We start from the raw sequence: 56,862 nt of genomic DNA, 5'->3' as shown, positions 1-56,862 counted from the left end.
TGGTCGATATGCATGGAGGTCTCCTTGGTAGGTCCGCCCCGTATTAACCGAGTGCAGCAGGCCCCGCGTCAAAAACGCTGTGTTGAGCCTCAACGTGACACCGCAGGACGCTTGCCTAGGCCATTTCCTACACTGCCGTGCCCGCAGGCCTTGCAGTAAACTCATTCCCTCGAACCTCCAGAGCCACCCTCCATGCCTCGCCTGCCGAAACTGCTGCTGCCCTTGCTGTTGCTCACCACCCTCGCTGCCTGCGATCAGAAACCCACCCGCGAGGAGCGGATCCTGGCCAACCTGCCGCTGCAGGAAGCCTACGACCACAACATCGAGCGCATGGCCCAACTGCTGGCGATGACTCACCCGCAGGTGCCGCAGGACAAGATCAAGGAGGTGCTGCACAAGCACCTGACCGTCGAGGACCAACGCAAGGACCTGTTCAAGCTCTACAGCGAGAAGAACTTCAGCGATGCCGAGTTCGACACCATCGTGGCGGCCACCCAGGACCCGCAGAAAGCCCGGCAACTGGGTGAGAGCGAGGAAGGCAAGCGCCTGAGCGAGAAACTTACCGGTTTGATGCGTGCCACAGCGCAGGACAAGCACGTGCAGGCATTGGCTGAAGAGCGCATGCAGCAGGTGGAGGACGAGCTGTCGGAGCTCGCTCCGCGGCAGCCTTGAGCTGATCGGGTATCTTCACGGATCGAATTGAAATACAACATAAGCCATCTTAAATGCATTACGACGAACGCGACCTGATATCCGAGCAACACTTCAAGACCTTGATGTCACTTGCCAACACTCATAAGACCATCAAGCCTGACGATTTGCCCTGGCTGATAATCTTGATGTTATGCGAGCGCCAAAAACATATATTGCGCATGCCAAACATGTGGGAAAAAACGACCCTCGCCCAGAGGCTGTCGTCTCTCAATGACAAGGCAACGCTCGATAACACTTTCTTGTCTAAATATTCAAATGATCTGCTTGAAGACCTTGAGCGCAGAATCATGGAACATCTGGATGCCCACGCGTCCAAGCAAGAAATCCGACACCTGCTGAACTATGCCATCGATATCTTCATTGCCAGACTGATCAATATCGATTACCGGCATCCCAAAGTCGTGGCCACGTTCCTCAATCTGGTCATCCCCAGACTCAGTTCCCCGATGTTGGTAGACATGACGCCGACGACTGCGGAAATCAGTTTGGCCGCGGTAGAAAACCCCTACAACTGTCACATGATAAAGCAACCGCCCTCCGAGCATAGAGGCTTGATAGACCTGAAGTTCGTAAGTACAGCGTCCACCCCGACCTATGTTGAAAACTCTTTACTTAAAAATAAAACTTACGAGGGAGCCGCCTATCTCGTCGATTTCGCGACCCAGAACGAGAGCAAAAGCGGGAACGGAGCCGCCAGCACAGTGTCGCCTGGCGGACTGAAATACCTGCTACTCAACCAAAAAGATGGGCGACTCTTCGTCGTCGCGCCGCACAAAGCACATAACAAGAACACGTCACCTACCAAGATTCTCGATTTTCTGAAACGCCAGGCACATATCGACGCACTCATCGACTTCACCAGCTACAGCCCGGATGGAAAACTCGCCCCTTACTTGCTGATCATCGCCGACACCCGCGCACTGGAGGCCGAACAGCAGGAGCGTCCTACCCTGCACATCAGCGTCGACATGGACAACGAGCAACTGTCATCGCTGGACCCCGTTGAGCGAACTACCCTCGCAGCCGTGATCTTCAACCTCTGGGAAAAACGTTCTGCACCCGATGACGAAATCTTGCCGACACAGGTGCGCAGGATCGTCAACGGTCAGTTCAAAGACGGCTACAGGGACATTGCAGGGCTATGTCGCCAGTCCACCAAGGATGAACCGTTGAAAGCGTCCAAGGGCCAGACTCGGCAGGCAGGGACCGCAAAGAAGCAACCCTCGTTGATGATCGACGCTCAACCTGTCATTGCATTGCTTTCGGCACATCAACCCCCTTCCTGTTGCTACGTCATCGGCAACAACGGCGAGGGCAAAAGCTTTCTTCTGCGCAGTGTCGTCGATACGCTGGGCAGTGAAGGACGCCGAGCCATCGGCATCACCAACGCAAGCTCCGACCGCTTCGATTTCGTCAAGGGTGAGTCATCCACGCACTTCCTCTACCGAGGCCCGCGCAGTTCCAAATCCGTCATTTCCAATGTCGCGCGTGCCCGACAGATAACCCAACGCGTCATCAACATCCATGACGCGAAGCATCGACGGGCTTGGCTCTCTACCTGCCTGGACAAACTCGATCTGTCATCACGTTACTATCTGGTCCGTCAAGGCAAGACCGCGACCACCGACAGTGGCTCGATCGTTCCCCTGAGCAGCAAGATGGCTCAAGGCATCAATGCTGACGATTACGAAATCGCCATGGTTCGCAAGGAGCCTGATGACCACACAGGCAGCCGCCCTGTCATCCCCTTCTCCCACCTCAGCTCCGGTGAGCAGGCCCTCACAACATTACTGATCAACATCATCGAAGCAGCTCAGGCTGATGACGTGATCGTCATCGACGAGCCGGAAATCAGCCTGCACACGGCGTGGCAACAACTGCTGCCGACATTGTTCAGCGACCTGTGCAGCAAGATACAGATCCACTTTCTCGTCGCGACCCACTCCCCGGTGCTCATCGCCAACGCTACCTGGCCAACCGATCACTGTTTCCTGGCCCAGGGAGGGGAACTGCACAGTATTTCCCCCGACAAGCGACGCTCCGTCGAAACCGTATTGCTGGACGGTTTCAAGACCTACACCCCGCATAACCGGGAGGTTCACGAGCGCTGTGCACGCCTGGTCGCCGACACCATTGCACAGGCCAACCAGCCTGCGTCCGAAGCTGATCAGCCGGAGAACACCGCGATCAACGAGTTGCAGGAGCTGCAGAAAATCATCACCACCAGCGAGCGCCACCTTCAAGGACGCCACGCAGACCCGCAAAGCAAGCGCAGCAAGGAAAGTGACCTCGACCTCATCGAGAAAGCCATCGCGGCCATCGACCTCATTGGCAAGGCAGCCAGGCCATGACACGGCAAGAGCATCTCGAGCGCATGCGCACCATCGAGGAGCGCTACAACAGTGTCTGTCACAGCGTAGAAAGACACCGCAAAGGCACCCTGGCCCTGATCAAGGGCTACGAGCTGCGGGTATTGCAGGAGTTCGACAGCCGACAACAGGGCAATGCGCCGTCCGGCGTCGATCACTGGACGCAGTTCTACCATCACGACCGACACAGAACTTCCGGAGTGACAGGCGTGCTCGCCAGGCAACACCTGAGGAAATTCCTGGAGGCCGAACAGGGGCACCTCTGCTGCTACTGTCAGCGTCCACTGTTCAATATCGCCAATGCCAAACCTATCGAGCACATCCTGCCCAGGTCAGCGTTCGTCCAGTACAGCTTCCACTTCTGGAATCTTGCCGTTGCCTGCGTCGACTGCAACCTGCTCAAAAGCGACGACGTCTGGCTCGACCCAACAGCCCCGGTGTTGCGCCATTACCCGCAGCCAGACAGTTTCACCGGCATGTACCACCCTCGGTTCCATTTGTTCGCCGACCACGTCAAGTTCTTCCGCATTCAGACCAACGACCTGATCATCAGCCTCTACGTCGGCATCACGGCTCAAGGCAGAGCACTGTGCAACCGTTTGCTCAGGCAGGTTGCGGCCAAGGAAATCGTTACTTACAGCAACCCGGTGCTCAAACAGAGCCTGAACACCATCAACAGCACCGGGGAGGATCTTGGCGAAGAGGTCTTGACTGCGGTTGAAGCATTCCAGAGCGCGCTGGCGAAAAAGACACTGGAACTCGTACAGATTGGCCAACCCTGAGCAGCAGATGGTTACCCGATAGCGTCAGACACACATTGCGCGTAAGGTTATCCGCAACGTCCCACCAGCGAGATCCAGATTGCCACACGCCAAGAAAGGCCTGCGCCTGGACCTGCGCACGCTCATCCTCCTGTTGTCGACACTCACCGCCGTGGTAATGCTGCTGACCAGCTATTTCGCCAGCTACCGGGTGCAGCGCCAACTGCTGATCGATCACTCGCTGGAATCGAACTGGGTGTATGCGGCCAAGCTGGCATCGATCACCGAACTGTTCCTGGAAGGCGCGCTCAAGCAGCTTGCCTTCAGTGCCGAGAACAGCGAAGGGATGCTTGACGACACGGCCCGCCTGCAACGCGAAAGTGAACGCCTGCTGGCCCAGAGCAATGCCTTCAACTCCACCTTCTTCGTCGACAGTGAAGGTATCCTGCGAGCGGTCTCGCCCGCGCCCCTGCGCACCATGCTCGGACAGCGCATGGAGACGCCGGGGGCATTGGAAGCGCTGCGCGAACGCCGGGCGCTGATCTCGACGCCGTTCATTTCCCAGGCCAACAACCTCGTGGTGGTCGCCTCGCAGCCGATCTTCGCCGAGGACGGCCGCTACCTCGGGTATGTCGGCGGCAGCCTCTACCTGCGCCAACACAACATCCTCAACAGCCTGCTGGGCGAACACTTCTACCAGGATGGCTCCTATCTCTACGTGGTCGATCACAACCGCCGCCTGCTCTATCACCCGGACGCCGAACGGGTAGGCACGGTGGTTAAGGACAACCCCATGATCGATCAACTGCACAACAAAGACAGCGGCACCCAGCAGTTCACCAACAGCCTGGGGGTCGAGATGGTCGCAGGTTTCGCCACGGTGCCAGTCAGCGGCTGGACCATCGTCGCCCAGCAGCCGCTGACCAAGACCGTGCAACCGTCGCAACGGCTGATCCTCAACGTGGTCGGCATTTCCGTCCCCCTCGCCTTGCTCGGCGGCCTTGCCCTGTGGTCGCTCGCGCTGACCATCACCCGGCCACTCTGGCAACTGGCTGCCGGCGCCCGCGGCCTGGACAAGGCCGACACCCACGAACGCATCCATGCCGTGCGAGCCTGGTATTTCGAGGCTGCCGAGCTCAAGCGCGCCCTGCTGTTCGGGTTGAACCTGTTGCAGGAGCGCATCGGACGCCTGAACCGCGATGCGCAGACCGACCCGCTCACCGGCCTTGGCAACCGTCGCCGCCTGGACCTGAGCCTGTCGCTGCTGCAGGCCGATAATCGCACCTTCTGTGTCATCGTCCTGGATATCGATCACTTCAAGCGCATCAACGATCAATACGGTCACGATGTTGGCGACCAGGTGCTGCGCTCGCTGGCCGAGCTGATGCGCACCTGTTGCCGCGAAGGCGATGTGCTGTGCCGCACCGGTGGCGAGGAGTTTCTCATGCTGCTGCCCGGTGCCAGCCTGGAGGTCGCGCAAAGCGTTGCCGAACGCCTGCGCCGGGTGGTGCAGGACACCCCCTTCGAACCGGTCGGTGCCGTGACCATCTCGCTCGGTGTCGCCTGCTGGCCTGGCGGCGAGGACGACCCAGCAGACGCCTTGAGCAAGGCCGACCGCGCCCTGTATGCGGCCAAGCACAGCGGCCGCAACCGCGTCAGCCTCAGCGCCAGCTGAATTCACCTCGGCATCGATCACTTGCCGTTGCCCTCGTGCCAGTAAAACCGGCGCTATGACTTGCCCTCATACCCCCTTGATTTCTTCTCCCTACTGCCCCGCGCTCCCCGCCTGATACAAATCCTCACGACTGGCCCCGCCAGCACGGCTCGCCCAACAACAACAAAGAGCGTCGCACCATGCCTGCATTGCAGATACCCCTTCGCCCTTGTTGCGTAACGAGCACCTGATTTCGCGCCTCGCGCGGCAGGTGCCGCCGAGGCTTCGTTCTCCTGTGAGTGATCGAGGTTTTTTCATGAAGCAACTTGCCCTGTACATCGGCGAAGGTTTCGAAGGCCCCGGCGTCAACGCCGCGCACATCAACATCATGATGGGGCCACGCAACGGCCCGGCCGGCCAGGCCTTCGCCAACAGCCTGGCCTCTCCCAGCCAGGGCCACTGCCCGTTCATGGTCATCGCCCAGCCGAACATCCCGGTCAAACCCATGACCCTGTACGTCAACAAGGCGGTGATCGGCGGCGACCTGCACGCCAACGCCACCTGGGGCGCGTCCCAGGCCGGTATCGCCAAGGCGGTCACCGAAGCCCTGCTCGACGGCACCCTGCCGGCCGAAGCCGAGGATGAATGGGCCATCGTCACCGCCAACTGGGTCAACCCGGCCTGCGACGACCTCGATGCCGTCTACCTGAACAACTACAGCGCCTGCCGCACCGCGATCCGCGCCGCCCTCCAGGGCCTGCCGACCCGCGCGCAGCTGGCCGATGTGGTCAACCAGATCGCCAACCCCTTCTACACCCCGAAAGCCTGAGGTCCGACCATGCAATACATCCGTCTGGGCCACTCCGGCCTGCAAGTCTCCAAGCTGTGCCTGGGCACCATGAACATGGGCACACCGCAGTGGAAGCCGTGGATCTTCGACGAAGCGGCCAGCGAGCCGATCGTGCGTCACGCGCTGGACAAGGGGGTGAACTTCATCGACCTGGCTGACTTCTATTCCGCTGGCGTCGGCGAGGAAGTGGTCGGGCGTATCCTCAAGCGCCTGGTGCGTCGTGACGACGTGGTGGTGACCACCAAGGTCGGCTACGGCACCCGCAATGGCATCAACGCCAGTGGCCATTCGCGCAAGCACATCCTCGACGGCATCGACGCCTCGCTGCAACGCGCCGGCATGGATTACTTCGACGTCTACATGCTGCATTTCTTCGATGTGAACACCCCCGTCGAAGAAACCATGGAGGCGCTCAACGACATCGTCCGCGCCGGCAAGGCCCGCTACATCGGGGTATCGACCATGCTCACCGGGCAACTGGCGAAAATCCTCCTGGCCTGCGAGCGCCATGGCTGGGCCAAACCGATCAACATGCAGTTGCAGCTCAACTGCGCCTACCGTGAAGAAGAACGCGAGATGATTCCGTTCTGCCGCGACCAGGGCCTGGGCGTCTCGGTGTTCAGCCCGCTGGCCCGCGGCCTGCTGACCGGCGACGTGCAGTCGACCCGCAACCAGACCGATTTCTTCACCCAGCAGATGTACAGCGACGAAGCCTCGTTCGCCATCGCCCGCTCGGTGCAGCGCGTGGCCCAGCGTCACGGCGTGTCCAACGCCCAGGTAGCCCAGGCCTGGGTCCTGCAGCACCCTGGCGTGGACAGCATGCTGGTCGGCGCGGACTCCACGGCGCAGTTCGACAGCGCCCTGGCAGCACTGGACATGCGCCTGGACGAAGAGGACCTGTACGAACTGGAGCGCAACTACACGCCCTGCGACCTGATCAACGACTACACCGCCGGCAAGCGCATCCTGCGTGTCGGCCGCCCGCCACGCGGCGACTTCGCGATCCAGGAGGCAGTGGCATGAGGACGCTGCTCAAGACAGGACACTACATCGATGGGCAATGGCTCAGTGGCGGCGCCACCTATCCCGTGATCAACCCGGCCACGGGCGAAACCCTGGCCCAGGTGCCGCGCGGCGGCGCCGAGGAAACCAAGGCGGCCATCGCCGCCGCCGAACGTGCCCTGCCCGCCTGGCGCGGCAAGCTGGCCAAGGAACGTGCGCAGATCCTGCGCCGCTGGTCCGAACTGATGCTCGAGCAACGCGACGCTCTCGCCGCCCTGCTCAGCCGTGAGCAAGGCAAGCCGCTGGCCGAAGCCAAGGGCGAAGTGGCCTATGCAGCGAGCTTTCTCGAATGGTTCGCCGAGGAAGGCCGGCGTGTGTACGGCGATATCATTCCCACGCCCAAGGCCGACGCGCGGGTGCTGGTGACCAAGGAGCCGATCGGCGTGGTCGCGGCGATCACGCCATGGAACTTCCCCCTGGCGATGGTCACCCGCAAGGTCGGCCCAGCCCTGGCGGCCGGCTGCACGCTGATCCTCAAGCCCTCCGAAGAGACGCCACTGTCAGCCTTCGCCCTGGCGCTGCTGGCCGAGCAGGCCGGCGTACCGGCAGGTGTGTTCAACATCGTTTCCGGCGACGCCCCGGCCATCGGCGGCGCGCTGCAGGCCTCGACCGTGGTGCGCAAGCTGTCGTTCACCGGCTCCACCCGCACTGGCAAGCTGCTGATGCGCCAAGCCGCCGACACCTTGAAAAAGGTCTCGCTGGAGCTGGGCGGCAATGCCCCGTTCATTGTCTTCGACGACGCCGACCTCGACGCCGCCGTACGCGGGGCCATGGCCTCGAAGTTCCGCAATACCGGGCAGACCTGCGTGTGTGTCAACCGCTTCTATATCCAGGACGGTGTGTACGAAGCCTTCACCCGCAAGCTTGCCGAAGCCGTGCAAGCCTTGCGCGTCGGTGATGCGCTGCAGGGCGAGACCGAGCAAGGCCCGCTGATCAACGCTGCGGCGCTGGCCAAGGTGGAGCAGCACGTGGGCGACGCGCTCGAGCACGGCGCGCGCCTGCTCTGTGGTGGCCGTCGGCATGCGTTGGGCGGCACTTTCTACGAGCCGACAGTGCTGGCCGAAGCCACGGCGGACATGCTGATCGCCAGCGAGGAGACCTTCGGCCCCGTGGCGGCATGCCTGCGCTTCCAGGACGAGGCCCAGGTCCTGCGCCTGGCCAACGACACGCCCTATGGCCTGTCGGCGTACTTCTACAGCCGCGACATCGGCCGCGTCTGGCGCATGGCCGAGGGCCTGGAGGCCGGGATCGTCGGGGTCAACGAAGGGATCATCTCCACCGAGGTGGCGCCCTTTGGTGGCATCAAGGAGTCGGGCATGGGCCGTGAAGGCTCCAAGTACGGCCTGGAGGACTACCTGGAGATCAAGTACGTGCTGATGGGTGGACTGAACAGCTGACCCTGCCTTTGTAGGAGCAACTGTCTTGCTCAAAATCAAGGCCAGCCCAAAAATCCCTGTGGGAGCGGGCTTGCCCGCGAATGCAATAGTGACGGCACCGACGCATTCGCGGGCCAGCCCGCTCCTACGAGGACCGCAACGCCCCTGACCCAAACAATAACAACGAGGTGTCAACATGACGGGACAGACAGTCAAGATCGACGACCTGCCGATCGGACGTTTTCATATCAAGATCGCCGGCCTGACCTTCGGCGCGCATTTCACCGACGGCTATATCCTCGGCCTGATCGGTATCGCCTTCACCCTGATCAATCCGCAGATGCAGTTGAGCCCGTTATGGCAGGGGCTGATCGGCGCCTCGGCGTTGCTCGGGCTTTTCCTGGGCAGCCTGTTCTTCGGCTGGATCTCCGACCGACTGGGGCGCCAGAAGATTTTCCTGATCAGTTTCGTGCTCATCACCCTCGCCTCGGTGATGCAGTTCTTCGTCGAGACGGCAACGCAACTGTTCCTTTGCCGGGTACTGATCGGCATTGGGCTTGGCGGCGACTTCAGCGTCGGCCACGCCATGCTTGCCGAGTTCTCGCCGCGCAAGCACCGTGGCGTGCTGCTGGGCTCGTTCAGCGTGATCTGGACCTTCGGTTATGTCGCCGCAACCTTCGTCGGCACGGCCCTGCTGCCGCTGGGCGACGATGCCTGGCGCTGGATGCTGGCGTCCTCGGCCATTCCGGCAGCAATGATCCTCATCGCCCGTATCGGCACGCCGGAATCGCCACGCTGGCTGATGCACCAGGGCCGCGCCGAGGAAGCCCGCGCCATCGTACGCAAGCACCTGGGCGCCAACGTGGTACTCGACGACGAAGTCGCCCGACCCAGCCACAGCGGTTTCGCCGCCCTGTTCAGCCGTGAGTACCGCAAGCGCACGGCGTTCAACTGCCTGTTCTTCATCTGCATCGTCATGCCTTACTTCGCCATCTACACCTTCCTGCCAGCGATCCTGCAGAAGATGGGGCTGGCCGAAGGCTTCGGCACCGAGATGATGCTCAATGCCCTGCTGATCGTCGGCGCACTGCTGGGGATCTGGTGCACCATCAAATTCAGCCGCCGCGGCTTTCTGATCAACAGCTTCCTGATCCTGGCGGCGGCGCTGTTCCTGCTGGTGCTAATGCCCAGCAGCATGGCCTGGGCGATGGTGGCGATGGTGGCGCTGTTCGGGCTGTTCACCCTGGTGCTGTCGGCGGTGAGCAACCTGGTCGGTGTGTACCCGGCCGAGAGCTTCCCCACCGAAGTGCGCGCCAGCGGCATCGGTTTGGCCACCGCAGCAAGCCGGCTGGGATCGGCGATCAGTACCTTCCTGCTGCCGGTGAGCGTGGCCGGGATCGGCCTGAATCCGACCATGGCGATCCTCGCCGGGATCCTGCTGTTCGGGGCACTGGTGTCGATGGCCTGGGCGCCGGAAACCAAGAGCCTGTCGTTGGCCGAGGCCTGTCGTGGGGAGGAGAACCCTGCGCCGGCGGGCAAAGTGGCGGCGGCCTGATCGGGCAGTGTCGCTGTTTCGCGGGCAAGTCACAGCCCTCCCGGGAGCAAGGCCGGTGTGAGGGAATCCGCAGCGAAGCGCAGGGCCGGATGATCGGCTGTTGCAGGAACAGCATGCTCGTTTATCACGGCTCGCGCCTGTCATCTTCAGAGCTGACATCGTCGGTCCACGGCTCGCCGTCCAACGGTGCCGAGCGAGCCAGCTCAGCCTCGTCCAGGCCAATGCCGCCACCGATCTCGTGAGCGTCTACCTGACGCAGAGTCTGGTCGGCAGGTCTGCTACCGCTGCCAGGCTCATGCGGATCACGAGCACCGGTTTCATCGAACAGCGTGTCCGGGCTCAGGTCGTCCAGGGTGACATTGTCCTCGTGCAGGCTGTCGCTCAAGGCCTCGCCACCGGTCATGCCGCTTTCGGCAACACGTCGGGGCGGATAGTCCTCGGCGATCTCACGCGCCGGACGCTCGTCGCCGACACGCCCCTGGCGTTCATCGCGGCGCTCACTGAAATCCAGCTCGTGGACGCTTCCCATGCGGTCCTCGGTGTCATCGATCTCGACCTGCGGTCTTGGGTCATCAGGTGTAGGCATGAGTGTTCTCCGATTGGGGGCTTCACTCGGTCGACTCCCACGCAGGGAAATGATTCAGAGTTTCTTGCTACGCCCTGCTCCGCGCTTTTATTGAACTCCGCGCAGTATCGCCGCCTCCCAACCTTGAGACCCGCGAACCCTCCCGGAGCCCGCCATGGCCAAGCCCCTGCAGGAGTACCATCGCAAGCGCGACTTCAACGCCACCTCCGAACCGCTAGGCAAACACGCCAAGCCACGCTCGGCGCACGCGCTGCAGTACTGCATCCAGAAACACGACGCCAGCCACCTGCACTACGACTTGCGCCTGGAACTCGACGGCACCTTGAAAAGCTGGGCAATCCCCAAGGGGCCCTCCCTGGACCCCAAGGTCCGGCGCCTGGCGGTGCATGTCGAGGATCACCCGCTGGACTACGCCAACTTCGAAGGGCACATCCCGGACGGTCACTACGGCGCTGGCGATGTGATCGTCTGGGACCGGGGCATCTGGGAACCCGAAGGCGACCCGCGTCAAGCCTATGCCAAGGGCAAGCTGCGCTTTCGCCTGCAGGGCGAGAAACTGTCGGGGGTCTGGAACCTGTTCCGCACCCAGCTGGCCGGCAAGAAGGAGCAATGGATGCTGGTCAAGTCAAATGACGGGCGAGCGCGCAGCGAGGTCGACTACAGCATCGTCGAAGCCCTGCCCGACAGCGTCCTCAGCGAGCGCAGTCTGCCGCCAAGGCGTCCGGCCAAGACAACCTCCGCCAGCCCGCGCAAGCACAAGGCCCGCGCCAAAGCCCTGCCCGACAAGCTCCAGCCGCAACTGGCCACCTTGGTCGATTCCCCCCCCAGCGGCGACTGGCGCTATGAAGTCAAGTTTGATGGCTACCGCATCCTCGCGCGCATCGACGGTGACGACGTACGCCTGTTCACCCGCAATGGCCACGACTGGAGTGCGAAGATGCCCCGTCAGGTCGAGGCGCTAAAGGCGCTCGGGCTCGACGCCGCGTGGCTGGATGGCGAAATGGTGGTGGTCGATGACAATGGCGTCGCCGATTTCCAGGCGTTGCAGAATGCCTTCGACACCGAGCACGACGAACGCATCACCTATTACCTGTTCGACCTGCCCTGGCTGGGGCGAGAGGACCTGCGCGAACTACCGCTAAAGGCGCGTCGCGACACCTTGGCCCGGCTGCTGGAAGACAACGCATCGCCGGTGCTCAGGTACTCCGCAGACTTCGAGGAGCCGGTCGACTCGCTGCTCGACAGCGCCTGCCGCCTGCAACTGGAGGGCCTGATCGGCAAACGCGCCGACAGCCCCTACGTGGGCCGACGCAGCAGCGACTGGGTCAAGCTCAAGTGCAAGCAGCGCCAGGAATTCGTGATCGTCGGCTACACCGACCCCAAGGGCAGCCGCCACGGCTTCGGCGCCCTGCTGCTGGCCCTGCATGACCACGATAGCGGCCAGTTGCGCTACGTCGGCAAGGTCGGCACCGGCTTCAGCGCCGCCACCCTGGACAGCATCCTCGCTCGCCTCAAGCCGCTGCGGACCGCCAAAGCGCCGTTGCCCAGCCCCCCCACCGGCGCCGAAGTCCGCGGCGTGCACTGGCTCAAGCCTCATCTGCTGGCCGAAGTGGCCTATGCCCAGATGACCCGCGAAGGCATCGTGCGCCACGCGGTGTTCCATGGCCTGCGCGACGACAAGCCCGCCACCGCCATCGACCTGGAGAAAGCGATGCCCGCCAAGCGCGCAGCACAGCCACAACCGAAGGCGCCGGGCAGCCTGCGCCTGACCCACCCCGACCGCGTGGTTGACGCAACCATCGGTGCAACCAAGCGCCAGGTCGCCGAGTACTACGCCCAGGTCGCCGACTGGCTGCTGCCTCAGCTCAAGGATCGGCCCGTCGCCCTGGTCCGGGCACCGGATGGCCTGGCTGGCGAGTTGTTCTTCCAGAAGAATGCCGGCCAGCTGCACATTCCCAAGGTGCTCAGCTACAGCAAGGCCCAGGCCGGCCAGGCGGCCATGGTGCTCAACCGCGCCGACAGCCTGCTCGGCGCGGTGCAGATGAATACCCTCGAACTGCACACCTGGAACGCCACCAACAAAGACTTCGACAAGCCCGACCGCTTCGTGCTCGACCTCGACCCAGACCCCGCGCTGCCCTGGAAAGCCATGCTCGAAGCCACCCAACTGACCCTGACCCTGCTCGATGAACTGGGCCTGAAGGTGTTTCTCAAGACCAGCGGCGGCAAGGGGATACACCTGGTCGTGCCGCTGACCCGGCGTGCGGGCTGGGATGAGGTAAAGGATTTCAGCCATGCCTTGGTCGAGCACATGGCCGCGCTGTTCCCTGATCGCCTCAGTGCCGTTTCCGGCCCGAAGAATCGGGTCGGGCGGATCTTCATCGACTACCTGCGCAACGGCAAGGGCGCCACCACCGTAGCGGCTTATTCGCTGCGCGCTCGCGAAGGCCTGCCGGTTTCGGTGCCGATCTGGCGCGAAGAGCTGAGCCAGCTCAAAGGCGCTGACCAATGGAATATCGGCAACCTGCACGAGCGTCTTGCACAGGTCGACGACCCTTGGTCCGAAATGGCCAGGACCCGCCAATCCATCACCGCGCGCATGCGCAAGCAACTGGGAATCGAGTGAAGGAGCGCCAAGCCGATGAGCACCGCCCATGACTTCGACCGGGTCCGCCTCGATCACCTGTTGCGCCCTTTCAGCGCGCGACGGCAGGCGATCGATCTCGACACCCAGCTACCAGAGCTGCTGCACATGCTGCAGGCCGATCACCTCGACCGCCTGCCGCTGCCGGGCCAGGGCCGTACCCTGGAACGCTGGAGGATCCTGGCGCGGGTCGCCGGCTGCGACCTGGCCCTGGCCAAGCTCTACGAGGGCCATACGGACGCCCTGGCGATCCTCAGTGAATGCGCCGCCGAGCACCACGCCGACGACGGGATCTGGGGCGTGTGGGCTGCCGAACCACCGGATGCTCGCACCCGCATCGTCGCCCGGGACGGCGACCAGGTTCGCCTGCAAGGCCGCAAAGCCTGGTGTTCGGGGGCATTGCAGATCGATCGCGCGCTGGTGACCGCCTGGGACGACGAGCAGCCACAGTTGGTGGCCATCGAGCTCTCCCATCCCAGCCAGCGCATTCAGGCCGAGCACTGGCAGGCCGTTGGCATGGCCACCACCACCAGCGTCACCCTCGAGTTCGATGATTCGCCGGGGCTGGCCATCGGCGCGCCCGGCCAATACCTGTCCCGCCCAGGATTCTGGCAAGGCGGCGCGGGCATTGCCGCCTGCTGGTATGGCGCAGCCGAAGCCTTGGCGGACTACCTGCGCGAACACTGCGTCAAACCCCGACCCGACCCACACGCCGATGCCCACTTGGGCGCGGTCGACGCCGTCTTGTTCGGTGCCCGCGCCGCCCTGCGCGAATGCGCTGCCTGGATCGATCGGCACCCCCATGACGATGCCAGTTTCCAGGTGCGCCGCACCCGCGCTCAGGTCGAGCATGCCGTCGAGCAGGTCATCTGGCATGTCGGCCGAGCGCTGGGCGCCACGCCGTTCTGTCGCAACAGCCATTTCGCCCGGCTCAGCGCCGACCTGCCGGTATACCTGCGTCAAAGTCACGCTGAGCGCGACCTCGCCGAGCTGGGCCAGCAGCTGACCGGCATGCCGGCAGGCGCATGGCAACTATGAGCCAGCACCTGATTCAGGCAGCCACCGGCTGCATCCCTTGCAACCGTTCCTGCCCGCAATGGAGTCACCATGAGCCTCGATGCGCAGTATTTCGCCAACCTGTATGCCGACAACGATGACCCATGGGCCTTTCGTACCCGCTGGTACGAACGGCGCAAGCGCGACCTGACCCTGGCCAGCCTGCCCCGCCAGTGCTACGAGCGTGTGTTCGAGCCGGCGTGCGCCAACGGCGAGCTCAGCGTGCTGCTGGCCGAGCGCTGCGCCGACCTGCTGTGCCAGGACATCGACGCCACCGCCGTGGCACTGGCCCGCCAGCGCTTGGCGGGAGTGAACCATGCCTGCGTCGAGCAAGGGCACCTGCCGGGCGACTGGCCCGGCGGACAATTCGACCTGATCGTGCTGAGCGAAATCGGCTACTACCTGGACCCCACCGACTGGCTGCAGGTGATCGAGCAATCGGTGGCCAGCCTGACCTATGACGGCGGCCTGCTGGTGTGCCACTGGCGCCATCCCATCGCCGGTTGCCCTCAGGATGGGCGTGAGGTCCACGCTCTGCTTGCCCGGCATTTGCCGCTGTATCCGCTGTTGCGCCACGAAGAGGCGGATTTCCTGCTCGAATACTGGTCGTGCCAACCCAGCGTCGTAGACCTGGACGAGACTTGCCCATGATCGCCGTCATCATTCCCGCCCACAACGAAGCCCGCCGCCTCGGGCACTGCCTGCGCGCCGTCACGCAGGCGGTGGCACGGGCCAAGGCGGCGGGCCTGGTGGCCGAGGTCCTGGTGGTGCTCGATCGCTGCACCGACGCCAGCGCACGCATCGCTCGCCGTCATGGCGTGCACACTCTGGAGCTGCAGGCCGGCAACGTCGGCATTGCCCGACGCCAGGGCGCTGCGTGGATGATCGAGCGCGGCGCGCGGTGGCTGGCCTTTACCGACGCCGACAGTCGCGTGCCCGAGCACTGGCTGGTATCGCAGTTGCAATGGCACGCTGACGCTGTCTGCGGCACGGTGCACATCGAGCGCTGGCAGCCCTGGCAGAACGCCGCCCTGCGCCAGCTATACCGCAGCCGTTACCAAGCCCGGGACGGGCACCGGCACATCCATGGTGCCAACCTGGGCGTGTGCGCCAAGGCCTATGAGCGCGTTGGCGGATTCCAACCATTGCCAGCCGATGAAGATGTGCAACTGGTGCTGGCCTTGGAAGCCAGTGGCGCGCAGATCGTCTGGACCGCAGCGCACAGCGTGGCCACCAGCAGTCGGCGGGACAGCCGGGCTCGCCAAGGCTTCGGCGATTACCTGAGCGCTCTGGAGGGCCTGATGCGGTAGGGTGCGCTCCCGCCCTAGGACGCCTTGCGCGGTCGCTTGCTCGCTGGTTTCTTCGCTTTGGTCTTGCCGCCAAGGCTGCGCTTGAGCAACTCGGTGAGGTCGATGATGTCGGCGCTCTTCTCTGCCGTCGCCCCCTCACCTTTGTCCACCGTCGCGATCTTGCCCTTGCTCGCCTTCTCTTCCACCAGGTCAAGGATGGTCTGGCGAAAGGCATCGTGGTACTCGTCTGGCTTCCATGGCCCACTCATGTCCTCCACCAGTCGCTTGGCCATGTCCAGTTCGCGCTTGTCGACCTTGGTGTCGGTCACGCTCCTGTCCAGCTCCAGCGACTCCAGGCCACGGACTTCCTCGGGCCAGCGCAGGGTAATCATCACCAGCGCATCCTCCAGCGGGCGCAGCAACGCCAGGTGCTGGCGGGTGTGCAGCACCACGGTGGCCAAGGCTACCTTGCCGGTGCTGTGCAAGGTCTCGCGCAACAAGGCATAGACCTTGCCGCCACGACGGTCGGGGCTCAGGTAGTACGGCGTGTCGAACTGTTGCAGCGGGATCTCTGCGGCGTCGACGAAGGAAAAAATATCGATGGTCTGGGTCGCCTCGGGCCGCGCCTTGCGAATCTCCTCCTCGCTGATCACCACATAGCGGCCCTTCTCGTACTCGACACCCTTGACGATGTGTTCCTTGTCGATCTCCTTGCCAGTCACCTTGTTCACCCGCTTGTAGCCCACCGGCTCCATGCTGCGCTTGTCGAGCCAGTCGAAGTCCACCCGCTCGGTGCGCACGGCGGTATTGAGAGAGACAGGGATATGCACGAGGCCGAAGCTGATCGCGCCTTTCCAGATTGCCCGGGCCATGGTCGGCTCCTACGCAGCGAATGGTTGGCCGGGCTGGCTGTAGCGCAGCGCGCCGCAGCGTTCGCAGCACTGACAGTCAAGCCCGGCGATTTCACGGATCAACAGGCTGCGCCACTGACAGCCACGCAGCAGACAGACGAGTTTCATCAGCCACCTCCCAGGCCCGTATGCAGGGGCCTCTTACAACGACTGACTGCGCGGCGCGGCCAAGGTTTATTCGACTTTGCCCTATGGCAGTGGATTGCCCCCGGTGACGCCGAACACCTCCCCGGTGATATAGCTCGACTCCTGGCTGGCCAGCAGCACGTACAACGGGGCGCACTCGGCGGGCTGGCCCGGGCGTTTCATCGGCGTATGCCCACCGAAGTCGGGGATCTTTTCCGGTGGTTGGCCGCCACTGGGCTGCAGCACGGTCCAGATCGGGCCTGGAGCCACCGCGTTGACGCGGATGCCGCGCTCGATCACCTGCTTGGCCAGCGCCTTGGTGAAGGCCACGATGGCCGCCTTGGTGGTGGCGTAGTCGAGCAGCGTCGCCGATGGCTGGTAGGACTGGATCGAGGCGGTGTTGATGATGGTCGCCCCGGCAGGCATCAGCGGCACGGCGGCCTGGCAAAGCCAGAACAGCGCGTAGACGTTGGTCTTGAGGGTGTGGTCGAACTGCTCATGGCTGATCTGGCCAATGTCCTCGCGCGCCACTTGCTTGCCGGCAACGTTGACCAGGATATCCAGGCCGCCGAGCTGTTCGTGGGCCTGGTCTACCAACTGGCTGCAGAAGCGCGGGTCCTTGAGGTCGCCGGGAAGCGCCACGGCCTTGCGGCCTTCACGCTCGATCAACTGGACCACCTCCCGGGCATCGCGCTCCTCCGTGGGCAGATAGTTGAGGGCGATGTCGGCGCCCTCGCGGGCGAAGGCGATGGCCACGGCACGTCCGATACCCGAGTCGGCGCCGGTGATCAGGGCGCGACGTCCGGCCAGGCGCCCGAAACCCTTGTAGGTGGTTTCACCGTGGTCGGGCTTGGGCTGCATATGGGCATCCAGCCCTGGGGCGGGTTGGCCCTGGGCCGGAAACGGCGGATGGGGGTACTGGGTCAGGGGATTTTGCAGGGTGAATTGGTCCTGGGGCTTGCTTGGCATGGGTTGGACTCCTTCTGGTTTGGCTAGGTGTTGCCTGATCGCGAATCACACAGCGTTCGAGGCAAAGGATCTGCGGATGGTTTACTCAACCAGTCCCGGGCACCGACAACTGGTGCTCCATCACCTGTTTCACCACGTTGCGCAGCCCCTGTCGGTCGTCCAGGCCTTGGTCGCGGGCCAGCGCATAGGTCGCGCGCTGGTGGTCGGCACTGGTGCCGTCGCGCAGGATGCGCCGGGCGTGCATGAAGGCGCGATCAGCGTCGACGGTGTCGGCTGGACATTGCGCCTGCAGTTGCGCCAGCCAACCTTCGGCGTTCACCGGCTGTTGGTCGTGCACACCGATGAAAGTGCCCAGGCGGCCCTGACGCAGGGCACGCCAATAGTTTTCGTGGGTGATCCAGCGCATCTCGCGGCTGGCGACAGCGCCATCGCGCCCCAGTGCATGCTCGACGAGATGGCGAAACAGCGCGGCGATGGCCAAGGCATCGTCCAGCCGGGGGCAACCATCGCAGATCCGCAGTTCGACGGTCGGAAACCGTCGCGAGGGCCTGATCGCCCACCAGAAGTCGCCATCCTTGGCCAGGCTGCCAGTGCGTTGCAGCAGCGCCCGGTAACGCTCGTAGGCGCGCCAGTCCGGCAGCGGCTCGGGCAGGCCCATGTGCGGCCACTCCCCGCACACCACGCGGCGGTAGCTCATGTAGCCGGTGTCTTGTCCGCCCCAGTACGCAGAGGAGGTGCTGAGTGTCAGCAGCAGCGGTAACCAGTACAACACCCGATTGATCACCTGCATGCGATCGACGCCCTGCGGCACGCCGACATGCACGTGCAGGCCGTTCAACAGGCTGCGCCGGGCCACCAGCCGGTAATCGTCGAACAACTGACGGTAGTGCGGGGCTTCCCGTGGGTGTTGGCGCAGCCATTGGGCACTCGGATGGCTCCCCGCGCCGTAAAGGCCGACCCCCTCGCCCGCCAATGCCAGGCTCAGGCGCTGGCGCTGCTCGGTGAAAAAGGCACAGGCCTGGTGCAGCGTGTCGAATACCGGCGAGGCGACTTCCACTTGGCTGCGGAACATTTCCTCGGCGAACCAGGGCCCCAACACATCGCGGCAACAGCGGACCACGGCCGAGGACGGCGCGGCCATGACCCGGCCCGTGGCCAAGTCCACCAACAGGTATTCTTCCTCGATGCCGAACGTGCAACGCCGCGCCATGCTGGCATCAGCCCCGACGCGTGACGGTCAGGGCAACGGCGGCGATACGCTCGACCTGCTCGTATCCAGGCTCGAGCAACTGCTCGCCGAACACGTCCGGGTCCAGTTCCCGGTAGGACCAACCAAACGCAGGCCCGGCAAGGCGCAGGCGGGCGGCTTCGAGCAGCGCGTCGCGCCCCTCGACGATGGCGACACCGGTGTATAGCAGCAACGTGCCGCCGATCGACAGCCGCTCACGGGCCTGCTCGACAATGCGCAGCGACAGTTCGGCGCCCAGCGCGCCACCTCCGTGGCGGTAGGCGCGCTCGCCCGCGTCGAGCATGTAGGGAGGGTTGGCGACGATCAGGTCGAACGTCCCGGCGATGCTGTCGAGCACGTCGCTGAGCGCTACCGAGACATTGGCCACGCCGGCCAGTGCGGCATTGACTGCGGTATGACGCAAGGCCACAGGGTTGATGTCCACCGCAGTGACCTGCGCATGCTGCGCGGCCCGGGCGATCAGCAACGCGCCGACGCCACTGCCGCAACCAATGTCGACGGCATGCTGCACGCGCTGTGGGCTGTGCTGCAGGTGATCCTGGATCACCTGGGCGAACCGGTAGCTGTCCGGGCCAAAGAACACCTCGTCGCGGCTGTCTGTCGGCCAGGCGGAGTGCACCAGCAGCAGGTCATCCAGGCTCGACCAGCGCACCCTGCTGCGCCACAGCGCACCCTGTGGCTCCAGCACACCGGCGATACGCAGCTGTTCCAGTTCGTCGGCGCTGAGCAGCGACGCTTCGAACGGTCGGCTCCAGCCGAACACATCGCGCAGCGTTCGAGCCCGGTGCGCTTCACTGCGGGCATTGACCCTGCCCTGGGTCGCCGGGGTCACGCAGGTGAAACGATAGCCGTCGGCGCGCAGCCGACGTCCCAGCTGGAGCAATGCCTCGTCGGCACGCCTCTGGTCTTGGTCGAGCAGCATCAGTTCGGCCCTCCGCTCATCAACCCGGTAGCCTGGATGAATGAGCGGGTTGCGCGCAGGCCCTGGGGCGTGGAATGGCGATTGCCGGCCATCGCTTCGATCAGTGCAGCCATGTCCGCTGCCTGCGCTTCGCAAGGCGCCTCTTCCTCCAGTTGCAACGCCTGCTCCCATTGCCCGGGCGGCACTCGACGCATCCCGGCGCCCTGCCAGGTGCCGGCGATCCAGTCGTGCCAGAGCTGCTTTTCATAGGCATCGAACACACCGAACATGGCCGCCACCGGACCGTCGATCAGCGCCCAGAAGCGGCTTTCCCTGGGATCGCTGTCGCGCTTGATCCAACCCTGGGCTTGCAATGCATCCAGGAAACCGGGTATCGCACCGGGTTCGGCAAGCCACTGGTTGATGGTGCGCCCTTGCAGGCGACATCTGTCCGAATGCATGCACTGCCCGTATGGACGCTTGCGCTCCAACGCGCCGAGCAACTCGGCCTGCAGGTCGAACGAAGCGATCAGCGACGGAGTGTCGATACCCAGGTCATTGAGCCGATAGCCCTGCCTGACCCGCTCGTAGAACGCCGGCCCCTGATCCACAGACAGTTCGGCGAAGCTCTCCAGGGCGCGCCGTGCATGACCGCTGGCGGCATTGTCGATGGTCACATGCAACTGGAAGTAATGAGCGTCGATGCCCAGCTCGGCCAGCTCATGAGTGGTGATCAGCAGGTGCAAGGGGGGCTGCTCGTACCCCAGGTTGTAACCGATCACCTCCGGCAGGAAGCGCTCGCAGCGCTGCCCCAGGGCCAGTTGCAGCGCGCCCTGCAGGTAACGTTCAGCGGCTAGCGGTGCGCTCTGCAGGCAGCCGAGACGGCTGAGCAGGCGCTGGTAGATCAGCACGTGGTTGCGGCGCAGGTCGCCGTCACCCAGCTCTTCGAGGAAGGTGCGGATCAGCCCGTGAAACCGAGGGTCGCGCCAGTGCCAGAGGGTGCCGTGCAGCCATGCGCCATCGACCGCCTTGGTTGGCGCGACCTGCTGCAAGAACCACAAGGCCTGCGCCCGGTTGTCGAAGTAACGGCGTGGAGCACCCTGACGGCGTTGTTCAAGATAGGCCGCGTGCTCCCCGGCGACCCGCTGCGCATGGGCAGCGGCCCAATCCGGCAGTTGCCCAGGATCATCCGGCAAGTCGTCCGCCAGCGTGCGGACATGGCCCAGTTGCTCGCCCAGCCAAGCCTCGGCCGTCGGGTCACGGCCCTCGAGCAGGGCACGGTAGCGATGTTCAAGTCCATCGCTCGCCTTGGCGGTTGCCGCCCAGCCTTTCGTCATCGCCACCATGCCCGCTACCTCGCTCATTGATTTTGCGGTTTGGTCTCGGGGGACGGGTTGGTCGTGGGTGTATCGGGCTGCTGCATCTGCAGCGACGGCTTGCTTGGATCGGCGTCCTTGGCCGGATGGTCGTTATCACGCTCGAAACAGCCACCGAGCATCGTAAAGCAGGCAGCTAGCAGCGTTGTGGCCAATAGATTCGTTTTCATGGGGTTCTCGCTTTTGTGGAGGCCTACACAAGCGAGTTCGATACACCCTGAAGGATTCGTTTTTATTCCGGCGCAACGGATGAACGGCGCAACGAAATGTCAGCCACCTCTCGCCGTGCATGGTCAACACCTTGCTAGCAGAAAATTGGGCTGTGAGTCGCTCCTGCAGCTCAACCGATTGTGGCAGTGAAGTCGCGCTAACTTAGCAAGGCATTAGGAAAATAAAAAATTCACTCTTGAAACTCGCAGGTGCTCATGTCGTTGATGCGGCGACTGAGACCCTCATCGCCGACGTGGCTCCTACAACCTTCTCTGGAAAAGAGCCAGAATATTGAATCAAGAAGTACGCCCAATTAGAAGCCTAGGGATAAGTAAAACAATCATAGCAATCATGTAAAGAATTGCTGGAATAGCTGAAAGTTTCGTGCCATTCAATGCCACCGCCAAGCTCAAAAGGCCAGCAACCAAGCAAAAGAGCGCGCAGGGAATGTCCAAAAGACAATATGCCAGCTTTTGCACAACCCTACTTTCAGACAGACTTTTAACTGCGACCGACACGACAGAGAGCACTACTACAAAAAAGGTAAAATACAGGACATACATAACAAAATATTTGTAAGGACCAGAATTCTCCCCTCCCAAATCGATATCTCCTTGTAGAGCCAACCACAAAACCAAGTCAGCCAATAAAATCACAAACAGAGGAAAGCCGCTTTTAAAAAATGCAAACATGTTGCTCAACCCCTTAAAAAGCGCCCTTAACTTGGGCGCACACAGCTAGTTATTTTTGCAGCGAGATGGGATAAGCCCCCTTAATCTCGATAGCGTAGTTTTCTGCCTCAAGATGCCTTTGAATTTCCGAGAGAACTTGAGTGGCGCTTTCCCCAAACGCGCTGCGCCAACTACCTGGATTGGCATCATAAATATCATTATAAGCTCTCGCCTCGCCATCGAAACTGATACGCCCATCTGCATATTTTGTGACACTACCTTCAATTTTTAACGTGATATTACCAAGCCAAAGCCCAGTGAGCCATGAATCATTCGCCGTATTGTAAGGCACTTTATCCAAAACAATACGACTACTACCCACGGACGAGCTTATAAGGGCCTGATCCAAAGCAGGAATAGGCGTAGCATTTAGGTTCAACCCAAGAGAGTTAATGCTTGTACTCGCTTGCGACCCGCCACCATACAAAAAGTGACCAAGGGCAGCGACAGGGGTTAGCACACCGCCAGAGAACTCTTGTGGCATATGAGTTTCGGGTATGGTTCTCGGCGGCTGGGTATTATGCCACACATAATTAAGAGCTTGAGCCGCGCTCTGTGATGGATTGTGAGCCTTGAACGTATCGGCCCACTGCAATGTCAGACAGTCGACTTTGAACGCATTAATAATCCCTGTTGCCCCAATAACACCATCTAGCATGTAAGTTTTTTGCTCATTGCAAACCTTTATCATCATTTCCCGCCACAAGCCCGCGCCATAACTTTCGTTTCGCTGACGTGCCTGCTCAAGCTGAACGTAGCCCGGATTTGGCCCAGGAAAAACTCCGCCCTTAGGAGGAGCGTACCCCGGCGCAGTGGCAGTTACGTTAATTGGAGGAAGTTCAATAGTCACTGTTAGTCCTTTTTCCGCGAGTGGACCCGCGTATCCTTGGAAAAATTACCGCAAAAAAACAATCGAGGCTCAAGGTATTTACTTGAGTATTCGACTCCGCCTAATGGTTTATCTGGACTGACTGAGCAATTCAGTTTTCTGGCCGGCTGCTGTGTTGGTCTTCCACTTCACAGCCTGGAGCACGACAACAAATGTTTAGACTAAACCGGGTTATCTGTAAGCCGACCACGGCGTTATGAGAACAGGTATTTCTATACACGGAAAGGTTGTTCATGGCACATCAGAATCTACCTACAGCTTTTTGCTCTTCCGTCTGACCTGGCAGGAAGCTTCATACAGAAAACATGCGATCGAGAAAATGCGCTGATTGCAAGTTTGCGTGTTTTTACGCGCGAGCCGTTACAATTAGAAATGTGAACTTGACGCGAAACTCTCGGATACCGAGATCAGGTGCATGGCGACTAAATACTTCCAGTGCCTGAAAGACGCGAGGCTCTGTCTGAGATCCCAAGAAACTGGAATGGAGCTCTGGAACATCTTCTGGAATGTGTCCATCGTGCTGATGGTGCTGATGGTGCTGATCAGCTCAAGGGGGCTGCAATCCTCCAGCAGACCGCCAGCGAAGTAGGCTGCCTACCCTGGGGGAAATTCGATGGGAGGATCGTCAGGAGTAACAGCCACATGAGAAAAACACATTTTTCCCACGATAACCTGCAATTTTATTCACGATTTCTCCGCACGTTTGCTTAATGCGGTGTCAGGAGCGGTGCCCTGACGGCGGCCAGCCTTCCCCGCCGACATGACGCGAGTGTTACCGACATGCACCAGCAGGTTATGCTGCGCACCCCGCCCCTGCCACGAGGCTGTCATGTCGTCCGCTGCCGTACCGGCGCAAACCCTGCGCGCCGACCGAGATTCGCGCAACGCCGCCCAGGTGCTCGGCCTGTGCCTGCCCAGTGACGTGCTGCTCTACCTGCTGCTGCCCATGTACGCAGCGGACTTCGGTGTGACGCTGGTCGAGGCCGGGGTATTGCTGGCGGCCAATCGCCTGGTGCGGATCATCGGCTATGGCTGGGTGGTGCGGTTCTATGCACGCCATGGCGATCGCGCAGCGTGCAGCCTGGCGGCTTTCGCTGCAGCGGTGTGTGCGCTGGGCAACGCCACCCTTTCCGGATTCGCCGCACTGCTGGTACTGCGCCTGGTCTGGGGGTTGTGCTTCGCCACCTTCAACTTGAGTACCCAGACCCTCGCCACGGCCGAGGCACAGGGTGCAGCCCGCCGCGCCGGGCGTTCGCGGGCGACCCTGGCCATCGGCCCCATGCTGGCCTTGCCGCTGGGGGCGCTGATGGCCCAGGCCTATGGCCCGCGTACGGTGTTCTTCGTGCTGTGCATCAGCGCCCTGTGCGGCCTGTGGCGGGCCCGCGCCTTGCCTTCCAGAGGCCATGACATTCCCGTGCGCAGCGGTCGGCGCCTGCGCCTGCCGGACAGCATCGCCACCTGGTCTTTCATCGAAGGGGTGACGCTGGACGGTCTGTTCATTTTCGGCCTTTCGCTGTATGCGCAAGTCCACATGGGCGAGTCGGGGGTACTGGTGGCCGGTGTGCTGATGGCGGTGCGCTATTTGAGCGAGATGCTCTTCAGCCCCTTCGGCGGACGCCTGGCAGATCGCTTCGGCGCACTGCGCATGTTGGTGGTGCTGTCGCTGGCCACCTCACTGGCGCTGCTGGTGTTCGCCAGCCATTGGCTGTTCATCGGCGCCTTCTTCGTGTTGGTGCTGCGCGCCTTGCAACTACCTCTTGTGATGACCCTCGTCGCGCTGCGCAATCCGCACGCGCGCATTCAGGCGCTGGCCAGCAATGCCGTGTGGCGCGACATCGGCGCCGGGCTCGGGCCGATGCTGGCCGGTGTGCTGCTGCCGCAGGTGCCAGCGATCTGGGCTTATGCCGGGGCGGCGTTGGCAGTCGCCGTGGCGGCGCTGAACTGTGCCAGGCCGCCACGGCATTGAGCACGGCGCCCAGGGGTCAGCGCAGCTGGATCCAGGTGGTCTTCAACTGGGTGTACTTGTCGAACGCATGCAATGACAGGTCGCGCCCAAAGCCCGACTGCTTGTAGCCGCCGAACGGGGCGACCACATCGAGCGCATCGACGGTATTGACCGAAACGCTGCCGACCCTGAGCTGCCTGGCAACCCGGTGCACGCGGTTCAGGTCGTCACTCCACACCGAGGCGGCCAACCCATAGACGCTGTCGTTGGCCAGGCGGATAGCTTCCTCTTCAGTGTCGAAGGCCGTCACTGCGAGTACCGGGCCGAAGACCTCTTCACGCGAAAGCGACGACTGCGGGTCGACATGGGTGAAAATCGTCGGCTCGATGAAGTTACTGGAGCCGTTGAAGCTGAGCTGACGCCCACCGGCCACCAGAAGCGCGCCCTCCTCCTGTGCGCGGCCGATCGCGGCCATGATCTGCGAAGTCTGCTGCGCATCGACGATGGCGCCGGCGCGGCTGGCCGGATCCAGCGGATTACCGGGGAGCCAGTCGCGCGCCTTGGCGATCAGGCGCTCGATGAACGCGTCATGGATCGAGCGCTGCACGTAAAGTCGTGAGTTGGCCGAGCAGACCTCACCCTGGTTGAAGAAGATGCCGAATGCGGCTTTCTCTGCGGCCAGGTCCAGGTCCTTGCAGTCATCGAACACCAGGTTCGGGCTTTTCCCACCGCACTCCAACCACACCTGTTTCAGGTTCGACTGCGCCGAGTACTGCATGAAGTACTTGCCCACCTGGGTGGAGCCGGTGAATACCAGGCAGTCGACCTCAGGGTGCAGGCCCAGTGCCTTGCCGGCGATCTCGCCCAGCCCCGGCACGACGTTCAGCACCCCTTCGGGAATGCCGGCCTCCAGCGCAAGCTCGGCCAGGCGCAGCGCCGAAAGCGGCGACTGTTCGGCAGGCTTGAGCACGACGCTGTTGCCGGCCGCTAACGCCGGGGCCAGCTTCCAGGCCGCCATGTCCAGCGGAAAGTTCCACGGCACCACGGCTGCGACCACACCGATCGGTTCCCGGGTGATGGTGGCCACGGCATTGGCCGCAGTGGGCGCAACCTGGTCGTAGAGTTTGTCGAGCGACTCGCCATACCAGGCGAAGACCTGGGCGGCGCCCGGCACATCGATGTTGTAGGCATCGAGCACCGGCTTGCCCATGTTCAGCGATTCGAGCAGCGCCAGCTCCTCGCGGTGGGCCAGCATCAGCTCGGCCAGACGCAGCATCACGCGCTTGCGCTCGGTCGGCGCCATGCGTGCCCACGGGCCTTGCTCGAACGCCTGCCGCGCACTGGCCACGGAACGGTCGACGTCCTCAGAGGTACAGGCGGCGACCCGCGCCAGCAGTTGATTGGTGGCAGGGTTGATCGCATCGAACGTCGCGCCACCTGCGGCGGCCACGAAACGGCCGCCGATCATGGCTTGATCGCGAAAAGTCAGCTTGGCGGCTTGCTGCTGCCAGTAGGTTGAATCGTGCACGTTGTGCTCCAGGAACCGTTGATTGGAAAAGGTAGCGCAGCCGCTTCAGAGCTTGCCCAGCGCCTGCGCGGTGCGATCGACCGCTTTGCGGGTCTTCTCCACCAGTTCGTCCAGCTCACTGTGGTTGGCCACCAGCGCGGGTGCCATGATCATCCGTCCCAAGGTCGAACGAATGATCACGCCCTCTTCGAAGCCGAAAGTCCGGCACTGCCAGGCCAGCTCGTTCTCGTTGGCGTAGCGCTTGCGGCTGGCCTTGTCCTCGGCGAACTGCAGGGCAGCCACCAGCCCGGCGCCCTGCACCTGGCCGATCAAGGGATGGTTGGCGAACACCTCGCGCAGGATGCGCTGCAGGTAGGGCCCGGTATCGTCTTTCACCTGACGCACGATGCCTTCGTCGCGCAGCGCCTTGAGGTTGGCAATCGCCACCGCAGCGGCCACCGGGTGCCCGGAATAGGTCAGGCCGTGAGCGAATACGCCGCCGCGCTCCACCAGTGCTTCGGCGATACGCTTGCTCAGCACCAGCCCGCCCATCGGCACGTAGCCCGAGGTCAGGCCCTTGGCGATCGACAGGGTGTCGGGCTCGAAACCGAAGTACTCGTGGGCGAACCATTCGCCGGTACGCCCGAACCCGCCAATCACCTCGTCGGCACACAGCAGCACGTCGTATTGGCGGCAGATGCGCTGGATTTCCGGCCAGTAGCTTTCCGGCGGGAAGATCATGCCGCCGGCGCCCTGGAATGGCTCGGCGATGAAACCGGCGACGTTCTCGGCACCGAGCTCGAGGATTTTTTCTTCCAGCTGCAAGGCGCAGCGCCGACCGAACTCCGCCGGACTCAGCTCGCCACCGGCGGCATACCAGTAGGGTTCATCGATGTGCGCCACATCCGGAATCAGCCCGCCCATCTCGTGCATGAACTTCATACCGCCCAGCGCCGTGGCCGCCAGGGTCGAGCCGTGGTAGCCGTTCCAGCGGCCGATCATGACCTTCTTGTTCGGCTGGCCAAGCACCTGCCAGTAACGGCGTACGGTACGGATCAGCACCTCGTTGGCCTCGGAGCCGGAGTTGGTGTAGATCGCGTGGCTGTAGTGCCCCGGCAGCAGGCTGAACAGCAGCTCGGACAACTCGATCACGGCCGGGTGGGTGGTGTGGAAGAACATGTTGTAGTAGGCGAGCTGGTCCATCTGCGCCGCAGCGGCGGCCGTCAGGTCCTTGCGCCCGTAGCCGAGCTGGGTGCACCACAGGCCCGACATGCCGTCCAGGTAGCGCTTGCCTTCGCTGTCCCACAGATGCAGCCGCTCACCGCCGACGATTACCCGCGGGCCTTCGGCGTTGAGCGCCTTCTGGTCGAGGAAGGCATGGATATGGTGTGCAGCATCGGCGGCCTGGTAGTCACGGGTCTGGCGTTGGGGTGCGAAAGGCGCGTTCATGGGCGGTTTTCCTTGTTGGTATGGAGACGCCCCTGAAGCTTGCAGCAGCCAGCAACCGTGCGAAATCACCCGTTGGGGTGAGGTCCCCAGCCTCGTAACCGGCTCACCCCAACGGGTGATTTCGGAGGCGAATCGGCTATGGGAGCATGCGCCAAGGCCCAGAAACGCGGCCCCCCTTCGTGCCCAATCAATAAAGAGAACAACGCCATGAACGCACGTTTCAGTCCCTTGCGCCGAATCCGCTCCCGCCTACGCCTGCGCAGCGCTTGAGCGAGGGGCCACGCCCCCGCATCCAGCCCACCACCTCTCCTTCACCGGTAGCGAGCATGATCGCCTACCGCGGCGTCCTGCATCCCCACATCAGGAGTCAGCAATGCATACAACAACGACAACCGCAGCGCATTCCACGCCTCACTCACCGTCCAGCACGCGCTTTCGCACCTCCATGGGCATGACCGCGCTGATACTCTTCGGCCTCGCCTACATGGTGCCGTTGGCAGTCTTCTCCGCCTACGGGCTGGTAGCCCAGACCACCAAGGGCCACTTGCCGACCGCCTACCTGCTGACCCTCGGCGCCATGCTGTTCACCGCCTACAGCTATGGGCGCATGGTCCAGGCACACCCCTACTCCGGCTCGGTCTACACCTATACACGCAAAGCGTTCGGCGCCCACGCCGGGTTCATGGCCGGCTGGACACTGTTGCTCGACTACATTTTCCTTCCGCTGCTCAGCTACCTGCTCATCGGCATCTACATGTCGGAATACTTCCCGACTGTGCATGCCTGGGTATGGGTGCTCGGGTCGATCAGCGCAGTGACCTTCCTCAACCTGATCGGCATCGAGTCGGTGACCCGGGTCAACGGCATCCTGGTGGTCGCACAACTGGTATTCATCGTGGTGTTCGTGGCGTTGTCGATCAACAGCCTGTCCGCTCAGACACAACCGATCTCGCTGACCGCACCCTTCTACCACGAGGGTTTCAGCATTTCGGCCATCATGGCGGGCGCGGCGGTGCTGTGCCTGTCGTTCGTAGGCTTCGATGCCGTCTCGACCATGGCCGAGGAGACTGCCGACCCCACCCGGCGGATTCCGCGGGCGATCATGGCGGTGTCGTTGATCGGCGGCCTGTTGTTTCTCGTGGTGTCCTATTTCGCGCAATTGGTCCACCCGGACTGGAGCAGCTTCGCCAACCCTGACTCGGCACCGGTGGAGGTGATGAACAGCGCTGGTGGCCATCTCTTGGCCAGCGCCTTTACCGCCACCTACGTGGCAGGCTGCTTCGCGTCGGCCATGGCTTCTCAGGCCAGTGTGTCGCGGGTCCTGTTCGCCATGGGCCGCGACGGCGCCCTGCCCCGTGCCTTCGGTCAACTGGTGACGAAAAAGCGTGTGCCCGCCTTCGCGATCATCGTGGTCGGGATGGTGTCGTTGAGTGCGCTGTTCATCAGCCTGGATACCGTCGCCAACATGATCAGCTTCGGCGCCCTGTTTGCCTTCTCGGCAGTCAACCTGGCGGTGGTCAAGCACTACCTGGCCGACCAGAAGCTGCGCGGCACGGCAAACTGCCTGCGCTATGGCCTGATTCCGGGCCTGGGGTTCCTCAGCACCCTGTGGCTGTGGACCAGCCTGTCGAGCCTGTCGTTCACCATCGGCCTGTGCTGGATGGGCCTGGGCGTGGTGTTCCTGATCGGCCTGACGCGCGCGTTTCGGGTGAAACTGCCTGACTTGCAGATGGCAGACTGACAACACCGGCCTAAAAACGCCGACGATGATGCGTCGGCGTTTTCATATCAGCGCGTCTTGCCCATGTAGCTTTCCAGCGGGTCGCGCTCCAACACTCCATGGGCATTGGCCAGGGCATCGATGAACAGGGAGAACAGCTCGGACTGGGTGCCGATGTCGAGCTTGGCGTAGACGTGTTTGCGATGGGACTTGATGGTGTCCTCCGACACCTTCAGACGCTCGGCCAGGGAGCGGGTCGAGTGCCCGCGCAGGATGAGCTGGGCGATCCGGCACTCGCGCTCGGTCAGCAAGGACGATCCGAAATTGCTCAGGGCGGCATGCACGCGCTGCTCCCAGACCTTGTCCACGCGTCCGCCGCGGCCCTGGTAGCCGTCGAAATGCTTGGCCAGCACCGCCAGCACCCAGGGGCTGATGGCCTTGAAGCGTGACTTCGCTGCGTCGTCGAGTTCATCGGTGAACGCCAACGACACTGCCAGGCTCAGGCCTTCATCCAGTTGCAGGATGTAGTTGATCTCGTCCTCGAGGTGGGAATGGCGGTAGAACGCCAGGTAATACTCACTGAGCTTGAAGTGATCGGGCGCCACGTCACCCAGCGCATAGCAGCCTGAGTGAACGCTTTCGATGCAGACTTCATAGAACGGGTCCAGCAGGTAGAAGCCCGACAGGTAGCGTCGAACGTTGCCTTCCGGCCGCCAGGGGCCAGGCCCATCGCATTCCGACCAGGCCGACGGCAGCCCCTCGCGGGGATACAGGTACACCGTGCTGGCCTTGACCGGGCCGACCAAGGCCAGCGCGTCGAACAGCGCCGTGGCGAAACCCTGGGCGCCGATGGCGGCGGTGACTTTCGCCATCGCCTCGAACCACTGGACTGATGAAAGCTGATCGATTTGCACGTCTGTGCCCCCTGGAATTCCGCTGATCGGATGGTGCCATGGGCCTGTGCGCCAGGGAATCACCCGTTGGGGTGAGCAGGTAGGGAGGATTGTCGGACGCACTGCGCTATGCTGCCAGGCTCGCACGCATCGACAAGGACGTTCCCTCATGACCCCGACCCTGCGCCTGGCTCTGCCCGAGGATATCGAATTGCTGTTCGACATTCGGACCAGCGTGAAGCAGAACCACCTTTCGCGCGAGCAGATGCACGATCTGGGCATTACCGCGACCACCCTCACCGAAGCCATTCGCGAGGCGCCCTGCGCCTGGATCGCCGAATACCGGCAGGAGGCGGTCGGCTTTGCCATGATCGATCTGGACGAAGGTGAGCTGTTCGCCCTGTTCGTGCGCCCGCAGCATGAAGGCAAGGGCATCGGTCGATTGCTGCTGGAGCAGGCCGAACGCGTGCTGTTCCAGCGTCATGAAGTGATTCACCTGACCACCGATGGCGATCAGGCGATCCGTGCGAACGGCTTCTACCAGCGTGCCGGTTGGGTTTCGCGCGCAGCGGTCGATGAGCGCGATGTGCGCTATGAGAAACGCCGCACCGCCCCGCCTGCAGGCTCAGGTCAATGACTGGAAATCAGCCGCATCATGCCGTTCGCGCAAGAACTCGCCCGGGGCCGCGGATGTGCGGTTGACCACCCTGCCCCGCGCCACCGCAGGACGCGCGGCGATGGCGTGGTACCAACGCAGCAGATGGGTGTACTGCTCGATTTCGAGGAACTCGCCCGCACCGTACACGCCCAGCAGGCTGCCGGGATACCAGGGCCACACGGCCATGTCGGCAATGGTGTAGATATCCCCGGCCAGGAACTCGTGGCGTGCCAGATGGGTGTCCAGCACATGCAAGGGGCTGGTTCTGCTGGGATACGTCGGTCATGGGTCGTTCCAGGGAGTTCGTGGCGTCACGCCGAAAACTCTAACCAAGCGACACCTGCGCAAATACGCCGCGCAGCTGAATTGACTGTTTCGTAACGCGAAACGCTGGCCCCGCCCGGAGCCTGCTCGCTTCAAGCCTGGGCGGTTTGCTGCCAGGCCAGTCGTGCCTGGACCTCGACCGCTGCGTCCATGACTTTCTGTGTCCAGTTCCCATCCTTCGGACAGACGACGACCACACGGAAGCCATGGTCGTCACCTTCGATCCGCACGCCTTCGGAGTCATCGACATGCAGGTCGATATCGAACGCCGGCGGGAACTTCGAAGGTGCCTTGGCAAGGCCGTTCGCCGACAGGACCTGCTGGTGCCGGTCGCTGTTGACCACACCATCGACACGGATGCCGTAGAGCAGCAGCCAACGCCTGATGTACGACGGCGTGCGCCCGGACGATGTGTAGATCCAGATGCTGTAGCCCTGGCGGCGCAGATCGCGGATCAGCGCGCGGGTGCCGATGCGCAGCGGCTCACCCAGCCAGCGATGAACGAACTCCGGCAGTTTGCTGTGCTCGGCCGGGCTATGGTGCGGCAGGCAGGCGAGCGTGTCATCGATATCAAAGGAAATACGCACCCGCGGCTGCCTGAACGCCCGCGTGACGCCGTGCCAGGCCTGGCGACTGCCGACCTGCCATTGCTTGAGCTTCGGATACCTGCCCATCAACGGCCCTCCTGACAGGTGCGTGCCGACGCGTCGCTCAGGAAAAACGTCTCGGGATCGGGCGCCTGCGCCTCCAGGAACGCCGCATACTTCTTCTTGATCTTGGGCAATTCGTACAAGGCCTTTACACCATGCTTGGCAGAGTTGCGTATAACCGAGGACGGGTTGAAATAGCCCTCGGCGTTGTCCAGCGTCAGCACGAACGGCGGTAGCCCTGCGCGCATCAGCAGATAACTGACGATGAGCGACCCCGTGCGATTGTTGCCTTCAATGAACAGCTGCGGCTTGCTCAGGATGCGAACATACACGCCTGCTGCGCGTTTCCACACCGAATCGCTGCCATACGAGCAATACCAGTTGTACAGATCCTTGATGCCGCCTTCGACGTTGTTGAAGAAGTGCTCTTCGGTGGCGATCAGGTGCTGGGCGAACTCCACTCGACGTTCAGGATCGCTGCCACACAGCACCGTGGCGTTGATCTCCAGCATCAGGTTCAGCTGCTGAAGGTCGAACAGGTCGATACCCCGCGCGACATAGTCGTCAATCAGGGCATAGCCTTCAAGCACATTTTGCAGCACCTCATCGGTGAACGGATCACGCGGTTCGGTAAAGTGCTTGCTGAGCTCGGTGAAACGCCGCTGCACATCCCGCAGTGCGCGTTCTACCGCTGACAGGTCAAGACGACGCGTCGCACGCATAAGTAATCTCTGGAAACACTAAAAAGTAAAAGCGGTCGGACTGTCGCAGCGGCCATCCTGGCCTGCGACATCCAACCGCTTCGGTCGAGTGACTACATCAGCTGAACTTGCCGCTGATGTAGTCACTGGTCAGCTGTTCGCGCGGGTTCTGGAAGATCTGGGTGGTCGGGCCCATCTCGACCAGGTAGCCCGTGCGCGTGCCCTGGGAAATATCGACCGAGAAGAATGCCGTGGTGTCGGCAACACGGATCGCCTGCTGCATGTTGTGGGTCACCAGGGCGATGGTGTAGTCCTTCTTCAGTTCCACCATCAGCTCTTCAACGCGCCGGGTTGCGATCGGGTCGAGTGCCGAGCAGGGTTCATCGAGCAGCAGGACTTCCGGCTCGGTGGCAATGGCACGGGCGATGCACAGGCGCTGCTGCTGGCCGCCGGACAGCGACAGGCCACTGACCTTGAGCTTGTCCTTCACCTCATCCCACAGGGCTGCACCTTGCAAGGCGTGCTTGACGCGGTCGCCGAGGTCGCCCTTGTAGCGGTTCAGGCGCAGGCCGAACGCGACGTTGTCGAAGATGCTCATCGAGAACGGGTTCGGTTGCTGGAACACCATGCCGATGTAACGGCGCACGACCACAGGGTCCACACCCTTGCCATAGACATCCTGGCCGAGGAAGTGCACGTGGCCTTCGAAGCGGAAGCCCTTCACCAGGTCGTTCATGCGGTTGAGGCTACGCAGCACGGTACTCTTGCCGCAGCCGGACGGGCCGATGAAACCGGTGATCTTGTTCTTTTCGATCGGTACATGGCTGTCGCGGACCGCCATGAAGTTGCCGTAGAAAATCTTGTCCAGCTTGCAGTCCATGACCACTGGTGCCTGGTTGACCAACGGAGCGGCTCTTTGCGCAGTCGATACGTTCAAGTTAGATGCTCCCGTTCTCAATACTTAGGCTTGCCGAAAATACGGCTGAGAATATTCACGACCAGCACGATCATCACCAGTACCAGCGAGGCCGCCCAGGCGAGCTCCAGCTGGTTGTCGAAAGGCATGCCGGAGAAGTTGTAGATCAGTACCGCCAGCGAGGCCGTGGGGTTCATCACCGCCAGGCTGCCGTCGTGGTAGATCCAGTAGTTGCTGAACAACGCGGTGAACAGCAGCGGCGCGGTTTCGCCAGCGGCGCGGGCCACGGCGAGCATGACACCGGTGAGGATGGCCGGCATGCCGGTCGGCAAGACGATCTTCCAGATCACCTGGGCGCGGGTACAGCCCATGCCGTAGGCGGCGTCCTTCATGATCTTGGGCACCATCTTCATCGCCTCTTCGGCGGTCAGCACGACGATCGGCAGCATCAGAACCGCCAGCGCCACGCCACCGGCCGGTGCGGAGTATGTGCCGGTGGTCATGACCACCAGGGCATAGGCGAACACGCCAGCCAGGATCGACGGCAGGCCGGTGAGCATCTTGGCGGCAAAGCGCGATGCGTTGGCAAGCTTGCTGTCCGGACCGAGTTCGGCCAGGAAGATCGCCGCCAGGATGCCGACCGGCACCGCGATGGCAGCGGCAATGCCGACCATGACGAAGGTACCGGCCATCGCGTTGCCGAAACCACCGCCCATCTCGAAGCCGGTGGGTGGCAGCTCGGTGAACACCTCAAGGCTCAGGCGTGCACCGCCGCGGGTGATCAGCATGTAGAGCACGGAAATCAGCGGCACACTGGCCAGCAGGGCCACGCACCACACCATCGTGGTCAGGGTCAGGCTGCGCAGGGCGCGGCCTTCGAACCGGCGCTGCAGGCTGGGCAAGGCAGTTGCAGGGGTCGTGAGGTCGGTCATTATTTATTACCCCGCTGGGCGTAGAGCATGATCAGCGATCCAACGACGTTCACCAGCAGGGTGATGAACATCAGTACCAGCGCCGCGTACATCAGCACCTCGACCTCGTTCGGCCCGGCTTCAGGGAAGTTCAGGGCCAGCAAGGCCGCCAGCGTGTTGGCCGGGGCGAACAGGGAAAGCGTGATGGTGTTGGCGTTACCCACCAGCATGGCCAGCGCCATGGTCTCGCCCAGGGCACGGCCAAGGCCAAGCACCAGGGAGCCGAAGATGCCGGTGGCGGCGGACGGCACCATAACCTTGAGGATGGCTTCCCAGTGGGTGGTGCCCATGCCGTAGGCTGCCTGCTTGGTCTTCATCGGCACGCTGGTCAGCGCGTCCTGGGACACCGCGGCCACGGTGGGCAGAATCATGATGGCGAGCACCAGTGCCGCTGGCAGCAGCCCAGGCCCACTCAAGGAGGAACCGAAGAACGGAATCCAGCCCAGCTCGCTGTTCAACCATGCGGTCAGCGGACGGATCGCCGGGATCACCACATAAATGCCCCACAGGCCATAGACGACGCTGGGGATGGCGGCGAGCAGCTCGACGATGGTGCGAAACACCGCAGCGAGTTTTGCGGGCAGGAAATCCTGGGTGAGGAAAATCGCCATGCTGATACCGAAGAAACCGGCGATCAGCAATGCAATCAGGGCGCTGTAGAGCGTGCCCCAGATCGCCGGCAGAATGCCGTATTTGCCTTGGTTAACGTCCCACACGCTGCCGAAGAGCACATCGAATCCGTGCTTTTCCATACCCGGCAGCGCCTTGCGTCCTACTTCGTAGATCAGCGCAAAGACCAGCGCCAGCACCAGCACCACGCCGATACGTGCAAGTGCACGGAACGTACGGTCGACCAGGAAATCCCTGGTTGACGGCGGCTGGCATGCAGAGTCGGGGTTATCCGGAATGGCAAAAGGTGTGTTCATGGATTATTTCCGGGACAGGGGCAGAGGCACCCGGCATGCCTGCAAGGCAGGCCGGGCGCAACCTGGCAGTCTTACTGGATGTTCTGAGCCGCTTTGCGCACCTGGTCGACAACCGACTGCGGCAGCGGGATGTAGCCCATCGAGTCGGCGATCTTCTGACCTTCGGTCAGGCTGTACTCGATCATGTCGCGCATGGCCTTGGCCTTGGCGGGGTTGCCGTTGTCCTTGCGGAAGATCATCCAGGTGTAGGAGGTGATCGGGTAGGACTTGGCACCGTCCGGGTCAGGCAGCCAGGCCACCAGGTTTTCCGGCATCTTCACTGCAGCCAGTGCTTCGGCACCGCTTTCGGCGTTCGGTACGACATACTGGCCGGCCTTGTTCTGCAGGGCAGCGAAGTCGACCTTGGCCAGCTTGGCGAAGCCGTACTCGATGTAACCGATCGCACCCGGGGTCTGGCGCACGGTGGCGGTCACGCCATCGTTCTTCGGCGACTTGATGAACTTGTCGGTCGCTGGCCAGTTGACGGTGTTGCCCTCGCCCAGCGCTTCCTTGAAGGCCGGGTTGATGGCCGACAGGTGCTTGGTGAAGACGGCGGTGGTACCGCTGGAGTCTGCACGCACGACCACGGTGATCGGGGTAGCCGGCAGTTTCAGCTCAGGGTTGGCAGCAGCGATTTTCGGGTCGTTCCACTGGGTGATCTTGCCCAGGAAGATGTCGGAGTAGACGTCACGCGGCAGCTTCAGGCCCTTGGGGTTGCCCGGCAGGTTGTAGGCCAGGACGATCTCGCCCGCAGTCATCGGCAGCAACTGAACGCCCTCGCCGACCTTGGCAATTTCTTCGTCTTTCATGGCCGAGTCGCTGGCGGCGAAATCGACGGTCTTGTTCAGGAAGTCCTGGACACCGGCGCCACTGCCCTTGGACTGGTAATCGACGGTGACCCCTTCGGTCTTCTTGCTGAAATCCTTGAACCAGGTCAGGTAGATCGGTGCGGGGAAGCTGGCACCGGAACCGGTCAGGCGGACGTTTTCTGCGGCGAAGGCCGAAGTGGCGCTAAGCGAAACCGCAACGGCGAGTGCAGCAGACTTCATCAGGCGTATCATGGAAAAGCGCTCCGTGTGATGGCCGGAACACTTTGCAGCAGCTGTATTACAACTTTGTGACCGCTGGGTGGCAAACCACCTGCTCAGCCCCCATGAATCGGGCCAAAAAGGCAATTTGATGCCATTTCGTAGTAACTAAATGTGACTAGTACCTCCCAGCAGATGCCCGCCACAAAATTTCAAATGACCTTCACCGAACGCCCGATGAACTTCACCGGGCCGGTCGGTCGGCCCGTGGGCGATCCGCCAGCCTTTTCCAGCGTCAGCTCGAACAGCTGATTGGGCTCCAGAGGCGGCAGGTCGCGCAGCGGCACGCGATACTGTTCGCCAGGCTTGACCAGGCCCAGGGAGACTGGCGCCTGCCATTGCTCGCCCTTGGTCCAGAACTGCAGGGTCATCCCTTCTGGCACCTGATCCCGACCCAGCGGGATCAACGCGATGGTCCGCGCATCGCTGGCCTGCACCACCCAGCCGGGCACCTGGTCGGTCGGCGCTACCAGCACGACCAGGTAGTGGGTCGTCGCAGGCCGGGTGATCAGCAGCGCCAGACTCAGCAACACAGTGGCCGCCAGGCCGGCGGCGCTCACGCCTTGCCACAGGCCCAGGCGCTTCCACCATCGGCTTGTCGGATGCACCTGCCGCGCCTGCTCCGAAATACTGCGGTCGATCCGTCGCCACAGACGCGTGCTGGGTCGTTGCGGCTCAGCCAGCGTAGTCAACTCGAGCAGGCGCGCCTCCCAACGGTCGACAGCCGCCCGCAAGTCCGGCTCGCGGTCCAGTCGCGCAAGCACCGCAGCGCGCTGTTCGGCAGACAGCGTCCCCAACACATACTCCCCCGCCAGCACGTCGAGCAGTTGCGAAGGGTCATCGGTTGAACCCGGCGTCATGTCATGCACTCCCGCAGCGCCTCGAGGCTTCGCTTGATCCACGCCTTGACCGTACCCAGCGGCGCCCCCATCAGGCTGGCGATTTCCGCGTGGCTGCAGCCGTCCACATAGGCATGCAGGACACACCGCTGCGGTGCAGGCTGCAGTTGCTCAAGGCAGCGATAGATCTTCGCAGAGCCTGACCAGATGGCGCCCTCGTCGAATTCCCCAACCAAGGTCACGATGTCCGCGTCGTCCAACGCCGTCTCCTGTCTGCTGTCGCGTACGGCGTTCAAGGCCAGGTGGCGGTTGATGCTGTAGATCCAGCCCCGAGCCGAACCTCGCGTCGCATCGAAGCTGGTCGCCCGTGTCCAGATACGAATGAACGCGTCGTGAACGATATCCTCGGCCATGGCGTCATCGCGCACGATGCGCCGCACCACCCCGAGCAAACGCGAACCTTCATGGTCGTAGAGCGCCTGCAAGGCGCTGCGGTCACCCCGCGCGCAAGCGGCAAGGCAACCCTGGAAATCGAAAGGCGTAACGGATGAATTCACTCTCGGCACGGTCCTGTGTCGGCGCTGACACCCGGCCTTGCGGCCGGGGCTTGTAGAGCAGCGTAGATGATCCATTGCCAAGCGTCAGTTCAACCACGCGTCATTTGGCAGACCAGAAGATGTAGTCGGCCTGGTACTTGACGATCTGCTGCGCCCCCTTGTTCTGCGCTGTACAGGCCATTGCCGGGGCCACCCCGCCTTGAGTGGCGAGGCGCTGGATGTAGCTGACCCCGTGCATTGCCCCCTTACCCTCGGCCGGATTCGCCTTGACCAGTTGATACGGCAGATCGCCTTTGCCTGCAGGGGCTACGGCAAGCTGGGTGCCGGTGACTTTCGAGCCGTCCTTGGCCTGCCAGGTGGCGGGCGGGCCAAAGTAGTCGCCGACAGCCTTGCCACTGCGGTCGCTGAGGGTCGCCTTGGGACCGACGAAGAACCACTCGGTCTCGCCCGGCGCATTGGCCTTGTCCCGGCACTCGTAGGTGATTTCACCGACGCCGACGGTTTCGAGCATGACCGTGTGGCCTGCGGGCACCTTGACGGCATCGGGCACCGCAGCATGGGCAGCCTGTTGCGCGAGCATGAAGCTCGATACGAGCAGGATCGAGGCAAACGGGATTTTCATGGGATGGACTCCTGATGGGTACGCGGTTGGGCAGTCGATGACTGCTACCTTCCTGTACCCGCCAGCAGCCGTTGTGGATGCAGACTAGGCAATCCTGGCGACGAACGGTCGCAGGACAACTATTCGGTGGACTCCACCACGCCCTGATCCTCTCCCAGGAACCCACCGCTCTGATGCTGCCACAACCGCGCATAGGTGCCGTTTCTGGCCAGTAGTTCAGCGTGGGTGCCCTGTTCGATGATGCGCCCTTCATCCATCACGATGAGCCTGTCCATCGCCGCGATGGTGGACAACCGGTGAGCGATGGCGATCACCGTCTTGCCCTGCATCATGTCATCGAGGCTTTCCTGGATGGCAACCTCGACCTCCGAGTCCAGCGCACTGGTGGCTTCGTCGAGCAACAGGATCGGGGCATTCTTGAGCATCACCCGGGCGATCGCGATGCGTTGGCGCTGGCCACCGGACAGCTTGATGCCACGCTCGCCGACCAAGGTGTCGTAGCCGGTGTTCCCTTGGCGGTCGCTCAACTGGCTGATGAAGCCATCGGCCTGGGCACTGGCGGCAGCACGGCGGATCTGCGCCTCGCTCGCCTCTGGGCGGCCGTAGGCGATGTTGTCGCGAATCGAACGGTGCAACAGCGAGGTGTCCTGGGTGACCATGCCAATGGCGCTGCGCAGGCTATCCTGGGTGACCTGGGCAATGTTCTGCCCATCGATGCGGATCTCGCCACTGTCCACGTCATAGAAACGCAGCAGCAAGTTGATCAGCGTCGACTTGCCCGCACCGGAGCGGCCGACCAGGCCGATCTTCTCGCCGGGGCGGATCTCAAGGCTCAGGCCATCGAGCACCTGGCGCTCGCCGTTATAGTTGAAACGCACATTATCGAAGCTCACCGCCCCGCCGTGGGTCACCAGCTCCCCCGCGTTCGGCACATCCTGGACCTTGGGGCCGGTGGTCAGGGTCACCATCCCGTCCTGCACGGTGCCGATGTTCTCGAACAGCGAAGTCATCTGCCACATGATCCAGTGCGACATGCCATTGACGCGCAATGCCATGGCGGTGATCGCCGCCACCGCGCCAGCGCCCACTTCGCCCTGGTGCCACAGCCACAGGGCGTAACCGCCCGCGCCCATGATCAGGCCGACCACCAGCGCCTGGTTGGCGATCTCGAACTGGCTGACCAGGCGCATCTGGCGAAAGCCGGTCTGCTTGAAATCCTCCATCGCCGCACGGGCGAAGTGCGCCTCGCGCCGGGAGTGGGAAAACAGTTTCACCGTGGTGATGTTGGTGTAGGCATCCGAAACCCGCCCAGTCATCGACGAGCGGGCATGGGCCTGTTCCTGGCCGACCTGCCCCAGGCGCGGGACGAAATACACCATGGTCAGGCCGAACAGCGCCACCCAGGCAATGAACGGCAGCATGAGCTTGAGCGCGAAGCCGCCAGCCAGGGCAATGATCGCCACGAAGTACACGCCGATACCCGGCAGGATCTCGATCAGGGTGAACAGCACCTCACGCACCGCCAGCGCCGTCTGCATCACCTTGGTAGTGACCCGGCCTGAGAACTCGTCGGAGAAGAACGACAAGCTCTGGCGCAGCATCAGGCGATGGAAATCCCAACGCAGGCGCAGTGGCAGGTTGATCGCCAGCACCTGATGCTGCACCAGCGTGCGCCCCGCCACCAGGCCGATACTGACCAGCAGCAAGGCACCCGCGCCCCACAGCACCCTCGCCTCCTCTGCGGTCACCGCGTCGCCCACTTTCCAGGTCGCGAGCAGGTCCACGACCTGGCCGAGAAAGGCGAACAGCCAGGCCTCGTAGATCGACACTGCAGCGCTGAGCAGCGCCAGCGCCACGATATAGCCGCGGGCACCGCGCGTGCAGGCCCACATGAACCGCGCCAGGCCCATGGGCGGTGGTGGGGCTTCGTCGGGTGGGAAAGGGTCAAGCCAACGCTCGAATATGCGCAGCATGGAAGTCTCCGGATAAGGCAAACAAGGGATTGTGCCAGTTCATGACGATAGGTGGCGGAAATTGACATCGACAGTGGTGCGCAGCCGGCGACCGGGCGCCAGCGGTCAGATGAAGGAATTTTCATCTTCCACGCCAGCGCGCTGTTACCGGGGTGGGCGGCACGTCACGCTATTGGCTGGCCGTGACCGACCTTGAGCCGACCGCCGAGCTTGCGTAGCATCCCCGGCCCTTGGGGCCGCAGACGGCCCACGGCGGGCCAGCCCTCGCCTTCACTCGTCATCACGTCACCGAGCCCCCATGCCACAGCCGATTCCCCTCAAGGACCACGAAAAGGAAAAGCACCTGGTCAACCGCCGGCTGCTGGTCTGCGCCGCGCTGACCCTGGGCCTGGTTGCCGTGCTGATCGGCAGACTATATGTCTTGCAGGTGCTGCAGCACGACCAGCAATCGGCGGTCTCGGAAAACAACCGCGTGCACGTGCTGCCCATCGCCCCCGAGCGCGGGTTGATCTACGACCGTAACGGCGTGGTGCTGGCCGACAACAAGCCCAGCTTCAACCTCACCATGACCCGCGAGCGCACCAACGGCCAGACCCCCGCCGTGCTCGACGCCCTGGCCAAGGTCCTGAACCTCTCCGACGACGACCGCGCCCAGTTCGACAAAGACCTGCGCCGCGGCCGCAAGCCCTTCGAACCGGTCACCCTGATGTTCGGCCTGAGCGAAGAGCAGATCGCGCTGATCGCGGTCAATCAGTTCCGTCTGCCCGGCCTGGACGTCGAGCCGCAGTTCATCCGCGAATACCCGCTGGCCGAGCATTTCGCCCATTCGGTCGGCTACGTCGGGCGGATCAACGAAAAGGAAGCCAAGACCCTCGACAGCACCGAGTACCGCGGCACCCAGTCGATCGGCAAGACCGGCGTCGAGCGCTTCTACGAGAACGAGCTGCACGGCCATGTGGGCTACGAGGAAGTCGAGACCAATGCCCAGGGGCGGGTCATGCGCGTGCTGCGCCATCACGATCCGGTGCCGGGCAAGGATATCGTCCTGAGCCTGGACGCCAAACTGCAGCAGGCCGCCGAAAAGGCCCTGGGCGATCGCCGTGGTGCGGTGGTGGCGCTGGACCCGGCCACGGGCGACGTGCTGGCGATGGTCAGCAACCCCAGCTTCGACCCCAACCTGTTCGTCAAGGGCATCAGCTTCAAGCAATACGCCGCGCTGCGCGACTCGATCGACCGCCCGCTGTTCAACCGCGTGCTGCGCGGGTTGTACGCGCCCGGTTCGACGGTCAAGCCGGAAGTGGCCATCGCCGGCCTGGACAGCGGCGTGATCAACCCGGGTAGCCGCGTGTTCGACCCCGGTTACTACGAGCTGCCCAACTACGACCACAAGTACCGCAACTGGAACCGCAGCGGCGATGGCTGGGTGGACATGTACACCGCCATCATGCGTTCCAACGACACCTACTTCTACGACCTGGCGCACAAGCTGGGCATCGATCGCCTGCACGACTACATGGCCGAATTCGGCCTGGGCCAGAAGGTCTCGCTGGACATGTTCGAGGAAGCGCCCGGCCTGATGCCGTCCGCACAATGGAAACGCGCCACCCGCCGCCAGGCCTGGTTCCCCGGCGAAACCCTGATCCTTGGCATCGGCCAGGGCTACATGCAGGTCACCCCGCTGCAACTGGCGCAGGCCACCAGCCTGCTGGCCAGCAAGGGGGTGTGGCACCGTCCGCACCTGGCCATGACCGTGGGTGGCGAGCACCCGGTCGACCCGAAACCGATGCCCGACATCGTGCTGCATGACAAACGCGCCTGGGACCAGGTCAGCCAGGGCATGCAGATGGTCATGCATGATCCGCGCGGCATCGCCCGTGCGGCCGCCGCTGGCGCGCAGTACCGGATTGCCGGCAAGAGCGGCACCGCGCAGGTCGTGGCGATCCGCCAGGGCGAGCGCTACAACCGCGACAAGACCCTGGAGCGGCACCGCGACAACGCCCTGTTCGTGGGTTTCGCCCCCGCCGAGCATCCCTCCATCGTGGTGGCGGTGATGATCGAGAACGGCGAGGCTGGCGGCCGGGTGGCCGGGCCCGTGGTGCGCGAGATCATGGATGCCTGGTTGCTGGATGACCAGGGGCACCTGAAGGAGCAGTACGCCGGGAGCGCGGGCAAGAGCGCGGTGCCGCACGGCTGAGCCCAGGCCGCCCTATGCGCAGGCGGGCAGCGCCATTTGCCCCATCATCGCAACGGATACAGCGCCTCGTCGAACTGCTCCAGACGCGGGAACACCAGCGGCTGGTCATCCGAGAGCTGTTCCAACCGCTGGCGATACTGCACCAGGAACTCACCCCGCGCCTCGTCGCTGATGTAGGGCACGTGCCAGGCCACGAACGGCGCCAGTACATCAAAACCGACATAGGCCAGGGTGCCGCGCAGGATCGGCCGCAGCATGTCCTCCAGCGGTCCGTGGATCGCCCCTTCGCCGAACATGTGCTCACGCCCGCCCAGGGTCACGGTCACCAGCGCCTTCTTGCCCGCCAGGCCACCCTGGTCGTAGAAGCGCTTGCCGCCGTAGCACACCCCCGACACCAGCACCCGGTCGATCCAGCCCTTGAGCATGGCCGGGGCGGAGAACCAGAAGATCGGGAAGTTCAGCACCAGCAGATCGGCCCACAGCAGCTTGTCCAGCTCCTGCTGGATATCCGCGGCGATGGAGCCGCTCTTGACCCCCAGGCGCTGCTCCAGCGCATAGACCAGGTACTCGGGATTCTCGCGCTTGGCGAAGTCATCGGCGCTGGCCACCGGGTTCCAGCCCATGGCGTACAGGTCGCTGACCTGCACCTGATGCCCCTGGGCCTTGAAAGTCTCCACCGCCTGGTCGCGCAGCGCGGCGGTGAACGAATGCGGTTCGGGATGGGCGTGGACGATCAGTACGTTCATGAAAGCTGTCCTTCGGCAGTGGGCTTGGTGGTGGCAGCAGCGCGACCGGCCAACAGGCGGTCGAGCCAGTCCGGGTCCATCTGCGGTTCGCAAGAGAACAGCAGCCCGGTGTAATCCTGATAAGGCGGGGTAAAGATCGACTCGCGCCGCCCCTGATCCACCACCCTGCCCCGCTGCATCACCATCACCTCGTCGGCGATGGCGCGCACCGTGGCCACATCGTGGGTGATGAACAGGTAGGCCACGCCCAACTGGCGCTGGATGCGGTCGAGCAGCTTGAGCACACCTTCGGCCACCAACTGATCGAGGGCCGAGGTCACCTCGTCGCAGATGATCAGTTGCGGCTCGGCGGCCAGCGCGCGGGCGATGCACACCCGCTGCTTCTGCCCGCCGGACAGTTCGCGTGGCTGACGCTCCATGAACCTGGCCGGGTCCAGCTCGATCATCTCCAGCAGCTCGGCGACCCGCTCGCGCAGCGCCCTGCCCTTGAGCCCCAGGTAGAACGCCAGCGGCCGGCCAATGATGTCGACGATGCGCTGGCGTGGATTGAGCGCGGTGTCGGGGATCTGGTAGATCATCTGGATGCGCCGCAACTGTTCCTTGCTGCGCCGGCGGTAGTCGGTCGGCAAGGCTTCACCGTCGTACAGCACCTGGCCGCTGCTCGGTTGCAAGAGCCCGGTAATCAGCCGCGCAGTGGTGCTCTTGCCGCTGCCGGACTCGCCGATCACCGCCAGCGTCTGGCCGCGTTGCAGCTTGAGCGAGACATCATGCAGCACCGGCTGGGCACCGTAGCTGGCCGAGGCGTTGCGCACCTCGAGCAGTGGCCGGGCCTGCGCCTGGCTGGGCTTGGGTTCGGTATGGAAGCTGCGTACCGCCCACAGCGAGCGGGTATAGTCCTGACTCGGGGCACCGAGCATGGTGCGGGTGGCGGCTTCTTCGACCAGGCTGCCGTGGCGCAGCACCATGATGCGGTCGGCGATCTGCGCCACCAGGGCCAGGTCGTGGCTGATGTACAACGCTGCGCTGCCGAAGCGCTTGACCGCATCGCGAATGGCGGCGATCACTTCGATCTGGGTGGTCACGTCAAGCGCGGTGGTCGGCTCGTCGAACACGATCAGGTCCGGGTGGCAGGCCATGGCCATGGCGGTCATCACGCGCTGCAGTTGGCCGCCAGAGACCTGGTGCGGGTAACGCCGGCCGATATTTTCCGGATCCGGCAGGCGCAGCACGCGGTACAGCTCGACCGCCTCGGCCTCGGCGGTGGCGCGGTCGATACCGCCATTGACCACGGCGGTTTCCACATGCTGGTCGATCAGGCGATGCGCCGGGTTGAACGACGCTGCGGCGCTCTGCGCCACGTAGGCGACCCGCAAGCCGCGCAGCTTGCGCAACACCTCAGGTGCGGCCCCGACCAGTTCCTGGCCGTCGAAGCACACCGAGCCACGGGCGATGCGGCAGCCGTCGCGCACGTAACCCATCGCGGCCAGGCCAAGGGTCGACTTGCCGGCCCCCGATTCGCCGATCAAACCCAGCACCTCGCCACGCTGCAGGGTCAGGTCGATGCCCTTGACCAACGGATGCCAGGCGTCGTCGGAGTGACCTTCGATGTGCAAGTCGCGGATTTCCAGTAGCGGTTTCATGCTCAGCACTCCTTCAGGCCGCTGGACTTGTGCAGCACCCAGTCGACGACGAAATTCACGCTCACGGTGATCAACGCCACCGCCAGCGCCGGCAGCAGCGGGCTGACATCGCCGAAGGTGATCAGCACGGCGTTGTCGCGCACCATGCTGCCCCAATCGGCGGTGGGCGGCTGGATGCCCAGGCCGAGGAACGACAGTGCACTGATGAACAGGAAGACAAAGCAGAAGCGCAGGCCGAACTCGGCGATCAAGGGCGCGGCGGCATTGGGCAGCACCTCGCGGGTGACCAGCCACCACAGCCCCTCCCCGCGCAGCCGCGCGGCCTCGACGAAGTCCTGCACCACCACGCTCATTGCCACCGCCCGCGACAGGCGGAACACCCGGGTGGCATCGAGCAGCGCGATCACCAGCACCAGCGAGGTGGTGGTGGTGCCGACCACGCTGAGGATCAACAGGGCGAAGATCAGTTGCGGGATGGCCATGAGGATGTCCACGACCCGCGACATGCCCTGGTCGATCCAGCCACCGCGGATCGCCGCCACCAGCCCGCAGAACCCGCCCAGGGCGAAGGCCAGCACGGTGGTCAGGAAAGCGATGGCGAGGGTATTGCGCGCGCCATAGACCAGGCGGCTGAACATGTCGCGGCCCAGGTTGTCGGTGCCGAGCAGGAACTGCCCGCCCCAGGGCGCGAAGCCCTCGCCGACCACTTCGGTCTCGCCGAACGGCGCCACCAGCGGCGCGAACAGCGCAACCAGTACATACAGCAGGATCACCAGCAGGCCGAACTTGGCACTCAGCGGCGCACGGCGCAATTGCGTGTACAGGCTCATGGGCTACCCCTTCGGATGCATCAGGCGCGGGTTGCTGGCGATCGACAGCACGTCGGCACTGGTGTTGAGCAGGATGTAGGTGGCGGCGAAGATCAGGCTGCAGGCCTGCACCACCGGGATGTCGCGCTTGGCCACCGAGTCGACCAGCAACTGGCCCAGGCCTGGGTAGACGAACACCACCTCGACCACCACCACGCCCACCACCAGGTACGCCAGGTTCAGCGCTACCACGTTGACGATCGGCGCCAGGGCGTTGGGCAAGGCGTGGCGGAAGATGATCCGCGCCTGGCCGATGCCCTTGAGCCGGGCCATCTCGATATAGGGGCTGGCGAGCAGGTTGATCAGCGAGGCGCGAGTCATGCGCATCATTTGCGCCACCACCACCAGGCTCAGGGTCAGCACCGGCAGCAGCGAGCGCTCCAGAACCTCGCCGAGGGAGGCATCCGGGGAGAGGTTGGAGATGCTTGGCAGCCAGGCCAGCTTCACCGCGAACACCAGGATCAGGATGTAGGCGACGAAGAACTCCGGGAACGACACCGCGCTCAGGGCGCTGGTGTTGAGCAGCCGGTCGAACCAACTGTTGCGATACAGAGCGGCCAGCATGCCCAGCAGCAGCGCCAGCGGCACCGACACCAGCGCCGCCAGCAGCGCCAGGCTGAAGGTGTTGCCCAGGCGAGCGCCGATCAGCTCGGCGATTGGCCGCTGGTTGGCCAGCGACACACCGAGGTCGCCTTGCAGCAGTTGCCAGCCCCAGTGGAAGAAGCGCGTCAGCGCTGGCTGGTCCAGGCCCAGCTGCAGGCGCAGCGCAGCCACGGTTTCCGGCGTTGCGGCCTGGCCGAGCATGGCCTGGGCCACGTCGCCCGGAAGCATGCCCACCGCCAGGAAGATGATCACCGACACCGCCAGCAGCGACAGCAGGCCCAGGGCCAGGCGCTGGGCGAGCAGTTTGCAGAGACTATTCACTGTACGGTCCTCGCAACGAAATGGGGTTCAGGCCTGCCACCAGCGCTCGATCAGGCGCAGGCCGTCCATCTCACCGTAAGGTGCGGTGACGCCGCCGTGCATCACCCGCCTGGAGCGCGCCGCAACGGAGCTTGCGAACAGCGGCACGATGGCGCCGCCATCGTCGCGGCACAGCGCCTGCATTTCGTTGTACATCTCCTGGCGCAGCGCCGCGTTCATCTCGCCACGGGCGGCATTGAGCAACTGGTTGAAGCGCGGGTTGTCCCAGTGCGTCTCGTTCCATGCCGCGCCCTTGGCATAGCCGATGCTGAACATGCGGTCGGCGGTCAGGCTCGAGTACCAGAACGAAGTGGTGAACGGCTGCTTCATCCACACATTGGTGAAAAAGCCGTCGGCCGGCTCGCGTACCACGTCGATGTCGATACCGGCCTTGCGCGCCTGCTCCTTGAACAGCACCGAGGCGTCGACCGCGCCGGTGTAGGCGGCATCGGAGGCCTGCAGGCGTACCTTGAGGCTGTCCATGCCGGCCTGCTTGAGGTAGAAGCGCGCCTTGTCGGCGTCGTATACGCGCTGCTCCAGGGCCGTGTTGATGAAGCGGCTGCCGGGCTGGATCGGGTGGTCGTTGCCGATCTGGCCGTAGCCGTACAGCACCGAGGTCAGCAAGGCCTGGCGGTCGATGGCGTGCTTGAGCGCCAGGCGCACGTTGTTGTCCTGGAACTGCGCGGCGTCGCAGAGCATGGGGAAGGTGTAGTGCTGGGCGCCCTTGGTTTCCTCGATCACCAGTTGCGGGTTGCGCTTGAGCAGCGCCACGGTCTTGAGGTCGACCTTGTTGATCACGTCCACCTGGCCTGTGACCAGGGCATTGACCCGCGCCGCGCCATCGGCGATGGACAGCAGCTCGGCGCTGGCAAAGTGCGCCCGGCCCGGCTTCCAGTAATCGGGGCTGCGTACCAGGTCCATGCGCACGCCCGGCTCGAAGTGCTTGAGGCGATAGCCGCCCGTGCCAGTGCCGGCCTGCCAGTCGGCGGCGCCGTCCTTGGCGGGCATGATCACCAGGTGATAGTCGGCGACCACATAGGGGAAATCGGCGTTGCCCGAGTGCAGTTCGAACACCACGGTGGCGGCGTCCTGGGCACGCACCACGGCAACATCACCGAGGACGGTCTTCGCCGCCGAGGTGGATTTCTCGCCCAGGTGGTGCTGGATCGAAGCGACCACATCGCCAGCATCGAGGCTCTTGCCGTCGTGGAAGGTCACGCCCTGGCGCAGGAAGAAGGTCCAGACCTTGGCATCGGGGGTGGACTCCCAGCGTTCGGCCAGCTCCGGGATGGCGGTGCCGTCGACGCTGATTTCGCTGAGGGTGTTGTAGACCGCCGAGAAGCCGACGAAGGTGAAGGTGTCGGCCCAGGTGCCGGGGTCACGCGAGTCGGTGGTGCTGCCCCCGGCCAGCCCCATGCGCAGGGTGCCGCCAGCCTTGGGCGTGGCCTGCTCGGCCCAGCCCGGCATGGGCAGGCCCAGGGAGAAGGCACCGGCGAAGGTCGCCGCCGCCGCGCTGTACTTGAGGAACTCCCGACGTGGCAGGCCGCCGTCGGGCATCGCTTGAGTGATCTTGTTGTTCTTATCGCTCATGGCATTGCCCCTGTTGAACCGCTGGAAAGAAGGATCGCAGGCATCGATGACCGAATATTTGTAATTGTCATCGTGACAAATACATTAGACTCATTGGCATACCCCTGCCAAGATGGATTTTCACAGGGACACCGACTTTGCGATTCACCAGGGGTTTTTACCGATGAGCCAATCGACCCGTCTGATCACCGCCTCGTACATCCTCTCGTTCGTGGCCGCCAACGCGCCGCAGAAACTGCGCACCGAGACCATCGCCAAGTGGGTCAAGGTGCACCCGACACGGGTGCGCAGCCTGGCTTCGCAGATGGTCAAGGCCAACATTCTCAAGTCCTGGCGCGGTGCCCAGGGCGGCCTCACCCTCGCCCGCCCGGCCAGCGAGATCACCCTGCGCGAGGTGTACGACGCGGTGCAGGAGAGCTCGCTGATCGCCGAGAAGATCGACAACCCGTTTTCGGGGATGGAGGATCACTGCAAGGTGTTCGAGGTGTTCACCCGGCTGTTTGCGATGCTCGAGGCGAACATGCGCCTGGACCTGGGGGCGATCACGGCGGACCAGTTGTTCGTTGCGTTTGATCGTCCGGTTGAGGGGGCTGTGGAAGGTTGATAGGCAGGGCCGGCCCTTTCGCGGGCAAGCCCGCTCCCACAGGTAAAGCGCCGCTCTCGAAACTGGCGGTGTACCTGTGGGAGCGGGCTTGCCCGCGAAAGGGCCCTGCGCCTCACCCCGTGACCACCCTGCCCTCCAGCACCTGCGCCGCACACCGGGCAATCCGCCGGCAAGCCTCGGTAAGGGCCTCGGCCCCCAGCACCAGCCCCAGGCGGATATGCCCCGCCGCACTCGGCCCGAACGCCTCCCCCGCCAGTACCGACACGCCATGCTCCTCCAGCAGCAGGCTGGAAAACGCCTGGGCGCTGAGGCCGGTCTGGCGGATATCGACCATCACGAACATCCCGCCATCGGGCTTGAGCGCCTTCACCCCCGGGCAATCGGCCAGGCATGCGCAGACCAGGTCGCGCCGCTGCCGATAGGCCTCGCGCATCGCCTCAAGCTCCGGCAGGCGCTGCTCCAGCGCCACCACTGCGGCATCCTGGATGAAGTCCGGTGAGCCATACAGCATGCACAGCGCCAGGTTCTCCAGATGGCAGGCCAACGCTGGCGAGCCGACCACCCAGCCGATTCGCCAGCCCGTCATGGCGTGCGACTTGGACAGACTGTTCAGCGTCGCCGTCCTGTCGGCCATGCCCGGCAGGCTGCCAGGGCTGATGTGCTCGCCTTCGTACAACAACTCGCTGTACACCTCGTCGCTGATCAGCCACAGGTCATGGGCCACGCACAGTTCGGCCAGCGCCTCCCAGGTGCTGCGCGGCAGGCTGGCGCCGGAGGGGTTGTGCGGGCTGTTCAGGGCCAGCGCACGGGTACGCGGGGTGATGCGCGCGGCAACATCCTCGGCCTGCACGCGAAAACCATGCTCGGGCTTGACCGGCACCGGCACCACCGTGGCGCCACAGGCGCCGAACACGGCCTCGTAGGTGACGTACATCGGCTCGGCGACGATCACCTCGTCACCCGGATCAAGCACGCACTGGGCCACGCAGAACAACGCGCACTGGGCACCGGCCAGCACCGTCACCTGATCGGCATCGACGGCCTGGCCGCTGCGCTGCTGGTGGCGCCGGGCGATGGCCTGGCGCAGGGCATGCTTGCCGCGCACATCGGAGTAATGGGTGTGGCCGTCCTGCAGGCTGTCGATGGCGGCCTGGACGATCGGCGCCGGGGTGTCGAAGTCCGGGTCGCCCACCGACAGCAGCAGGATGTCGCGGCCCTGAGCCTGCAGCTCGAGGGCGCGGTAGTGGATCTCCCAGGCCGCAGCGCCGTCACCGGCGATGCGCTGGGTCAGCTTGGAAAAACGCATGAAAAGCCTCCATCAATGGGCGCTGGCGTGCCTGAGTTCGATCAGGGTGACGCCGTTGCGCGCGAATCCGTTCCTGAGGTCCTGCTCCAGCTCATCGAGGCTGCCGGGCTGCGCCACGGCGCAGCCGAAGGCACGGCCCAGGCCGATGAAGTCGGGGTTGCGCGGCAGCACGCCGATGGGTTCGATATCCAGGCCCAGCATATCGTCGCGGATCTGCCCGAGCGCATCGTTGTTCCACAGCAATACCACCAGCGGCCGGTCCAGTTCCTCGACCGCCGTGGCCAGCTCCTGCGCGGTGTACAGAAACCCGCCGTCCCCCACCAGCACCAGGCCTGGACGCTCGTCCCCGGCGAACATGCCGCCGATCCCCGCCGGTAGACCATAGCCCAGGGTTCCGTACCCCGTGGGATGCAGCCAGCTGCGCGGTGTCTTGCTGGGGAAGGCGTAGTTGCCGGTGTAGGCCAACTGCGTCATGTCGGTACTGATGAAGGCATTGTCCGGCAACGCCCGGGCCACACGATCGAGAATGCCCTGGTGCAATCGCTGCAACGGCCCATGCCCTGCCCTCACCGCCTCGCGCAGACCGGCAACCGCATGGATAGCCGCCGTGGCATCGCGGCGAATATCCGGCAGATGCTCCAGCACCCCGGCCAGGGTCAGGCGCGCATCACCCTGCAATGCCAGCGCGCACGGGTAGAAATCGTTGAACTTGCGCGGGTCGATATCGATACGAATCAGTTCGCCGTTGATCGGCAGGCGCTCGCGCCAGAAATCGGTGTCGGCCATCTCGGTCCCCACCGCCAGCACCACGTCCGCCTCGGCGATCATCTGCCAGCCCGGCTCCACACACAGGCTCGCACCGGCACTGAGCGGCGCCTCAGGCGGCAGCAGCCCCTTGCCTGCCACGCTGGTGAACACCGGTGCAGCCAGGCGCTCGCTCAGTGCAGACAGCTCGGCCCCCGCCTGCAGTGCTCCACCGCCCGCGATGATCATCGGGCGCCTGGCAGCGGCCAGCCTGGCCGCCGCCTGATCCAGCACAGTGCGATCCGGCACGCTGCGGCCAGGGCGGCGTACCACCTCGGCGCTCCAGTCACGCGCCACCGCTGCCGACAGCACATCCAGCGGCACCGAGATATGCACCGGCCGCGGCCGCTCGCTGTCGAACACCGCCCAGGCGCGGGCAATCAGCTCAGGCAGGTCTTCCGGGCTCAGGGCCAGCGCCGAGAAGGCGGTGATCGGCGCGGTCATCGCGCGTTGGTCCTGAGTCTCGTGCAGGCAGCCCCAGCCTTTGCCCAGGCTGGCGCTGTGGTTGACGCTGGAGATCACCAGCAACGGAATCGAGTCGGCGTGGGCCTGGCCGATGGCAGTGGCGGCATTGGTCACACCGGGGCCGGTGATGACGAAGCACACGCCTGGCTTGCCGCTGATGCGCGCATAGCCGTCGGCCATGAAGCCTGCGCCCTGCTCGTGGCGGGTCAGCACATGGCGGATACCACTGCCAGGCAGGCCGCGATACAGCTCCAAGGTGTGCACGCCGGGAATGCCGAACACGGTGTCGACGCCATAGTTGGCCAGCAATCGGACCAGGGCCTGGCCGCCGGTCAAGGGTTTGTCATGCATGTTCATCTCCTCGGGCCTGGCCCAGGCGGATCAGTGCATCGACCGCCGTGGTGGCATTGGCACCGACCATCAATGGGTTGACGTCCAGCTCCAGCAACTGGCTGGCGTTTTCGCAGGCGTAGTCGGCCACCGCGCGGATCGCCGCCACCAGAACATCCAGGTCGGCCGGCGGACGCCCGCGGAAACCCTGCAGCAACCCGGCGCTGCGCAGCCCGAGCAAGGCCGCGCGGATGGCGCCATCGGTGGTGGGCAGCAGCAGGCTGGTGCTGTCCTTGAGCAATTCGACCAGCACCCCGCCCGCCCCGATGACCAGTGCCAGGGCAAAGCCGTTCTCGCGCTTGATGCCGACGATCAGCTCGGCCAACGCTGGCTCGGCCATCGGTTCGAGCAGTACTCGATCGAACGGCACCTGTGGCGCGTGGGCATGGATACGCTCGCGCATCTGGTGCAGCGCCGCCTCGAGCGCCCGGCCATCACGCAGGTTCAGCGCCACCGCGCCAGCTTCGGTCTTGTGCGGCAACTGTGCGCTGACCGCCTTGAGCACCAACGGAAAGCCGACAGTGGCCGAATCGGCCAGCGCCGAACCGGGGGTGCTCAGCCGACCGTCCGGGACCGGCAAGCCAAAGGGGCGCAGGGCCTGCTTGGACTGCCACTCGTCCAGCAAGCGAGTCTTGCCAGTCAGTGCCTGCGGGCACAACGGCACCAGCGCGGACTCGCCCAACGCCAGCAGGCGCTGTCGATTGGCCTGGTACTCAACGATCCGCCCCCAGGCCGCCAGGCCATCTTCCACGCCCTGCAACGCCGCGATGCCATGGGCATGCAGACGCTCACGGGCGCTGGCCGGCAGCAGCTCGGGGAAGGCCGAGGTGACAAAGCCGATCTTGCCGTGACGCGCCAGGGCCTGGCAGTACAGCGCCAGCAGCAGGTCGCACTCCTTGCGCTCGCCGGTGAACTCCGCCGGATAGTCGAGCACCAGCATCGCCGCATCGGCGTCGCTGCGCAGGGCGCTGTCGAGCATGCGCTGCAGCGCCTCGCCGTCGCCCCAGATGGCCGTGGTGAAGTCCAGCGGGTTGACCAGGTTGGCGTAGCTGGGCAGCACCTGGGCCAGCTCATCGACCTGGGTCTGCTCGAGCTTGGGCAGGCTCAGATGGTTGCGCTCGGCATAATCGGCGATCAGCCCGGCGTCACCGCCCGAGCAGGCCAGGGCAATCAGCCGGTCGCCCTGGGGCAACTGCCCGCAAGCGGCGGCCTTGAGGGTTTCGACGAAGCTTACCGGGCCGCTCACGCGAATCACGCCCAGGCGCTTGAACAAGGCGTCGTACAGCGCGTCGGAGCCAGACAGCGAGCTGGTGTGGCTGAGCGCAAGTTCGGCACCGATCTGCGACACGCCGGTCTTCAGCGCGATGATCGGCGTACCGCGCTCCAGCGCCTTGTGCGCGGCGCGGGCAAAGCCGGGCACGTTCTTCAACCCTTCCAGATGCAGGCCGATGGCGGTGACGCGCGGATCGTCCAGCAGCACATCCATCAACTCGGCCACGCCCAGCTGCGCCTGGTTGCCGACAGAGGCCATGTAGGCCACCGGCAGCGAACGGTCGCTCATCGACAGGTTGTAGGCGAAGTTGCCGCTCTGGGTGAGGATCGCCACGCCCTTCTCGACCGTCTTGCCACCATGGGCGACCGGCCACAGCGCGGCGCTGTGCAGGTAGTCGAGCAGGCCATAGCAGTTGGGGCCCAGCAGGGCCATGCTACCGGCCGCCTGCAGCAGGCGCTGCTGCAAGGCCTCGCCCTCGGCGCCACTTTCGGCGAAGCCCGAGGCATAGCAGATCGCGCCGCCGGCACCGAGCGCGGCGAGCTGGTCGACGCAGGCCAGGGTCAGCTCGCGGTTGGTGGCGATGAACACGGCATCCGGGCCGCACGGCAGCTCGGCGACGCTGGCCACGCACGGGATGCCATCGATGCTGGTGTGCTGCGGGTTGACCAGCCACATCGGGCCCTGGAACCCGCCTTCGGCGCAGCGCTTGAGGGCGCGGGCCATGCTGCGGCCACCGACGAAGGCCAGGTGCCGCGGCGCCAGCAGACGCTTGAGGTTGTCACGAATCGACTGCGACATGAGTGTTCTCCAGCCCGATCAGCGCAACAGAGGGCGCAGCAGTTCGCGGGAAATGATGTGCCGCTGGATCTCCGATGTCCCCTCCCAGATCCGTTCGATTCGCGCGTTGCGCCAGATCCGCTCCACCGGCCCTTCGTCCATCAGGCCCATGCCACCGAAGATCTGTACCGCTTCGTCGGCGACCTTGCCCAACACTTCGCTGGCGAACAGCTTGGCCATGCCGGCCTCGCCATCGGTCATGCTGCCCTGGTCCATCTTCCAGGCGGTGTGCAGGGTCAGCAGCTCCGCAGCGCGGATCTGCGTGGCCATGTCGGCGAGCTTGAACGACACGCCTTGATAGCTGCCGATCGGTTGGCCGAACTGCTTGCGATCCGCCGACCACTGCAGCGACAGGTCCAGTGCCCGCTGGGCCTGGCCGACGCAGTTGGCGGCGACCATCACCCGCCCGGCGGTCAGCCAGGCGTTGGCCACTTCCCAGCCCTTGCCGACCTCGCCCAGCACCTTGCTGGCGGGCACCTTGCAGTCGTCGAAGAACAGCTCGTAGGTGTGATAGCCACGGTTGCTCACGCACTTGGGCCCACGGCGGATGGTCATGCCGGGGGTGCCGCGATCGACCAGGAAAGCGGTCACGGCATTGCGCTTGCGGCCGTTGTGCTCGTAGGTGTCGGTGACGGCGAAGACGATGGCGAAGTCGGCATGCCCGGCATGGCTGATGAAGTGCTTGCTGCCGTTGATCACGAAGTCGTCGCCCTGGCGCACGGCGCGAGTCTTGATGGCGTTGGCATCGGAGCCGGCGCCAGGTTCGGTGAGGGCGAAGCAATCGATCTTCTCGCCCTGCACGCTGGGCAGCAGGTAGTCGTTGATCTGCTCATCCTTGCAGGCCATGAGAATCTTCGAAGGGCGTGCGACGAACACGTGCACAGCCCAGGAAACCTTGGACAACTCACGCTCGATCAGCGCCTGGGACAGGTAGTCCAACCCGCCACCGCCGACTTCCTCGGGCATGTTGAAGGCATAGAAGCCTGCGGCGATGGCCTTGCCGCGGATCTGCGCGGCAAGCTCGGGCGACACCGCGTCGGCGCGGTCGACCTCTTCCTCGTGGGGCAGCAGCTCCTTGGCGACGAAACTGCGTACCGCTTCCACCAACATTTCTTGTTCTTGGGTCAGTTGGAAATTCATCTGGCATGGTCCTGAAGAAGGTACTGGGGAGGTGCTGAGAGATCATTTACCGACGAAGCGCGCGGGCCTGCGCTCGACGGAGGCGCGCAGTGCCTCGGCACCGTCCTCGCTGCGCCCGCACAGCAGCCCGGCGGCCAGCTCCGCCGCCAATTGCTCGGCCAGGGTGCGCTGGGCACCGTCGCGGATCAGGCGCTTGGTCTGGGCGAAGGCGAAGGTCGGGCCCTGGGCCAGGCGTGAGGCGAGTTCGGCGGTGACGGTCAGCAATTGGTCGTCGGCGCAGACTTCGCCCACCAGGCCTGCGGCGAGCGCCCGTTCGGCGCCCCACAACTCGTCGAGGAACAGCAGGCGCTTGGCCTGCTCGCTGCCGATCAGCCGCGGCAGGTGCCAACTGGCGCCCGCATCGGGGCTGTAGGCCATGCTGGTGTAGCCGGCCTTGAAGCGCGCCGAAGCGGCGGCGATGCGCAGGTCGCAGCACAGGGTCAGGTCCATGCCGGCGCCGACAGCGGTGCCGTTGATCGCGGCGACGGTGGGTTTGTCGAGGGTGTGCAGGCGCTGCATCAGGGCATGGGCGGTTTCGGTCCAGCCGTAGCTTTCCAGGGCGCCGCGGGCTTCGGCCTCGGCCCATTCGGCAAGGTCAGCCCCGGCGCAGAAGCTGCGCCCGCTGCCGGTCAGCACCACCACGCGCACGGCGGGGTCGGCGTTGAAGTCTTCGAGCAGGCTGTGCAGGTGCTTGAGGGTGGGGATGTCCAGGGCATTGCGCTGGTCGGGGCGGTTGAGCGTGATCCAGGCGACACCGGCTTCGAGGGTGGTCAACAGGCTGGTCATGGGAAGCCTCGAGTTGTTGTGGTTGGGGTGGGCTTGGGCGAGATACTAAACGAGTGTTCAACAAGGCGGCAATCGGCGGATATGGGGCTGTTACAACTTCGAACAATCGGGGTTTTGGGGTGTTGCGCAGGGCCTTTTCGCGGGCAAGCCCGCTCCTACA

At 63.9% G+C, this 56,862-nt stretch carries 51 protein-coding genes and 2 pseudogenes (1 of these 53 only partly in view); 17 read left to right on the top strand and 36 right to left on the bottom strand.

Annotated features, from left to right (window positions below):
• Nucleotides 1-14 carry the beginning of a hypothetical protein gene (locus tag HU729_RS04745; protein WP_186708627.1) on the bottom strand. The gene continues 325 nt to the left of window position 1, outside the view, so 14 of the gene's 339 nt are visible here — the first part of the coding sequence; its start codon is at nt 12-14; its stop codon lies beyond the left edge, outside the window.
• A 178-nt stretch (nt 15-192) separates the two neighbouring features.
• Between HU729_RS04745 and HU729_RS04740 the strand changes: the two genes are divergently transcribed.
• From HU729_RS04740 to HU729_RS04705, 8 genes are all read left to right on the top strand, one after another.
• Entirely contained in the window at nt 193-672 is a 480-nt protein-coding gene (locus HU729_RS04740; RefSeq protein WP_186708625.1) for a hypothetical protein, read from the top strand.
• A gap of 53 nt (nt 673-725) precedes the next feature.
• Nucleotides 726-3,065: an AAA family ATPase gene (locus tag HU729_RS04735; RefSeq protein WP_186708623.1), complete on the top strand. Its 2,340-nt coding sequence runs from the start codon at nt 726-728 to the stop codon at nt 3,063-3,065.
• Nucleotides 3,062-3,865, top strand: coding sequence for an HNH endonuclease domain-containing protein (locus HU729_RS04730; protein ID WP_238348303.1), 804 nt, complete (start codon nt 3,062-3,064; stop codon nt 3,863-3,865). Before HU729_RS04735 ends, HU729_RS04730 begins: the two co-directional genes overlap by 4 nt.
• A gap of 79 nt (nt 3,866-3,944) precedes the next feature.
• Complete coding sequence (locus HU729_RS04725; protein WP_186708621.1) at nt 3,945-5,519, top strand: sensor domain-containing diguanylate cyclase; 1,575 nt, start codon at nt 3,945-3,947, stop codon at nt 5,517-5,519.
• Nucleotides 5,520-5,814: 295 nt separating this feature from the next.
• Nucleotides 5,815-6,327, top strand: a complete 513-nt coding sequence (gene fae, locus HU729_RS04720) for a formaldehyde-activating enzyme (RefSeq protein WP_186665186.1) — start codon at nt 5,815-5,817, stop codon at nt 6,325-6,327.
• A gap of 9 nt (nt 6,328-6,336) precedes the next feature.
• Nucleotides 6,337-7,371: an aldo/keto reductase gene (locus HU729_RS04715; protein ID WP_186708619.1), complete on the top strand. Its 1,035-nt coding sequence runs from the start codon at nt 6,337-6,339 to the stop codon at nt 7,369-7,371.
• Nucleotides 7,368-8,807, top strand: a complete 1,440-nt coding sequence (locus tag HU729_RS04710; RefSeq protein WP_186708617.1) for an NAD-dependent succinate-semialdehyde dehydrogenase — start codon at nt 7,368-7,370, stop codon at nt 8,805-8,807. Before HU729_RS04715 ends, HU729_RS04710 begins: the two co-directional genes overlap by 4 nt.
• Before the next feature lie 175 nt (nt 8,808-8,982).
• Nucleotides 8,983-10,341: an MFS transporter gene (locus tag HU729_RS04705; RefSeq protein WP_186708615.1), complete on the top strand. Its 1,359-nt coding sequence runs from the start codon at nt 8,983-8,985 to the stop codon at nt 10,339-10,341.
• Between the two features lie 124 nt (nt 10,342-10,465).
• Here the strand turns inward: HU729_RS04705 and HU729_RS04700 are convergent, their stop codons facing one another.
• Complete coding sequence (locus HU729_RS04700) at nt 10,466-10,927, bottom strand: phosphotransferase system, HPr-related protein (RefSeq protein ID WP_186665194.1); 462 nt, start codon at nt 10,925-10,927, stop codon at nt 10,466-10,468.
• Nucleotides 10,928-11,081: 154 nt separating this feature from the next.
• Between HU729_RS04700 and ligD the strand changes: the two genes are divergently transcribed.
• From ligD to HU729_RS04680, 4 genes are all read left to right on the top strand, one after another.
• A complete protein-coding gene (gene ligD, locus HU729_RS04695) occupies nt 11,082-13,553 on the top strand; it encodes a DNA ligase D (RefSeq protein WP_186708613.1) in 2,472 nt (823 codons plus the stop codon).
• 15 nt (nt 13,554-13,568) lie between these two features.
• The gene (locus HU729_RS04690; RefSeq protein WP_186708611.1) at nt 13,569-14,609 is read left to right on the top strand and encodes an acyl-CoA dehydrogenase family protein; all 1,041 of its coding nucleotides are present in this window, start codon (nt 13,569-13,571) and stop codon (nt 14,607-14,609) included.
• A 69-nt stretch (nt 14,610-14,678) separates the two neighbouring features.
• Nucleotides 14,679-15,278, top strand: coding sequence for a class I SAM-dependent methyltransferase (locus HU729_RS04685; RefSeq protein ID WP_186708610.1), 600 nt, complete (start codon nt 14,679-14,681; stop codon nt 15,276-15,278).
• Nucleotides 15,275-15,937 carry a glycosyltransferase gene (locus tag HU729_RS04680; RefSeq protein ID WP_186708609.1) on the top strand — a complete coding sequence of 221 codons (663 nt, stop codon included), beginning with the start codon at nt 15,275-15,277 and terminating at the stop codon, nt 15,935-15,937. Before HU729_RS04685 ends, HU729_RS04680 begins: the two co-directional genes overlap by 4 nt.
• Nucleotides 15,938-15,951: 14 nt before the next feature.
• Here the strand turns inward: HU729_RS04680 and HU729_RS04675 are convergent, their stop codons facing one another.
• The 10 genes and pseudogenes from HU729_RS04675 to HU729_RS25735 all read right to left on the bottom strand — a co-directional run.
• Complete coding sequence (locus HU729_RS04675) at nt 15,952-16,788, bottom strand: Ku protein (protein ID WP_186708608.1); 837 nt, start codon at nt 16,786-16,788, stop codon at nt 15,952-15,954.
• Between the two features lie 9 nt (nt 16,789-16,797).
• Nucleotides 16,798-16,935, bottom strand: coding sequence for a PSPA7_2676 family Cys-rich small protein (locus tag HU729_RS04670; RefSeq protein WP_186665207.1), 138 nt, complete (start codon nt 16,933-16,935; stop codon nt 16,798-16,800).
• 81 nt (nt 16,936-17,016) lie between these two features.
• Entirely contained in the window at nt 17,017-17,922 is a 906-nt protein-coding gene (locus tag HU729_RS04665; RefSeq protein ID WP_186665208.1) for an SDR family oxidoreductase, read from the bottom strand.
• Nucleotides 17,923-18,007: 85 nt separating this feature from the next.
• Entirely contained in the window at nt 18,008-19,132 is a 1,125-nt protein-coding gene (locus tag HU729_RS04660) for a carboxylate-amine ligase (RefSeq protein WP_186708607.1), read from the bottom strand.
• A gap of 7 nt (nt 19,133-19,139) precedes the next feature.
• On the bottom strand, nt 19,140-20,093 hold the full coding sequence (locus HU729_RS04655; RefSeq protein WP_186708606.1) for a class I SAM-dependent methyltransferase: 954 nt from the start codon (nt 20,091-20,093) through the stop codon (nt 19,140-19,142).
• A complete protein-coding gene (locus HU729_RS04650; RefSeq protein WP_186708634.1) occupies nt 20,093-21,418 on the bottom strand; it encodes an iron-containing redox enzyme family protein in 1,326 nt (441 codons plus the stop codon). Before HU729_RS04650 ends, HU729_RS04655 begins: the two co-directional genes overlap by 1 nt.
• Before the next feature lie 14 nt (nt 21,419-21,432).
• Nucleotides 21,433-21,618 carry a hypothetical protein gene (locus tag HU729_RS04645; RefSeq protein ID WP_186708604.1) on the bottom strand — a complete coding sequence of 62 codons (186 nt, stop codon included), beginning with the start codon at nt 21,616-21,618 and terminating at the stop codon, nt 21,433-21,435.
• Between the two features lie 336 nt (nt 21,619-21,954).
• Nucleotides 21,955-22,350, bottom strand: a complete 396-nt coding sequence (locus HU729_RS04640) for a hypothetical protein (RefSeq protein WP_186708602.1) — start codon at nt 22,348-22,350, stop codon at nt 21,955-21,957.
• A 49-nt stretch (nt 22,351-22,399) separates the two neighbouring features.
• On the bottom strand, nt 22,400-23,239 hold the full coding sequence (locus HU729_RS04635; RefSeq protein WP_186708600.1) for a lipid II-degrading bacteriocin: 840 nt from the start codon (nt 23,237-23,239) through the stop codon (nt 22,400-22,402).
• A gap of 528 nt (nt 23,240-23,767) precedes the next feature.
• Nucleotides 23,768-23,872, bottom strand: a pseudogene (locus HU729_RS25735) (putative oxygenase MesX); the annotation flags it as partial.
• 235 nt (nt 23,873-24,107) lie between these two features.
• Here HU729_RS25735 and HU729_RS04625 point away from each other — a divergent pair.
• A complete protein-coding gene (locus HU729_RS04625) occupies nt 24,108-25,244 on the top strand; it encodes an MFS transporter (protein WP_186665215.1) in 1,137 nt (378 codons plus the stop codon).
• A 16-nt stretch (nt 25,245-25,260) separates the two neighbouring features.
• Here HU729_RS04625 and HU729_RS04620 read toward each other — a convergent pair whose 3' ends face one another.
• Nucleotides 25,261-26,751, bottom strand: coding sequence for an aldehyde dehydrogenase family protein (locus HU729_RS04620; RefSeq protein WP_186708598.1), 1,491 nt, complete (start codon nt 26,749-26,751; stop codon nt 25,261-25,263).
• A gap of 45 nt (nt 26,752-26,796) precedes the next feature.
• On the bottom strand, nt 26,797-28,179 hold the full coding sequence (locus HU729_RS04615) for an aspartate aminotransferase family protein (protein ID WP_186708597.1): 1,383 nt from the start codon (nt 28,177-28,179) through the stop codon (nt 26,797-26,799).
• Between the two features lie 373 nt (nt 28,180-28,552).
• Here HU729_RS04615 and HU729_RS04610 point away from each other — a divergent pair, with 373 nt between their 5' ends.
• A complete protein-coding gene (locus HU729_RS04610) occupies nt 28,553-29,920 on the top strand; it encodes an APC family permease (protein WP_186708596.1) in 1,368 nt (455 codons plus the stop codon).
• Nucleotides 29,921-29,967: 47 nt separating this feature from the next.
• On the opposite strand, the gene HU729_RS04605 is transcribed toward HU729_RS04610, so the two are convergent.
• Nucleotides 29,968-30,771: a helix-turn-helix transcriptional regulator gene (locus tag HU729_RS04605; protein ID WP_186708595.1), complete on the bottom strand. Its 804-nt coding sequence runs from the start codon at nt 30,769-30,771 to the stop codon at nt 29,968-29,970.
• Nucleotides 30,772-30,961: 190 nt separating this feature from the next.
• On the opposite strand from HU729_RS04605, the gene HU729_RS04600 reads away from it, so the two are divergent.
• A complete protein-coding gene (locus HU729_RS04600) occupies nt 30,962-31,429 on the top strand; it encodes a GNAT family N-acetyltransferase (protein ID WP_186708594.1) in 468 nt (155 codons plus the stop codon).
• Here HU729_RS04600 and HU729_RS04595 read toward each other — a convergent pair.
• The 11 genes and pseudogenes from HU729_RS04595 to HU729_RS04545 all read right to left on the bottom strand — a co-directional run.
• Nucleotides 31,418-31,705 (bottom strand): annotated as a pseudogene (locus HU729_RS04595) (glutathione S-transferase C-terminal domain-containing protein); the annotation flags it as partial. The gene HU729_RS04600 and the pseudogene HU729_RS04595 sit on opposite strands and share 12 nt — an antisense overlap.
• Before the next feature lie 161 nt (nt 31,706-31,866).
• A complete protein-coding gene (locus HU729_RS04590; protein WP_186665227.1) occupies nt 31,867-32,448 on the bottom strand; it encodes a hypothetical protein in 582 nt (193 codons plus the stop codon).
• Nucleotides 32,448-33,146: a hypothetical protein gene (locus HU729_RS04585; protein ID WP_186708591.1), complete on the bottom strand. Its 699-nt coding sequence runs from the start codon at nt 33,144-33,146 to the stop codon at nt 32,448-32,450. The genes HU729_RS04590 and HU729_RS04585 overlap by 1 nt, the downstream gene beginning before the upstream one ends.
• A gap of 97 nt (nt 33,147-33,243) precedes the next feature.
• The gene (pstB, locus tag HU729_RS04580; RefSeq protein WP_238343281.1) at nt 33,244-34,005 is read right to left on the bottom strand and encodes a phosphate ABC transporter ATP-binding protein PstB; all 762 of its coding nucleotides are present in this window, start codon (nt 34,003-34,005) and stop codon (nt 33,244-33,246) included.
• A gap of 74 nt (nt 34,006-34,079) precedes the next feature.
• Entirely contained in the window at nt 34,080-34,973 is an 894-nt protein-coding gene (pstA, locus tag HU729_RS04575; protein ID WP_186665233.1) for a phosphate ABC transporter permease PstA, read from the bottom strand.
• Nucleotides 34,973-35,938, bottom strand: coding sequence for a phosphate ABC transporter permease subunit PstC (gene pstC, locus HU729_RS04570; protein ID WP_186665235.1), 966 nt, complete (start codon nt 35,936-35,938; stop codon nt 34,973-34,975). Before pstC ends, pstA begins: the two co-directional genes overlap by 1 nt.
• A 71-nt stretch (nt 35,939-36,009) precedes the next feature.
• Complete coding sequence (gene pstS / locus HU729_RS04565; RefSeq protein ID WP_186665237.1) at nt 36,010-37,038, bottom strand: phosphate ABC transporter substrate-binding protein PstS; 1,029 nt, start codon at nt 37,036-37,038, stop codon at nt 36,010-36,012.
• Nucleotides 37,039-37,217: 179 nt separating this feature from the next.
• Nucleotides 37,218-37,925 (bottom strand): anti-sigma factor, encoded by a 708-nt coding sequence (locus tag HU729_RS04560; protein ID WP_186708590.1) that lies wholly within the window; start codon nt 37,923-37,925, stop codon nt 37,218-37,220.
• Nucleotides 37,922-38,461 carry a sigma-70 family RNA polymerase sigma factor gene (locus HU729_RS04555; protein WP_186708588.1) on the bottom strand — a complete coding sequence of 180 codons (540 nt, stop codon included), beginning with the start codon at nt 38,459-38,461 and terminating at the stop codon, nt 37,922-37,924. The genes HU729_RS04560 and HU729_RS04555 overlap by 4 nt, the downstream gene beginning before the upstream one ends.
• A gap of 100 nt (nt 38,462-38,561) precedes the next feature.
• Nucleotides 38,562-39,083 (bottom strand): DUF3455 domain-containing protein, encoded by a 522-nt coding sequence (locus HU729_RS04550; RefSeq protein ID WP_186708586.1) that lies wholly within the window; start codon nt 39,081-39,083, stop codon nt 38,562-38,564.
• 119 nt (nt 39,084-39,202) lie between these two features.
• Complete coding sequence (locus tag HU729_RS04545; protein WP_186708584.1) at nt 39,203-41,056, bottom strand: ABC transporter ATP-binding protein; 1,854 nt, start codon at nt 41,054-41,056, stop codon at nt 39,203-39,205.
• A gap of 298 nt (nt 41,057-41,354) precedes the next feature.
• Here HU729_RS04545 and mrdA point away from each other — a divergent pair, with 298 nt between their 5' ends.
• Nucleotides 41,355-43,250 carry a penicillin-binding protein 2 gene (gene mrdA, locus HU729_RS04540; protein ID WP_186708583.1) on the top strand — a complete coding sequence of 632 codons (1,896 nt, stop codon included), beginning with the start codon at nt 41,355-41,357 and terminating at the stop codon, nt 43,248-43,250.
• A 44-nt stretch (nt 43,251-43,294) separates the two neighbouring features.
• Here mrdA and HU729_RS04535 read toward each other — a convergent pair whose 3' ends face one another.
• Genes HU729_RS04535 through HU729_RS04515 form a run of 5 tightly spaced genes read right to left on the bottom strand, consistent with a single transcriptional unit; the run spans nt 43,295 to nt 49,058 of the window.
• A complete protein-coding gene (locus tag HU729_RS04535) occupies nt 43,295-43,996 on the bottom strand; it encodes an NAD(P)H-dependent oxidoreductase (RefSeq protein WP_186708582.1) in 702 nt (233 codons plus the stop codon).
• Nucleotides 43,993-45,636 carry an ABC transporter ATP-binding protein gene (locus HU729_RS04530; RefSeq protein WP_186708581.1) on the bottom strand — a complete coding sequence of 548 codons (1,644 nt, stop codon included), beginning with the start codon at nt 45,634-45,636 and terminating at the stop codon, nt 43,993-43,995. Before HU729_RS04530 ends, HU729_RS04535 begins: the two co-directional genes overlap by 4 nt.
• A gap of 2 nt (nt 45,637-45,638) precedes the next feature.
• Nucleotides 45,639-46,466, bottom strand: a complete 828-nt coding sequence (locus HU729_RS04525; RefSeq protein WP_186708580.1) for an ABC transporter permease — start codon at nt 46,464-46,466, stop codon at nt 45,639-45,641.
• Nucleotides 46,467-46,469: 3 nt separating this feature from the next.
• Nucleotides 46,470-47,429, bottom strand: a complete 960-nt coding sequence (locus tag HU729_RS04520; RefSeq protein WP_065863509.1) for an ABC transporter permease — start codon at nt 47,427-47,429, stop codon at nt 46,470-46,472.
• Between the two features lie 27 nt (nt 47,430-47,456).
• Nucleotides 47,457-49,058 (bottom strand): ABC transporter substrate-binding protein, encoded by a 1,602-nt coding sequence (locus HU729_RS04515; RefSeq protein ID WP_186708579.1) that lies wholly within the window; start codon nt 49,056-49,058, stop codon nt 47,457-47,459.
• Between the two features lie 163 nt (nt 49,059-49,221).
• Between HU729_RS04515 and HU729_RS04510 the strand changes: the two genes are divergently transcribed.
• Entirely contained in the window at nt 49,222-49,662 is a 441-nt protein-coding gene (locus tag HU729_RS04510; protein ID WP_063544552.1) for an Rrf2 family transcriptional regulator, read from the top strand.
• Nucleotides 49,663-49,774: 112 nt separating this feature from the next.
• Here the strand turns inward: HU729_RS04510 and HU729_RS04505 are convergent, their stop codons facing one another.
• From HU729_RS04505 to HU729_RS04485, 5 genes are read right to left on the bottom strand one after another with little or no spacing between them, the layout of a single operon-like run.
• Nucleotides 49,775-50,968: a pyridoxal phosphate-dependent aminotransferase gene (locus HU729_RS04505; RefSeq protein ID WP_186708578.1), complete on the bottom strand. Its 1,194-nt coding sequence runs from the start codon at nt 50,966-50,968 to the stop codon at nt 49,775-49,777.
• Between the two features lie 12 nt (nt 50,969-50,980).
• Nucleotides 50,981-52,588, bottom strand: a complete 1,608-nt coding sequence (locus tag HU729_RS04500; protein ID WP_186708577.1) for a 5-guanidino-2-oxopentanoate decarboxylase — start codon at nt 52,586-52,588, stop codon at nt 50,981-50,983.
• Nucleotides 52,581-54,698 carry an acetate--CoA ligase family protein gene (locus tag HU729_RS04495; RefSeq protein WP_186708575.1) on the bottom strand — a complete coding sequence of 706 codons (2,118 nt, stop codon included), beginning with the start codon at nt 54,696-54,698 and terminating at the stop codon, nt 52,581-52,583. The genes HU729_RS04500 and HU729_RS04495 overlap by 8 nt, the downstream gene beginning before the upstream one ends.
• 18 nt (nt 54,699-54,716) lie before the next feature.
• Entirely contained in the window at nt 54,717-55,877 is a 1,161-nt protein-coding gene (locus HU729_RS04490) for an acyl-CoA dehydrogenase family protein (RefSeq protein ID WP_065863505.1), read from the bottom strand.
• A gap of 42 nt (nt 55,878-55,919) precedes the next feature.
• Entirely contained in the window at nt 55,920-56,702 is a 783-nt protein-coding gene (locus HU729_RS04485; protein ID WP_186665257.1) for an enoyl-CoA hydratase-related protein, read from the bottom strand.
• Between the last annotated feature and the right edge of the window lie 160 nt (nt 56,703-56,862).

Origin of the sequence: Pseudomonas sp. RW10S2 (genome assembly GCF_014268985.1) — a bacterium.
GTDB classification, from domain to species: domain Bacteria; phylum Pseudomonadota; class Gammaproteobacteria; order Pseudomonadales; family Pseudomonadaceae; genus Aquipseudomonas; species Aquipseudomonas wayambapalatensis.
Note: the sequence above shows the minus strand (reverse complement) of the source record. Positions and strands in the feature narration are given on the sequence as shown.

Bases quoted from the DNA above. Each gene is read 5' to 3' on its own strand.
- HU729_RS04740 (WP_186708625.1), top strand. From the start codon at position 193: ATGCCTCGCCTGCCGAAACTGCTGCTGCCCTTGCTGTTGCTCACCACC.
- HU729_RS04735 (WP_186708623.1), top strand. From the start codon at position 726: ATGCATTACGACGAACGCGACCTGATATCCGAGCAACACTTCAAGACC.
- HU729_RS04730 (WP_238348303.1), top strand. From the start codon at position 3,062: ATGACACGGCAAGAGCATCTCGAGCGCATGCGCACCATCGAGGAGCGC.
- fae (WP_186665186.1), top strand. From the start codon at position 5,815: ATGAAGCAACTTGCCCTGTACATCGGCGAAGGTTTCGAAGGCCCCGGC.
- HU729_RS04715 (WP_186708619.1), top strand. From the start codon at position 6,337: ATGCAATACATCCGTCTGGGCCACTCCGGCCTGCAAGTCTCCAAGCTG.
- HU729_RS04710 (WP_186708617.1), top strand. From the start codon at position 7,368: ATGAGGACGCTGCTCAAGACAGGACACTACATCGATGGGCAATGGCTC.
- HU729_RS04705 (WP_186708615.1), top strand. From the start codon at position 8,983: ATGACGGGACAGACAGTCAAGATCGACGACCTGCCGATCGGACGTTTT.
- HU729_RS04700 (WP_186665194.1), bottom strand. From the start codon at position 10,927: ATGCCTACACCTGATGACCCAAGACCGCAGGTCGAGATCGATGACACC.
- ligD (WP_186708613.1), top strand. From the start codon at position 11,082: ATGGCCAAGCCCCTGCAGGAGTACCATCGCAAGCGCGACTTCAACGCC.
- HU729_RS04690 (WP_186708611.1), top strand. From the start codon at position 13,569: ATGAGCACCGCCCATGACTTCGACCGGGTCCGCCTCGATCACCTGTTG.
- HU729_RS04685 (WP_186708610.1), top strand. From the start codon at position 14,679: ATGAGCCTCGATGCGCAGTATTTCGCCAACCTGTATGCCGACAACGAT.
- HU729_RS04680 (WP_186708609.1), top strand. From the start codon at position 15,275: ATGATCGCCGTCATCATTCCCGCCCACAACGAAGCCCGCCGCCTCGGG.
- HU729_RS04675 (WP_186708608.1), bottom strand. From the start codon at position 16,788: ATGGCCCGGGCAATCTGGAAAGGCGCGATCAGCTTCGGCCTCGTGCAT.
- HU729_RS04670 (WP_186665207.1), bottom strand. From the start codon at position 16,935: ATGAAACTCGTCTGTCTGCTGCGTGGCTGTCAGTGGCGCAGCCTGTTG.
- HU729_RS04665 (WP_186665208.1), bottom strand. From the start codon at position 17,922: ATGCCAAGCAAGCCCCAGGACCAATTCACCCTGCAAAATCCCCTGACC.
- HU729_RS04660 (WP_186708607.1), bottom strand. From the start codon at position 19,132: ATGGCGCGGCGTTGCACGTTCGGCATCGAGGAAGAATACCTGTTGGTG.
- HU729_RS04655 (WP_186708606.1), bottom strand. From the start codon at position 20,093: ATGCTGCTCGACCAAGACCAGAGGCGTGCCGACGAGGCATTGCTCCAG.
- HU729_RS04650 (WP_186708634.1), bottom strand. From the start codon at position 21,418: ATGGTGGCGATGACGAAAGGCTGGGCGGCAACCGCCAAGGCGAGCGAT.
- HU729_RS04645 (WP_186708604.1), bottom strand. From the start codon at position 21,618: ATGAAAACGAATCTATTGGCCACAACGCTGCTAGCTGCCTGCTTTACG.
- HU729_RS04640 (WP_186708602.1), bottom strand. From the start codon at position 22,350: ATGTTTGCATTTTTTAAAAGCGGCTTTCCTCTGTTTGTGATTTTATTG.
- HU729_RS04625 (WP_186665215.1), top strand. From the start codon at position 24,108: ATGTCGTCCGCTGCCGTACCGGCGCAAACCCTGCGCGCCGACCGAGAT.
- HU729_RS04615 (WP_186708597.1), bottom strand. From the start codon at position 28,179: ATGAACGCGCCTTTCGCACCCCAACGCCAGACCCGTGACTACCAGGCC.
- HU729_RS04610 (WP_186708596.1), top strand. From the start codon at position 28,553: ATGCATACAACAACGACAACCGCAGCGCATTCCACGCCTCACTCACCG.
- HU729_RS04605 (WP_186708595.1), bottom strand. From the start codon at position 30,771: ATGGCGAAAGTCACCGCCGCCATCGGCGCCCAGGGTTTCGCCACGGCG.
- HU729_RS04600 (WP_186708594.1), top strand. From the start codon at position 30,962: ATGACCCCGACCCTGCGCCTGGCTCTGCCCGAGGATATCGAATTGCTG.
- HU729_RS04590 (WP_186665227.1), bottom strand. From the start codon at position 32,448: ATGGGCAGGTATCCGAAGCTCAAGCAATGGCAGGTCGGCAGTCGCCAG.
- HU729_RS04585 (WP_186708591.1), bottom strand. From the start codon at position 33,146: ATGCGTGCGACGCGTCGTCTTGACCTGTCAGCGGTAGAACGCGCACTG.
- pstB (WP_238343281.1), bottom strand. From the start codon at position 34,005: ATGGACTGCAAGCTGGACAAGATTTTCTACGGCAACTTCATGGCGGTC.
- pstA (WP_186665233.1), bottom strand. From the start codon at position 34,973: ATGACCGACCTCACGACCCCTGCAACTGCCTTGCCCAGCCTGCAGCGC.
- pstC (WP_186665235.1), bottom strand. From the start codon at position 35,938: ATGAACACACCTTTTGCCATTCCGGATAACCCCGACTCTGCATGCCAG.
- pstS (WP_186665237.1), bottom strand. From the start codon at position 37,038: ATGATACGCCTGATGAAGTCTGCTGCACTCGCCGTTGCGGTTTCGCTT.
- HU729_RS04560 (WP_186708590.1), bottom strand. From the start codon at position 37,925: ATGACGCCGGGTTCAACCGATGACCCTTCGCAACTGCTCGACGTGCTG.
- HU729_RS04550 (WP_186708586.1), bottom strand. From the start codon at position 39,083: ATGAAAATCCCGTTTGCCTCGATCCTGCTCGTATCGAGCTTCATGCTC.
- HU729_RS04545 (WP_186708584.1), bottom strand. From the start codon at position 41,056: ATGCTGCGCATATTCGAGCGTTGGCTTGACCCTTTCCCACCCGACGAA.
- mrdA (WP_186708583.1), top strand. From the start codon at position 41,355: ATGCCACAGCCGATTCCCCTCAAGGACCACGAAAAGGAAAAGCACCTG.
- HU729_RS04535 (WP_186708582.1), bottom strand. From the start codon at position 43,996: ATGAACGTACTGATCGTCCACGCCCATCCCGAACCGCATTCGTTCACC.
- HU729_RS04530 (WP_186708581.1), bottom strand. From the start codon at position 45,636: ATGAAACCGCTACTGGAAATCCGCGACTTGCACATCGAAGGTCACTCC.
- HU729_RS04525 (WP_186708580.1), bottom strand. From the start codon at position 46,466: ATGAGCCTGTACACGCAATTGCGCCGTGCGCCGCTGAGTGCCAAGTTC.
- HU729_RS04515 (WP_186708579.1), bottom strand. From the start codon at position 49,058: ATGAGCGATAAGAACAACAAGATCACTCAAGCGATGCCCGACGGCGGC.
- HU729_RS04510 (WP_063544552.1), top strand. From the start codon at position 49,222: ATGAGCCAATCGACCCGTCTGATCACCGCCTCGTACATCCTCTCGTTC.
- HU729_RS04505 (WP_186708578.1), bottom strand. From the start codon at position 50,968: ATGCGTTTTTCCAAGCTGACCCAGCGCATCGCCGGTGACGGCGCTGCG.
- HU729_RS04500 (WP_186708577.1), bottom strand. From the start codon at position 52,588: ATGCATGACAAACCCTTGACCGGCGGCCAGGCCCTGGTCCGATTGCTG.
- HU729_RS04495 (WP_186708575.1), bottom strand. From the start codon at position 54,698: ATGTCGCAGTCGATTCGTGACAACCTCAAGCGTCTGCTGGCGCCGCGG.
- HU729_RS04490 (WP_065863505.1), bottom strand. From the start codon at position 55,877: ATGAATTTCCAACTGACCCAAGAACAAGAAATGTTGGTGGAAGCGGTA.
- HU729_RS04485 (WP_186665257.1), bottom strand. From the start codon at position 56,702: ATGACCAGCCTGTTGACCACCCTCGAAGCCGGTGTCGCCTGGATCACG.